The sequence below is a fragment of the Lentzea aerocolonigenes genome (assembly GCF_000974445.1).
Classification (GTDB): Bacteria; Actinomycetota; Actinomycetes; order Mycobacteriales; family Pseudonocardiaceae; genus Lentzea; species Lentzea aerocolonigenes.
On sequence record NZ_BBOJ01000016.1, the window covers coordinates 114,395 to 172,065 of the forward strand.

Below are 57,671 nucleotides of genomic sequence, written 5' to 3' on the forward strand. Positions count from 1 at the left end.
AGCGAAGGGACGGCGGGGGCCTAACTTCGCGGCGAGGTGCGGCCGGACCGAACGGGAGAGCGGTCCGGCCGCACTGTCTCGCCACCACGGAATCAGCGCCCCACCGCAGGTCAGCCGAGCTGAACCGCAGGTCAGGCCCGACCCGTCAAAAATTGTCAGACCCCCAGAGCATCATCGACCGCATGGTGACCACCACCCCAGCGAAGAAGCTCAAATGGACCACGTACTGGCAGCCGTCCTGCACGAACGCGTGTTCGCATCACTCGCCCAGCTGGAATCCCCGGAAACCCACCGTCTGGTGGCAGCCTGGCGCACCCTGCTCCAAGACCACAGGCAAACCGACTCCGGAGCCTGCAAGGCGTGCGGCCCGAGATGGCGCAGGCACATGTGCTCGGTCTGGCGGGTAGCGACGGCCTACTTCATCCGCCATCCCCACAGCGACGCCAGGGCACCTGACCGCTAGCGGGACGATCGCGAACAGGGCGACCGCAAGACAGGGTGACCGCACGAAGACCATTGTTGGAAGGCCCTCGCGGGAAGGACGCCGTGAGAAGGCCGGGAGCGCCGCCGGCAGAAGGCGATCGCGAGAAGCCACCGCGGGAGAAGAAGGCCACCGCGAGAAGCCCACCGCGAGAGGTCCTGCTCCAAGAAGGCGACCGCGAAGATCCCGGATCGCTGGAGCCGCGCTCAAGCCCGGCCAACAGAAGAGGCTCCTGAGCCCCAAGAGGCCACTGAGGCCCCTGAACCGCCTGCACCCACACCCGGAGGTGGCCCAGCAACATCAACCCGCGAGAAAGCTACTGAGCCGTAGTTCAGAACCCGTCGAACCAAAGACCCACCCGGAACCGTCCCGAACCGGTCCCCGCGAAGCCGAAACCCGGCAACCCCGAACTGGCGAAACACTCGACCAGACCCGGCAACCCCGAACTGGCGAAACACCCGACCAGACTTGGCAACGCCGAACCGGCGAAACACCAGGACCCGGCAACCCCGAACCGCAGCAACGCCCAGCCAGGAACCGCAACCCAGAACCGGAGGCCGCACCCACGACCCAGAACCCACAACCCGAACCGGGACCAACCCCAGATCAGGCCAACCCGAAAATCAGACCGTCACACCACGAGCGTTGAGCCACGTGAGCGGGTTGATCTTCTGGCCGCCGGGGTTCCACACCTCGAAGTGCAGGTGGGGACCGGTGGAGAACCCGCGGTTGCCCATCCGGGCGATCTGCTGGCCGGCCTTGACCGCCTGGCCCTCGCGGACGTTGAACGAGTCGACGTGCCCGTAGACGGTGATCGTGCCGTCCTCGTGCTGCACCCGGACCCAGAGTCCGAACCCGGACGCCGGGCCGGCCTCGATCACGACGCCGTCAGCGGCGGAGAGGATCGGGGTGCCGATCGGGCCGGCGATGTCGATGCCGAGGTGCATGGTGCCCCAGCGGCCGCCGTAGCCGGAGGTGAACTCGCCGGCGGCGGGGCGGACGAACTTCGGGCGCTTCTTCTCGGCCTCTTCGGCCTCGCGCTGGGTGGTGAGCTGCTGGCTGCGCAGGAGCTTCGCGGCCTCGGCGGAGCCTTCGGAGGTCGTCTTCGAGACGGCGAGGATCTGCGGGGCGGGGGCGGTGTCGCCTCCCTGGCCGGTGAACGCGGCGGAACCGTCGGTGTGGTTCGCGAGCTGGACGTCCTTGCTGTCGTCCGCGGCGGCTTGCAGGGTCTGGCCTGCGCCTGCGGCGGCGAAAGCGCCTACTGCGACGGCGGCGACGACGATGCGTCCGCGGAGCGCCGACGGTGGCGGGGGGAGCCGGTGGGAGCTGACGGTGCGCGTGGAGGCGCGGTCGACCGCCTCATCGAGCGCAGCACTGCGTTCATGGCCGCCGGGGGAGCGGTGGTGACTCAAAGCTTGCCCTTCCGCCTTCGGGGAGCCTGATCGGTGGACTGCCGGGCGGGGGATTCCCGGTGAGCCAGGTTTCGGGGTTCTGACTCGGTGTCCTTCTGTGATCAGACCGTGACAACGGACCGGGGGACAGTAACGGCGGGGAGCCTCAGAGGGCAAACCCCAGTTCGTTATGTCCTCCGAACAGGCGGCAACCAGGAGGTTTCAACTGTCAACTGTGACCGTCGGTCACGCCGGGCGGGCGACACGCCTCGCCGCCAGCGGCGATGGGGTGACCGGTTGAGTCGTCCGATCGGGTGATGGCCGTCACAACTACGTGAAGGGTCCTCGTGTCAACTGGCAAAGAAAGGTGACCTGAATCACGTATCTGGTGCTCCTCGACGACCAACGACGAGTGCTCCAGCCGGGCGTTGCGCTGAGGGACGATGATCTGATCCATCTCCGACCAGACCACGACGAACCGGGTGCGGCACGGCCGGCACGGCTCGGCGAGCTCCTCGAGCAGATCGGAGCCCGGTCGCAGCTGCTTGGTGAGCGGAGTCGGCAGGACGTAGGCGGCGAGCGTGCCGCTGTGCGGGGTCCCCAGGGTCACGAGAGTGCGGACGCGTACGTCGCCGTGCAGCCGCTGCACGTAATACCTGGCGATGAGGCCGCCGAGCGAGTGGCCGACGACGTGCACCTGGTCCGCGCCGGTCTGCTCGCAGATCCGCTCGATGTGCGCACCCAGCAACGCGGCCGAGCGGCGGACGTCCCCGGTCAACGCCGTCAGCACGCTGTAGTTGATGGCGTGCACGACCCCGAAGCCCCGCCTTCGCAGTGCCCCCGACAGCACCGCGAAGGCGGAGCGGTTGTCCCCGATGCCGTGCACCAACACGATCGGGGTGCCCGCCGCGTCCATCGCCGAAACCACCAGTCCGCGCTGCCGGGGCGGCAGGCCGTCGGTGCGGTAGTGCCGGAACTGGCCGTCCTGGCGCAGCTGCTCGGTGATCGCGCCCCACGGGTAGAGCACCGCGTGGGCCGTCAGCCAGGCCGCTTCCATCGCGACTCCACGCATCCCGCCAGGTGTGGCCATGGCGCGCAACGCGACTTTCACCTCTTCGGCGACGTCGCGCGCCGTGTGCACTCCCCAACCGGCACGGTCGAGCACGACGTCAGTCAGACGCGTGATCCACGACCGGCCGTTGTCGCTCATATGAGCGACGGTAGGTGATGAACTCACCGGCTAGGAGTATCCGGCGGATGTTTTCCACATGCGAACGAATTTCGTCTCACATGGTTGCAGCCCATCGCCGCGCGACCGGACGCACAGCACACGGAACCCAACGCCTGACTTGCTAGGTTCGCCCGCGATGACTCGAACCGAGCTCGAGAACCAGACCCCGGCCGCCGCCAGGCTGCGCACCTCGTGGACCCTGCTCGCGGCAGGCTCCCTCCTCACCGCTGCGGGCCCGCTGCTCGGCGTGGTCGACGGCGCGCAACCCGCCTACACGTCGTGGCCGCTGCTCGCCCTGCTGGCGCTGTTGCCGCCGGTCGTCGCGGGTGTCCTGCTGTTCCGCGGCAGGCCGTTCGTGGCGGCGGGGCTGATCGCCGCGGTGGGCGTCTTCGCCGTCGGCCGCCTGGTGAGCGACCTGCAGATCGCGGCCGACGCGATGGCGGTGGCGCGACCGGAGCTCTTCCGGCCCGCCACGCTGATCGCGGTCACCCCCTCCGCGGGGCTGTGGCTGCTGATCGCCGGGCACGCGCTGGTGATCGCGGGCGGCCTGCTGGCGGCGGGCCGGGCCGGGATGCCCGCGGACGAGTCGGAGCCGCCCGGGCTCGTGGCGGTGCACGTGATCATCGCTTTCTGGGCGACGGTCGGGCTCCTGGGCAAGCCGTTCACCTCGGCCGACCCGTTCCAGCTCGACCGCGGCCCGTGGGACCTGCCGGTGATCGGGCTGACGGGTGGTCTGCTGATCGCGCTCGCCGCGCCGCTCGCCACGGCGCTCGCGGCCAGCTCGCCCGACCCGGACACCCGCGAGGGCGGTGTGTACGGCGTGACGCTCGCCCTGGTGGCCGTGTCGCTGCCGCCACTGGTGGCCGGGGCGGCCGCGCCCGGTCTCGGGCTGGCCGTGGGACCGCTGATCACGCTGTCGGCGGCGTTGCTGCTGCCCGCGGTGCCCCTGCTGGCCCGGCTCTGGCGGCTGGTGCGCGGCAAGCGCGACGAGACGAGGGACCTCACGCTGCCGTCGGTGCGGCGCATGCACGTCACGGCGGGTGTCTTCGCGGTGCTCGCCGCCCTCGCCATGATCGGTGGCGCGCTCGCACCGCAGCTCGTCCTCTCCACCGGAGGCCCGGCGCCGGAGCTGGCGTCCGCGAACCTCCTGTGGCCGGGCGCCATCGCGCTCGCCCTGCTGGGACTGGCCCTGTTCGTGCCGTCGACCGCCGGCGTGGTGCGCCCCGCGCTCCTGTTCGGCTACCTCGCGATGCAGTTCGCCGCAGCGGGCGCCACCCAGCCGGTGGTGTCCGCGAGCCAGGCCGGAATCGCGCAGCCGGGCGCGGGCTTCTGGCTGATGATCCTCGTGGCGCCGTTCGGGATCCTCGCGCTCATCTGCGCGGGTCTCGCCGGTGCCGTCGAGCGCGAGAACACGGTTCTGCCCACCAAACGCGAGCAGTTGCCGATGACCGAGCTCGGCGCGGTGCTGCTGGCAGGGCTGTTCGCGGTGGGCGCGTTCGCGTTGCCGAACGTGCGCGGCGACAACTACACGGCCCCGACGCTGGTCCCCGGCAACGACCCGGTCGTGTCGGCGGCCCTCATCTCTTCTCTCGTGTGGCTGATCGTCGGGCTCGTGGTCGCGTTCCGGTCGAGGCCCGCCCGCGGTGCCGCGGTGCTCGCGGGTGCTGTGCTGCTGGTCGGCATCCGGGCACTGGAGCTGCCGCTCACCGGAGACAAGGTCGTGGGCGCGGTGGCGGGTCCCGGCACGTGGCTCGCGCTCGCGTCGTGCGCGGCGCTGCTGGTGGCCGCCGGCTTGATGGGAGCCCGCGCAACGCGGTGAAAGTGGTCCTGCGCACGCCTTGTCCTCTATACGCGCGCGCACGCGTGATCGACCTCACCGCCGTTGAGACCGACCTCACCAGGTGTGGCGTGCGAGCGGTAGCCGCAGCTCGATAGTGTCTGGGCCCAGCCGCGTCAAGTGGGTTCGCTTGGCCCCTTGAGGACCACCCAGGCGCGGTGTTCCGACACCGACGTCGCAGGAGACCCGAGTGGACCTGTACGAGTACCAGGCGAAGGACCTCTTCGCCGCCCACGGCGTCCCGGTACTGCCGGGCGATGTGGCCACCAACCCCGCCGACGCCAAGGCCATCGCCGCGAAGTTCGGCCAGCCGGTCGTCGTCAAGGCCCAGGTCAAGACCGGCGGCCGCGGCAAGGCCGGTGGTGTGAAGCTCGCTTCCACCGCCGAGGAGACCGAGGAGAAGGCGACCGCCATCCTCGGCCTGGACATCAAGGGGCACATCGTTCACCGCGTGCTGGTGACGCCTGCCTCCGACATCGCGGAGGAGTACTACTTCTCCTTCCTCCTCGACCGCGCCAACCGCACCTTCCTCGCCATGGCGAGCGTTGAGGGCGGCATGGACATCGAGGAGGTCGCGGCCACCAAGCCCGAGGCCCTCGCGAAGATCCACATCGACGCCATCAAGGGTGTCGACGCGGCCAAGGCCAAGGAGATCGCCGACGCGGCGAACTTCCCGGCCGAGGTCAAGGACCAGGTCATCGACGTCATCGTCCAGCTGTGGGAGACCTTCGTCGCGGAGGACGCCACGCTCGTCGAGGTCAACCCGCTGGTCCGCGACCCGCAGGACAAGATCGTCGCGCTCGACGGCAAGGTCACGCTCGACGAGAACGCCGACTTCCGCCACCCGGCGCACGCCGAGCTGGTCGACAAGGCGGCGGAGAACCCCCTCGAGGCGAAGGCCAAGGAGAAGGGCCTCAACTACGTCAAGCTCGACGGCGAGGTCGGCATCATCGGCAACGGCGCCGGTCTCGTGATGTCCACTCTGGACGTCGTGGCGTACGCCGGTGAGCAGTACGGCGTGAAGCCCGCGAACTTCCTCGACATCGGCGGCGGCGCGTCCGCCGAGGTCATGGCGAACGGCCTGGACGTCATCCTCGGCGACGAGGCCGTGCGTTCGGTGTTCGTCAACGTCTTCGGTGGCATCACCGCGTGCGACGCCGTGGCCAACGGCATCGTGAAGGCGCTGGAGATCCTCGGCGACGGGGCCACCAAGCCGCTCGTCGTCCGCCTCGACGGCAACAACGTGGAGGAGGGCCGCGCGATCCTCGCGGAGGCCAACCACCCGCTGGTGACCGTTGTCGACACGATGGACAACGCGGCCGCGAAGGCCGCCGAGCTCGCGGCTGCGGGGGTCTGAGAACGATGGCTATCTTCCTCAACGAGAACAGCAAGGTCATCGTCCAGGGCATGACCGGTGCCGAGGGCACCAAGCACACCAAGCGCATGCTCGCGTCCGGCACGAACATCGTCGGTGGCGTGAACCCGCGCAAGGCCGGCGAGAAGGTCGACTTCGACGGCACCGTGCTCCCGGTCTTCGGCACCGTCAAGGAGGCCATGGAGGCCACCGGCGCGAACGTGACCGTGATCTTCGTGCCGCCGGCCTTCTCCAAGGCCGCCGTGCTCGAGGCGATCGACGCCGAGATCGAGCTGGCCGTCGTCATCACCGAGGGCATCCCGGTGCACGACACCGCCTACTTCTGGGCGCACGCCGTCGCGACCGGCAACAAGACCCGCATCATCGGCCCGAACTGCCCCGGCATCATCAGCCCCGGCAAGTCGAACGCCGGCATCATCCCCGCGAACATCGCGGGCAGCGGCAAGATCGGTCTGGTGTCGAAGTCCGGCACCCTGACCTACCAGATGATGCACGAGCTGCGGGACTTCGGTTTCTCCACCGCGATCGGCATCGGTGGCGACCCGATCATCGGCACCACGCACATCGACGCCCTCGAGGCCTTCCAGGCCGACGACGAGACCGTCGCGATCGTGATGATCGGTGAGATCGGCGGCGACGCCGAGGAGCGCGCCGCGGCGTACATCAAGGAGAACGTGACCAAGCCGGTCGTCGGCTACGTCGCGGGCTTCACCGCCCCCGAGGGCAAGACCATGGGCCACGCCGGCGCCATCGTCTCCGGCTCGGCGGGCACCGCTCAGGCGAAGAAGGAGGCCCTCGAGGCCGCCGGCGTCAAGGTCGGCAAGACGCCGTCCGAGACCGCCGCTCTGATGCGCGAGATCATGCAGAACCTCTGATGCTCGTGTCGTGCCGAATGAGCGAAGCCCATTTTCGGCACGACATGGACCTGTTCTGTGTGGCGAAACAGCACTTCGAGCACCCCAAGGGCCGGATTCCGAGTACTTTCGGAGTCCGGCCCTCGCTCGTGTGGCGGAACCATCATGATCCGGTCATCGTCTGAGCAACAGCATCGGCTAGCGTCGTCGGACGCACCCTGGTTGGAGGAGGAGACCTCAACATGTCCGTGCCTTACGGCGCACCCCAACAGCAGCCGCCGGGTCCGGCACAGCACCAGGCACCTCATCAGGCCCCTGGCGCCCCCGGCGCCAACAACATCAACCTCGGCCTGATCCTCCCGCTGGTCGCGGCGGGCCTCGGGCTCGTCGCGTACCTCGTCGCGTTCGCGGACGACGTCAGCGGCAACGTCACGTACCTGCTCGCCGCGGGCATGCTCGCGGGGCTCTCGGTGCTGCCGAGCATCCCCAAGGGCTTCGTGCCGGTCGGCGCGATCCTGGCGGCCGTGCAGACGCTGCTGCAGCTGCAGGGCATCATCAAGTCGCCGTCCGTGCAGGGCCTCGACATCGTGCTGCTCATCGTCGCGCTGCTGGAGACGGCGGCGATCGTGCTCGCCTTCCTGCTCGCCGAGGGCATCGTGAAGTTCGAGCCGAAGCCCGCGAACCCGTACGCCGGTCAGCCCGGTCAGGGTCAGCCGGGTGGCTGGAACCCGCAGTCCGGCGCGTTCCCGCAGCAGGGCCAGCAGCAGCACCAGCACCAGCAGCAGGCCCCGCAGCAGCCGCAGTTCGGCCAGCAGCAGTTCGGTCAGCAGCCGCAGCAGCCCGCGCAGCCGGGTCAGCCGCCGCAGCAGACCAGCTTCATGCCGCAGCCTGGCCAGTTCGGCTCGCCGGGCACGCCGCCCGGTGGCTTCGGCGGACCGCAGCAGTAAGACCGTTCGACTTCAGGGGTGGTGCCGGGATTCACCGGCACCACCCCTGTCGCATACCCCGGCGTGCCTGCGTCGAACGGCCCAGCCGGCCTGACACAGTGGAGAAGTGCCCGTGCTGCAACGCGACGTGACCCGCGAGGTCACCACCGTGCGTCCGCCGGAGTTCTCGCGGTCCGAACGCATGCGCGTGCTCGTCGCGGCCGCGGTCGGGTCGGTGGTCGTCGGGTACGCGGCGGTGGCCGCGCTCCTCGCCCTGGTCTCCGCGACGGCCACGTACGCCGAGTTCTCCACGGCCGGCGTGCTCAGCGCCGCCGCGCCCGCCTGGCTGGCCGCGCACCACGTGCCGTTGCGCTTCGACGCCGGTCAGCTCGGGGTGTTGCCGCTGCTGCCCACCGCGTTGCTGATGCTGCTCGTCGGCCGCACCGCCGCGGGCACGGCCGACCGCCTGGGGCTCTACGAACCGCTTCAGGCACGTGGTGTGGTGCTGAGCATCTCCGGCGCCCACGCTGTCGTCGGCGGTTCGATCGCCCTGCTGATGGGTGAAGGCGTCGTGCGCGCCACGCCCGCCGTCGCGTTCTTCGGCTGTGCTGCCGTGTCCGGTCTCGCCGCCACGATCGGCGTCGCCCGTCGCTGCGGCCTGGTCGAGATGGTGTTCGACAAGCTCGACCCGGTGGCGCTGCACGGTCTGCGCGCCGGGTTCATGGCGTTGTTCGCGCTGGTCAGCGTGGGCGCGCTGGCGGTGGCGGCAGGGCTTGCGGTCTCGTGGCCCACGACGAGCGGGCTCTTCGCGGAGGCGGGGCCGTCGCCCGGCGTCGGGCTCGGGGTGTTCCTGCTGTGCGTCGGCTATCTCCCGAACGCGATCATCGCCGGGTTCTCCTACGTCGCCGGTGCCGGGTTCTCGCTGGGCGGGGTCGAGGTCTCGCCGATGCGGTTCGTCGGCGGCCCGGTGCCTCCGGTGCCGCTGCTGGCGGCGATGCCGGAGACCGCGGCGGTGTGGAGTCCCGTGGTGCTGGTGGGTGCGGCGGCGATCGGTGTGTTCGTCGGCTGGACCTGCCGCAAGGTCTCCGACCGGCCGGCCTCGCGGTTCCGCGCGGTGCTGGTGGCCGCGATCACCGCCGCCGTGGGCAGCCTCGTGCTCGCCGCCACGGCCGGTGGACGGCTGGCGGCCGGCGCGTTCGACCCCGTGACGGTGCCGGCGGGCCTGCTCGCGCTGCTCGTGGCGTTGTGGGTGCTGGTGCCCGGCGTGCTGGTCGCGTGGCTCGCCGGGGCGCGCTCGAAGCCCGTGGTGGCGGACGGTGAGGCGGAGTTCGTCGAGCCCGACTACGACGAGGAAACCTCCGACGAGGACGTCGTGTTCGAGGACGACGAGCTCACCGAACAGTTCGAGCAGCTCGAAGTGGTGGACGAGGACGAGTTCGAGGTCGAGGAAGATCTCGAGGACGACGACTACTACGACGAGGACGAGTACGACGAAGACGTTGCGGACGAAGAGGAAGAGCCCGTCGAGGAAGACGCAGAAGAACCCCTCGAAGAAGAGGAGGACTTCGAGGCGGAGTTCGACGAGATGCTCGGCATGGAGTCCGAGGAGGACCTGGACGGCAAGCCGGAACGGTGACGTCATAGGCTGCCCCTGAGCTGCTGCAACCCCACGCCAGGAGTAGACGCTGAGCACCGAACTCCGCCTTCCCGCACCGGCGCGCGTCGTCGTACTCGTCTCCGGTTCCGGAACCCTCATGCAGGCGTTGCTGGACGCCACCGACCTCCCGATCGAGGTGGTCGCGGTCGGCGCCGACCGCGAGAACATCGAGGGCCTCAAGCGCGCCGAACGCGCGGGTGTCCCGCACTTCGCCGTGAAGCTGCGCGACCACGCCGACCGCGCGGCCTGGGACGCCGCCCTGACCGAGGCCGTGGCGTCGCACGAACCCGACCTCGTGGTGTCCGCCGGCTTCATGAAGATCATCGGCCCGCGGTTCCTCGCCCGCTTCGGCGGCCGGATGATCAACACCCACCCCGCGCTGCTGCCGGCCTTCCCCGGCGCGCACGGCGTGCGCGACGCCCTGGACTACGGCGTGCGCGTCACCGGGTCGACCGTGCACCTGGTCGACGCGGGCGTCGACACCGGGCCGATCCTCGCGCAGGAGGCCGTCGTCGTCGAACCCGGCGACACCGAGGAGACCCTGCACGAACGCATCAAGGTCGTCGAACGCCGGCTGCTCGTCGAGACGGTCGGCCGACTGGCCCGTGAGGGCTGCACCGTGAACGGACGAAAGGTGAGCATTCCGTGAGCACTCCTGCCGAGAGGCGACCGGTTCGCCGGGCCCTGATCGGGGTCTCCGACAAGGCCGGCCTGCTGGAACTGGCCACCGGCCTGCACGCGGCCGGAGTCGAGATCGTGTCCACCGGCGGCACTGCCAAGGTGCTCGCCGACGCGGGCGTCCCCGTGACGCCGGTCGAGCAGGTCACCGGGTTCCCCGAGTGCCTCGACGGCCGCGTCAAGACGCTGCACCCGCGAGTGCACGCCGGTCTGCTCGCGGACCTGCGCAAGGACTCGCACGTCCAGCAGCTGCGCGACATGGACATCGCGCCGTTCGACCTGCTGGTCGTGAACCTGTACCCGTTCACGCAGACCGTCGCGTCGGGTGCTTCCCCCGACGACTGCGTCGAGCAGATCGACATCGGCGGCCCCGCGATGGTCCGCGCGTCGGCCAAGAACCACGCGAACGTCGCGGTCGTCGTCGACCCGTCCCGCTACGGGTGGGTGCTGGAGAACGTCCGTGAGGGCGGCTTCACCCTGGCCGACCGGCAGCAGCTCGCGGCTGCGGCCTTCCGCCACACCGCGACCTACGACGTGGCCGTCGCGTCCTGGATCGGCAACGTGCTGGCGCCGGACGACGAGGGCAGCGGCTTCCCCGGCTGGGTCGGCGCGACCTGGAACCGCTCGAACGTGCTGCGCTACGGCGAAAACCCGCACCAGCACGCCGCGATCTACACGCAGGGCGACGGCCGTGTGGGCCTCGCGTCGGCGAAGCAGTTGCACGGCAAGGAGATGTCGTACAACAACTACCTCGACGGCGACGCCGCGTGGCGTGCCGCGTGGGACCACGAGCGTCCGTGCGTCGCGATCATCAAGCACGCGAACCCGTGCGGCATCGCGGTGTCCGACGTGAGCATCGCGGACGCGCACCGCAAGGCGCACGAGTGCGACCCGGTCAGCGCGTTCGGCGGCATCATCGCGGCCAACCGCGAGGTCACCGTGGAGATGGCCGAGTTCGTCTCGGAGATCTTCACCGAGGTGATCATCGCTCCGTCCTATGCGGACGGTGCGGTGGAGGTGTTGCAGCGCAAGAAGAACGTGCGCATCCTCGTGGCAGAGGCGCCGGCTCGTGGTGGCGCGGAGATGCGTCCGGTGTCCGGTGGCCTGCTGCTGCAGCAGCGCGACGCCATCGACGCCTCCGGTGACTCGCCCGCGAACTGGACGCTCGCGTGCGGCAAGCCCGCGGACGAGAAGACGCTGGCGGACCTGGAGTTCGCGTGGCGCGCCATCCGTGCCGTGAAGTCGAACGCGATCCTGCTGGCGGACGACGGCGCGACCGTCGGCGTCGGCATGGGCCAGGTCAACCGGGTCGACTCGTCGCACCTCGCGGTGAAGCGCGCCGGCGAGCGGGCCAAGGGCGCGGTCGCGGCGTCGGACGCGTTCTTCCCGTTCCCGGACGGCCTCGAAGTGCTGCTGGAGGCCGGTGTGCGCGCGGTCGTGCAGCCCGGCGGCTCGGTGCGCGACCCCGAGGTGATCGCGAAGGCCGAGGAGGCGGGCGTGACGCTGTACCTGACGGGTACGCGCCACTTCGCCCACTGATGTGCTGAGGGGCCGCCCGGTTCGCCGGGCGGCCCTCACGCTTGCGCGAGCAACGCCTCGGCGACGCCCCGCGCGGCGGCCTCGAACTCCGCGACGTCCGGCCGCTTGTTCGCGAACAGCCCGGCGTCCCAGCCGGCGTACCCGAGCTCGAACACCTTGTCGCCCTTGCGCGCGATGATGTCGAGGTGCAGGTATGCCGAACGGGTGTCCACCAGCACCGCGGTCGCCTCGTCGCCGAGCCCGTCGAGCTTCCGCTCGCTGATCGTGCCCTGGTTGTTCTGCTTCGACCGGGAGAGGCGTTGTTCGTACTCCGTCCCCGCGTCGTCGCCCTCGAACACGTGCACGTCCAAGGTGCGCAGTCCTGAGCCGTCGCGTCCCTTGGTCTGGTCCCAGGAGCACGTGGTGCTCGTGTGGTCCTGGTACTTCAGCTCGCGGGAGAGCGCGGGGTTGGAGTTGGTGGTGCGTGCGTTGGTCAGCACGGCCTCGGAGACGTTCGCACACGTCTCGGGCATCGTGCCGCCGCGTCTGGGGCTGCCGCCGTCGGCGTTCGAGTCCAGGTACAGGAACCCGGCCGTCGCCGCGACGCCGAGCACCAGCACGCCGGCGATGATCCCGATGACCAGCGGTGCCTTGTTCTTCTTCGGCGGTTGCGGCGGGTAGGGCTGCCAGGTCACAGCTTGCCCAGCACGTCGTTCATGACCGCGGTCGCCGTCTGCCTGAGGTCGTTCATGTCGGGCTTGCCCAGGCTGAACAGGCCGGGATCCGCACCCGTGTACTCGACCAGGACGGCCCGGTCGCCCTTGCGTGCCACGAGCGCGTACTCGGCGGGTGCCTCGCTCGCCCTGCTCCGCTCGTAGGCCTTGGCCTCGTCACCCAGGCCGCTGACCGCGCCGACCTCCTTGGTCGTGCTGTCGGACAACAACACCTCGCCCAAGGCCTTGAACTTGTCCTCGCCGTCCCAGATCTTGATCCGCAGCGACCGGTACCCCGGTGCGTCGCGGCCGGCGGTCTGCTCCCAGTGGCAGTTGGTGTCGCCCTCTCCCAGGTCGGCCGACTGCGATCCGTCCGGGTTCGTGGTGCGGGCCTTGGCGAGCGTCTCCGGGGACACGGTGTTGCACCGCTCCGGCAGCGCGTCGTTGCGCTGCGGGTAGCCGTGGTCCTTGCGGGCGTTGAAGAAGAAGAAACCACCGGTGCCGAGTCCGCCGAGGAGCAGGACGACGGCGACGATCACCACGGCGATGACCGCGCCCTTGCCCTTCTTCCGCGGCGGCTGCGGCGGGTAGCCCGGTTGCTGCGGGTAGCCCTGCGGCGGGTATCCGCCCTGCTGAGGCGGTGGTGGTTGCTGCTGCCAGCCCTGCTGCGGAGGGTGCTGCTGCCAGCCCTGAGGTGAGTTCACGGGAGTTCCTCGTCAGAAAGAACGGTCCAGGCCAACGTAGTTGACCTTGCTGGTGCGCGTGGTGCGTCTCGGTGAATGCGATTCGCCCGATCGGGTGGCTTCTGGGATTGACACGGGGGTGCGCATCCGCGCTACGATCATCCCGTTCGTTCGAACAGGAGTTCGAATAAGCAAGTCGCCGAACTTCCCGCGGCGACCGTGCACAGGGGTGCGCACGGTCCGTACGGGAGGTGGGTGGAGTGTCCAGGTCGGCAACGGCGTCGTTGGCCGCGCTCGGGGTGAACCCGGCCAGCGAGCTGACCAGCACCACCACCGACCACACCACGGGGCGGGTGCTGCCGGTTCGCGGGGAACTGGCAGGCCTGCTGCCGTGGGGCGGCTTGCGGGCGGGCAGCACGGTGTCGGTGGGCGGATCGACATCGCTACTGCTGGCCCTGCTCGCGGGCGCGACCGCGGACGGCTGCTGGGCCGCCGTGGTCGGCCTGCCGCAGGTGGGGGTGCTGGCCGCGGCCGAGCTCGGGGTCTCGGTGCAGCGGCTGGCACTCGTTCCTCGCCCCGGCTCCGATCCCGGCCCGGTGATCGCGGCCCTGCTGGACGGCATCGACCTGGTGGCCGTCGCGTGCCCACTACCTCCTTCGCTCGCACGGCGCCTCACGGCCCGTGCCCGCCAACGCCGTGCCGTGCTCATCGCCTTCGGCTCCTGGCCCTCCGCCGACGTGGAGCTGACCGCGGAGTCCGTGCGCTGGAACTCCCTCGACGACGGCGCGGAAACGTTGCGGCGTCAGCAGATCAGCGTGCGCAGCGGTGGCCGCGGGTCTGCGGGCAGGCCGCGGCACGTGCTGCTGACGTTCGGGGAAGAAGAGATCGAGCTCCCGCTGGTGGCCGGCGAACCTGCCAGGTCCGACGAGCCGGCTGATGCCGGTCCGGACCAGGTGGACGAGCTGGCCGCCAGGCGGGCTACAACCCAGGAGCAGCCCGCGTGAAGGACGCACGCCTGCTCGCGGTCTGGTGCCCGGACTGGCCCGTCGTCGCCGCCTGCACCGCGTCCGGCACCGGTCAGCACGTGCCGGTGGCGGTCGTCGACGGCAACGAGATCGTGGCCACCTCGGCCGTCGCTCGCGCCGAGGGCGTCCGCAGAGCCATGCGCAAACGCATGGCTGAGTCGACGTGCCCCGAACTCGTCGTCTTCGAGCACGACCCGCAGCGCGACGCCAGGTTCTTCGAGCCCGTCGCGGAGGCCGTGGAGGAGCTCGCGCCCGGCATCGAGGTCGTCGAGCCCGGCCTGGTCGCCGTGCCCGCGCGGGGGCCGGTCAACTACTTCTCCTCCGCCGAACGGGCCGCGGAACGCATCGTCGACCACATCGCCGCGCGCACGAACGTCGAGGCGCAGGTGGGCCTGGCCGACAGCCTCTTCGCCGCCACGAAAGCCGCGCACCGCAACATGATCGTGCCGCCGGACCGGACCGCGGAGTTCCTCAGGCCGTTGGGCGTGCACGAGCTCGACGCGCCGGAGCTGGTCGATCTGCTGCGCAGGCTCGGTCTGAAGACGCTCGGCGCGTTCGCGGACGTGCCGGAGAACGCGGTGGCGTCGAGGTTCGGCGGACCGGCGACGCGTCAGCACCGCCTGGCGCGCGGGCTCGCCGAACGTCCGCTCGACAAGCGCAGGCCCGCCCCCGAACTGGCCGTCACGGAGACCTTCGACGACCCGGTCGAGCGCATCGACGCGGCCGCGTTCGCCGCGAAGATCCTCTCGGAGCGGCTGCACGAGAACCTCGCCGCGAGAAGCCTCGCGTGCACGCGGCTCGGCATCCACGCCCGCACCGAGCACGACGAGGAGCTGCACCGGGTCTGGCGGGCCGCGGAACCGTTGACACCACGGGGAATCGCGGACCGCGTGCGCTGGCAGCTCGACGGCTGGCTCACCCGCGAACGCCTCACCTCGGGCATCAGGACGCTCACCCTCGAACCGGTCGAGGTCGTCAACGGCACCGCGTTGCAGCTCGGGTTGTGGGGCCACGACGACGAACGCGCGGTGCGGGCCCTGCTGCACGTCCAGGGCCTGCTCGGCCCCGACGGCGTGCTCACGCCGGTGCTCGACGGCGGCAGGGGGCCGAAGGAGCGGGTCAGGCTCGTGCCGTGGGGCGACGAGCGGACACCGGCGCACAACCCGGACCACCCGTGGCCCGGCCGGCTCCCCAGGGCGCCCGCGACGCTCGCCGACGACCCCGCCGACCTGACCGACGCCGACGGCAACGAGGTCGGCGTGACCGGGCGTCTCGAGCTCACCGCACAGCCCAAGAAGCTTGCCGTGAGAGGAAGAACGCAGGAGGTGACCGCGTGGGCCGGGCCGTGGCCGGTCGACGAGCGGTGGTGGGCGCCGGACCCGCACCGGGCCGCGCGCATCCAGGTGCAGACGAACGACCAGGCGTTCCTGCTGATCCGCAGGGACCAGAGGTGGTTCCTGGAAGGGGTGTACGACTGATGCAGGACGAGTACTGGGATCTGCTGGAGACCCTGATCCCGTTGCCGCGCAAGGCGCCTGAGCAAGGGATCTGATGGGCTGGAACAACCCGCCGGTCCGCTGGAGGGAGCTGGAACGGGCCCTCTCCGGCAAGCCCGCCGAGCAGAAGCCCGACGGCGGCGACAGTCCCGCGTGGTCACGGCACCGGGACAGGTACACCGCGCCGCCGGGTTTCGAGCTGCGCGTGGACGAGGCCGCGACCACCCGCAGGCGCGTGCCGTACGCGGAGCTGCACTGCCACTCCAACTTCAGCTGGCTCGACGGCGCGAGCCACCCCGAGGAGCTCGTAGAGGAGGCGCAACGGCTCAAGCTCGACGCCATCGCGATCACCGACCACGACGGCATGTACGGCGTGGTGCGGTTCGCCGAGGCCGCCAAGGAACTCGGGATGCACACGGTGTTCGGCGCCGAGCTCAGCATCGGGCTCGGCAAACCCGCCAACGGCGAACCGGATCCCGAGGGTGATCACCTGCTTCTCCTCGCGCGCCAGCAGGAGGGCTACCACGCCCTGTGCCGCACGCTGACCACCGGACACCTCGACGACAACGCGGAGAAGGGAAAACCGGTCTACGACGTCGAGCAGATCGTGGCCGACACCTTGGGCGAGGTCGTGGTGCTGACGGGCTGCCGCAAGGGAACCGTCCGCAGAGCGCTCGTCAGGGAAGGGCCGGAGGCGGCGTTCCGGGAGATCGTCAGGCTCACCGAGCTCTTCGGCAAGGGACGCGTCCACGTCGAGCTGACCGACCACGGGTTGCCCGAGGACAGCAGGCGCAACGACATCCTCAACGCGATGGCGCAGAAGCTCAAACTTCCTGTCGTGGCAACGAATGCCGTGCACTACGCGACGCCGAGCCGTGGCAGGCTCGCCGCCGCGATGGCCGCCGTGCGCGCACGGAGCAGCCTCGACGACATGGCCGGCTGGCTGCCGCCGTCACCCGCCGCGTTCCTGCGCAGCGGCGAGGAGATGTTCCACCGGTTCCGCCGCTTTCCCGGCGCCGTGCACAACGCCGCGTTGCTCGGCATGCAGCTGGCGTTCGACCTGAGGCTGGTCGCGCCGAAGCTGCCACCGTTCGACGTGCCGCCCGGTCACACCGAGAACACCTGGCTGCGCAAGCTCACCTATGAGGGCGCGCGCCGGCGGTACCCCGACGGCGACGAGAAGGCGTTCCGGCAGATCGAGCACGAGCTGAAGATCATCGAACAGCTCGGCTTCCCCGGCTACTTCCTCGTCGTGCACGACATCGTGAACTTCTGCAAGGAGAACGACATCCTCTGCCAGGGCAGGGGCAGCGCCGCCAACTCCGCGGTGTGCTTCGCGCTCGGCATCACCAACGTCGACGCCGTCCGCTTCGACCTGCTCTTCGAACGCTTCCTCGCCCCCGCCCGCGACGGCCCTCCCGACATCGACGTCGACATCGAGTCCGACCGGCGTGAGGAGGTGATCCAGCACGTCTACGCCAAGTACGGCCGCCGGCACGCGGCACAGGTCGCGAACGTCATCACCTACCGCGCCCGTTCCGCGGTGCGCGACATGGCCCGCGCGCTCGGCCACTCGCCGGGCCAGCAGGACGCGTGGAGCAAGCAGATAGACAGGTGGGGCCCGCTCAGCGTCACCACCGACGACTGCGACATCCCGCGTGACGTGCTGGAGCTCTCCGCCCAGCTGGAGAACTTCCCGCGCCACCTCGGCATCCACTCCGGCGGCATGGTGATCTGCCACCGCGCCGTCAGCGAGGTGTGCCCGGTGGAGAAGGCGCGCATGGACAAGCGCACGGTCCTGCAGTGGGACAAGGACGACTGCGCGTCCATCGGCCTGGTGAAGTTCGACCTGCTCGGCCTCGGCATGCTCTCCGCGCTGCACTACGCCATCGACCTCGTGCGCGACCACGAGGGCGTTGACGTCGACATGGGTCGCATCGATCTGAATGATCAACGTGTCTACGAGATGTTGCAGAAAGCCGACTCCGTGGGCGTCTTCCAGGTCGAGAGCCGCGCGCAGATGGCGACGCTGCCGCGCCTGAAACCACGCGAGTTCTACGACCTCGTCGTCGAGGTGGCCCTGATCAGGCCCGGCCCGATCCAGGGCGGCTCGGTGCACCCGTACATCAGGCGCCGCAACAAGGTCGAGAAGTGGGACTACGACCACCCGTTGCTGGAGAACGCCTTGAAGAAGACCTACGGCGTGCCGTTGTTCCAGGAACAGCTCATGCAGATCGCGGTGGACGTGGCCGGCTTCACCGCAGCCGAGGCCGACGAACTGCGCCGCGCGATGGGCGCCAAACGCTCCACCGCCCGCATGGAACGGCTGCGCGACCGCTTCTACGAGGGCTGTGCCGTGAACGGCATCGACGAGGAGCTCGCCGGGCGCATCTACGCGAAACTGCTGGCGTTCGCCAACTTCGGCTTCCCCGAGTCGCACGCCCTGTCGTTCGCGCACCTGGTGTTCGTGAGCGCGTGGTTCAAGCTCTACCACCCGGCAGCCTTCTGCGCGGCCCTGCTCCGAGCCCAGCCGATGGGCTTCTACTCCCCGCAGTCGCTGGTGATCGACGCCCGCCGCCACGGCGTGACGGTCCACGGCCCGTGCGTGAACAGGTCGCTCCCCTGGGCGGGCCTGGAACCGTTGGGCGCCCAGAACGCCGTCCGCATCGGCCTGTCCGCCGTACGCGGCATCGGCGAAGCAGACGCCGAGCGAATCGTTGCCGCCCAACCGTTCCACGACATGGAGGACTTCGGCACCCGCGTGCAACTCACCACCGCCCAGGTGGAAGCACTGGCCACCGCGGGCGCGTTCTCGTGCTTCGGCCTGCAGCGCCGCGAGGCGTTGTGGGCAGCCGGCGCGATCGCCGCCATCCGCCCAGACCGCCTGCCGGGCACCACGGTAGGAGTCGACGCGCCTTCATTGCCCGGCATGGACGACGTGGAACTGGCGGTGGCGGACGTCTGGGCCACGGGCCTGTCCCCGGACAGCTTCCCGACCCAGTTCGTGCGGTCCACTTTGGACTCGATGGGAGCACTGCCGGTGACCGCCCTGGCCTCAGCAGAACCGGGAACGCGCGTGCTGATCGGCGGCGCCGTGACACACCGGCAGCGCCCGGCAACGGCGGGCGGAGTCACGTTCCTCAACATCGAGGACGAGACCGGGATGGTGAACGTCGTGTGCTCGCCGGGGTTGTGGGCGCGGTACCGGAGGGTGGCGCGCAGCAGCGGGGCGATGCTCGTGCGGGGCGTGGTGGAGTCGGCAGAGGGCGTCGTGAGCGTGATGGCGGACCGGTTGCAGCACCTCGACCTGCGGATTCCGTCGAAGTCGCGCGACTTCCGTTGAGCTCACAGCTTCGGTGGGGCGTGCAGACGGCGCACGACGGGTGGCCGGAGCAGCCGGACCCAGGCCTGAGTGGTGGTCTCCTTGTTCGACACCTCCGTCGGCCTGTACGCCTTGGCGTGGCTGAGTTCGCTGTGCCGGATGACCTCGTCGAAGAACCACGCTGAGCCGATGACCGCCAGAACTGCCGAGGAGTTCTTCTTCAGTGCGCTCCTGGTGACATCGGCGTCGAGGAGCCGGAACGTGTGGTTGATCGCGGACCCGGTCACGCCGTACAGGTCGTAGTTGACCTCACCCGCGTTCAGGGCGAGCCGCAGCCGTATCCGTTCGCGTGGCGGGTGTATGCGGTTGTGCCGCGTCAACGCCTCGACGAGCGCGTTCGGGAGGTGGTCGGCGAGCAACGTCTTGCGCACGTCGGCAGGGACGAGCACGAGCACGCCGTCTCCTCTGTCCTCGTGACGGCACGATGCCCAGGGAATGCCGGCGGCGTCAAAGGCGGTTCGCATCGCCTTGTACATGCCGTGCCGGATCCGTACCTGGTTGATGTTGTTGCGGTTGTGCTGCCCGAATCCCTCGATGTCCGCTGCCACGATCGTGCAGTGCGCCGTGGTGAGCGTGAGGGGTTCGTCGCCGACGTCGACCAGCAGTTCGTTGCGCGCGTTCGGCCCGAACGGCTCGGGTGTGGGACTGCTCGTCATCGTTCCTCCCCCTGCGGCCTCGGGTGTGCTGCGGCAGCGTCGTTCCGTCGACAGGCAAACCCCGTGGCGCACGGTTCGACTCGAGCAGGTGTGGAAGGGAGGCCTCGCCCTGACGCTACGGAACCTTGTGATGGTCTGGTTACTGTAACCTGAAACGCATCCAGTTCAAAGCAGGTTCGGTCAACCGCGTGATATACCTGTGCGTTTGTCCGATCAGACGCCGCCGAAGGGGGAGGCTGTGTTGGCATCACCCGTCGTCGCAGCGTGGGAGCTCGCGCTCCGGCTGCGGCAGCAGCGCGACCAGCTGGGCGTGGAGGTCAAGACGATCACCCAGGCGCTGGGCTTCTCGCGCAACTACTGGTCTGCCGTCGAGAACGAGCGCAAGGTCCTTTCCGAAGAGAGCCTCGTCAAGCTCATGGAGCTGCTCGAGTTCGATGAGGAGGAACGGCAGGAGCTGCTCGAACTCCGCGTGGCCGCCAAGGAGCGCGGCTGGTGGACGCGGTACGGAACGCTGCTGGACAGCGATCTCCAGCGACTGATCGGCCTGGAGGCCGGCGCGGAGACCGTTCGGTGCTACGAGAGCCTCCTCATCCCGGGCATGCTGCAGACGGAGGACTACGCCAGGGCCATCATGACTCCTGACGCCACCATTCGAAAGGTGGAAGTCGATCAGCGAATTCAGGTGCGCCTTCGGCGGCAGGGGAGATTTGTTGACGAAAATCCGCTGAAGATGATCGCCATAATCAGCGAGGCTGCTCTCCGGCAGCAAATCGGCGGGCCTGCAGTACTTCGTGATCAGCTGATGCACCTGGCTCGAAACATCGAAGAGCGTGAGGACAGGCTTGAGGTCCGGGTAATTCCCTTCACGGCCACGGCTTGCGGGTTGTTCGGAGCTGCGACCATTCATTTGATCGAATTCCCCAACCCCAGGTTGCCCACCGTCGGTTGGCAGGAGACCGTCACCACCAGGGGTGTCATCACCGAGAGCGGTCAGGTACGTGACATCATGCTCACCTACCAGGACGCGCTCAAAAACACCTTGAGCGCACGGCAGTCGTTGGAACTGCTGCATCAGCGCATCAAGGAGCTGGATTGATCGGCCAGAAGGACTCGGCGTCGCCCCGTGCGCGGCGTGGATGGCTCACGAGCAGCTACTCCAACGCTTCGGGGAGCTGTGTCGAGGTCAACCTCGACACTTGCGACGTTCTGGTGCGCGACAGCAAGGACCGACGTGACGGTCAGCCTGTTCTGAGGATTTCCAAAGAGGCTTGGGAATCATTTGTTGAAGAGGTTTCCTGAAGGACTGGTGTCGCTCGGTCGACTGGGTCATCAGTCGCGATCTACATTTGTTCGTTCGGTTGCAATGTGTGTGTCCCGGCTATTCGTGGAAGGCGGCAAGCGACGCCTCCGCAGCGTTGTCGTGGGATGCGAGCTCGACTGCGTGGAACTGACAGTCGAGCTCGTTCACGAGTTTTCACGCTAACTGCGGTTCTGTCGGGCGCTGGTCACGACTGCCGCACGATCTGGTGCTCGTCGGCCGACTTCAGGTGCGCGGTGCACGGGGTGCACCGCGCATCAGGTGACGACTCGGAGAGCCTGGCGTCTGGATCAGCCAGGTCGCTCCAGGCCGATGGCTTCTACATGAGCAGCGGGTCGATGTCGCAGTCCGCGCGCGTGTCCTTGACCGCGGCGATGGTTGCCGGGTGGGCCTCGCCGAGGACCTTCCGGTACTTGTCCAGGATCGGGGCGCTGTAGGACTTGGCTTCATCGGTCCGCCCTGCTGCGCGCAGGTCGAGGCCGAGGTTGATCGCGGCTGCCAGCGTGGTGGGGTGGTTGGGGCCCAGCACTCGCTCGGCGCGTTCGACCGTGTCCTGACCCAGAGCCGCTGCCGGCTCGACATCACCAACGGCCGCCAGGTCGCTGGCGAGATTGATGGCCGCGATGACCGCATAGGGATGATTGCGGCCGACGTTGATGCGGAGGAGCTCCAGTGCCCGTTCGTCCAACACGCGTGCATCGGCTGCCTGACCGCGTAGCCGCAACGTGATCGCGAGGTCGACCGTCGCGGCGATCGTGTGCGGATGCTGCTCTCCGAGGCTGCGGCGATACGTCTCGAGTGTCTTTTCACCGATGGCCTTCGCCGCGGCGAGATCGCCCGAGTGGCGAAGGTCGATCGAGTGCGCCAGTGCACAGGCCGTGGTGGTGGGGTGGTCGGCGCCGTACGCCGCTGCGAATCGTGAGAGAGCCGCGGTCGACAGTTCCAGTGCGGACCTGTGATCGCCGTCCTTGCGCCTCGCGACAGACAGCAGGAACCACATGACCACGGTGTCGGCCTGGTCTTCGCCGAACCGTGTCCGGTAGATCTCGGTAACCCGCTCTTGGTCGATCCGGGCTCGCATGTACTCGCCGGCCTCTCTGCGGTCGACGACGAGGGCCGCGTTGGTGCTGAGCGTTGTGGGATGGTCGGGGCCGAGAACCTCGATCCGTCGACGAAGGGTGTTCTCGTCGAGGTCGGCTGCTGCCTGGTACTCCCCGGACAGGCGAAGGCTGAGTGCGTGTTGGTAAGCGGCTTGGAGCGTTTCCGGGTCGTCCTCGCCGAACAGCCGCTTGGTCTTGTGGTAGATCTCCTCGCTCAGCCTCAACCCCTGCGCGAAGTCGCCCTTGGCGCGCAGGTCGATGAGGATGTTCGTCTGCAGTGTGCGAGTTTCTTCGCTGTCCTCGCCGGACACCTGGATGCGTCGGTGCAGGGTGAGTTGGTTGGTCCTGGCGGCTTCCTCGTAGCGGCCCAGGCCCCAGAGGTACAGGCCGAGCCGTTGGGCGACGTCGAGGGTGTGCGGGTCGGTGGGGCCCAGTTGCCGCTCGAACTTTTCCAGCGCGTATTCGGCGAACCTGGCGGCTTCCTCGTGGTCGCCCCATGCGAAGAGGTAACGCATCAGGTTGATCGCGAACTGCCGGACGCGATCGTTGCCGCAGTCGACGATGTCGGCCGCGTAGGCGTGGGGGAGCAGCTCGCGGTAGCGCGGCCAGTGGCGAGCTGACTCGGGATCGTTCGGGTCGAGGCTCGTGAGCAGCTGGTGTGCGGCGTGGCGCATCTGGGCCTGCAGTTGGGGCGCCATCACGCGTTTGCGGAGCACCAACTGGACCAGTCGGTGGAGCTGGATGGTGTTGTTGGCGTGGTCGATCTTCGCGAGGCCGTAGCGGTTGATGTCGCGGATGGCCTTTGCGAGCTTGATCGGGTCGCGTAGTGCGGCGTCGAGTTCCGGAGAGATCGAGACGCCTCGGCTGACGCCGGTGAACAGGTCGCGGGGGATCGGTTCTGGCGAGAAGAAGGCGCAGATGTGCAGGATCTGGTGGGCTGCGGGGTTGCGGGTCTTCAGTTCGTCGAAGGAGACGTTCCAGGCTGCGGCGACGGAGACCTCGTAGGCCGGTGGTGCGGAGGTGTCGAGGATTTCGGCCACGGACTCGTCGAACAGACGCAGGTACTCGGCCACCGGCATACCGGTCATCGCTCGCCATGTGGCCGCTTGTTCGACCGCCAGTGGGAGGTCTCCGAGCTTCTCGGCCAGTCGGTTCGCGTCGTCGACGTTGATGTCCGGGCCGCGTTTGCCGAGCAGTTCGATGCTTTCGTCGCGCTCGAACACCCCGAGTTCGACCGATGTCGCCGCGCCGGTCCAGCCTGGGTTGCACGAGGTGATGAGCACTTCGCCGGGGCCGCTGGTGGGGATGAACGGCAGCACTTCCTCGGGGCTCTCCGCCGCGTCGAAGACGAGCAGCCACCGCCGGAACGGCCTGCCCAGACGCAGCGCCTCGCGGACTGCCGGTACCGCCGTGTTCGACTCCGCCGCACCCGGCAGGCCCAGCCGTCTGGCAAGTTCGGTGAGGCTGGCCCGGATCTGGGTCGGACGGGCGGCTTCGATCCACCAGATCACGTCGTAGTCCTGGGAATGGCGGTAGATGTACTCGGTCGCCATCTGGGTTTTGCCGACGCCGCCCATGCCGTGCAGGGCTGCGGGGAGCACCGCTGTCGTGCCGCCTCTGGTCAGGCGCTCGCCCAGCTGTTCAAGCAGTTCCCTCCTACCGGTGAAGTTGAGATTTCGCGGCGGCACACTTCCCCAAACGGCGGGCGGATCGTCGTGGTGCCGCATGTGAACTCCCTGGTGGTTGGACGAGGTGAGGTGGACCGACGAGGAATTGAACGAATCGGGAACGTCCGTATCACCGGGTCGAGCAGAGCAGACGTCCGAAGAGGAAGTGGTCGCAGACTCGTAGGCGTGATTGGCCGATTCGTGCATGTCCTCACTCGCAGTCTTGGTGGCGTACTGAATTGATTCAGTACGTAGTGCGGGACGGCTCGTGCAGCACATCGCTCAACAGTTGTTGGTTACGGGGCAGATATGGGCCGGACAGTGCCCTCATGACTGCGCACTCCAGCTCGACATCAGCTGGATTCGCGCTGGTCGGTCTGCCGTGTTGTGCGGTGCGCCTACAGGTACTCGGAGGTTTCCGAGAGGGGGAACTCGACTGGAGAACTCGGTGGCCGCAGGCAGGGCAATGCCGCTGATCTCAGGCTGTCGAGGGTTGAAGAGTAGTGGTCACGAGCTGCCTCCAAAAGGTAAAGGCACTTGTGTCTCGAGCTGACTGACTTGCGCTCCTGTTGAAGGGTACAACAACCCTCTGGGGGAGCAATTCTTCGAGGTGGTCGTTTCCTGTTTCCGGAACGGATCGTTTCCGAAAAGAGAGTGATGTCCATGTCGCCGACTCGTTGGCAGGCGGTGTGCAGTGTCAAGTAGCTGGATGTGGTATATGCACGCCACTTCGTCGGTGGGCGTTCGCTGTCGCCCAATGCTCAGCAGCTCATTCGTTTCACTCCTCGCTTGAACCAGGTCAGTGCATACCGCGAGATCGCCGACGGGTCGTCCCTCGGTGCCGTGGTCAGCGCCATGGGTGCGGCGCAGCGCTGGTTGGGCGGGGCGAAGGGGTGTCCACTACCGCAGCCCAATCCATCTGGAATCACTCTGCACGGCGTCGATCGGATTATCTCCCGGCCGTGATGCTCCGACAGAGTGAATTTGCTCAACGGGCGGGTTCTCCAGCATGGAGTCCCGGCGCGAGCGTCAGAGGTGCTGCCAGTGTTTGCGTGCATTGGTTTGAGTGACCTCACGATCACTGCGTAGTCGAGCAAGAGCGGGTGCGGATCTCCGGAACAGCGGCTTTCCGGCAGGTGCAGTTCCGCAGTTGAAGCAGATCGCCGCAGCAAGGTGGCACTGCGGCCCCAGCTTCGGCGATCACGTCATCGGCTGAATATTCCAAGTCGTCCAGACCGGCTTCGGGCAGCCCGCAGGTGACTGGACCAGTCGAGCGCATCGCATGGCGTCAGTGGGAGGTAGCCGTCGGAATCGATCTTGTCCGGCTTCGTCGTGAACGTCCAGATGCAGGTACGACTCGCACTGAATGAGAATCCAGGCCCGCGTGCCTTTCTGGCGCATCAGAAGGTAAAGCCGCCAGAATCGGCGTCCGGCGGGCGGTTTGTTGAGGCCGTGCCGCTAATGCCTTGCTCGTTTCGGACCAATGCGCAGCCTGGACGTCGGTCTACCGGAGCGGTCCACCCGTGCGCCATCATGGAGTTGCCTGCTCTGACCGGGTCACGGCGTGAGGGGATCGACGGATGAGTTCGTACGGTAGTCAACCTGGCATCGAATCAAAACTGATCGACGTGGACGGAGTTCCCTTTACCAAGTTGCACGAGCTCGACGACGAAGCCTTGCGCGACTCGGTACAGCACGTGGTCGAGCGGGCCAGTCTCGTACGGGCAGTGCACAGATCGTCCAATGCCGCCGGTGGTGAGCGGATCGACTGACGGCATGACACTCGGCGCCTTGTTCCACCAGATGCCGTGGAGTGACTTCGACGCACTGGCACGTATGGACGGCGACACGTCCATGGTGCGCCGGCTGCGCCGGGCTGAGCGCAGCCGACGAAAGCTGCTGCTGCACGGGCTTTCCGAGACCTCGGCGAAGTCACCGGAACTGTTCGGGCCGATGCCTCCGTTGGACGTGGTCCTGGAGTTGTTCGCACGGGTCGAGGATGCCTCACCATCGGCGTTCGACAGGCTGCTCGCGCACCCCTACACCGGAAGCTGGGCCGGCTACACGACTCGCTTGTTGCGCAACGGGATGGACGGCGTGTGCCCGTTGTGGGTCCACCTCGGCCATCTGCACGCCATCGCGGCAGCCGCGGCGATCAGAGCGGGTCTCGACTTCGAGATCGCTGTGCCGATGTGGGGGGAGAACGCGGTTCTGCCATCCCTCGGAGTGGCCCGGTTGCGATCCTCGGCACCGTTTTCGGTGGCCGTGGTGCGTGGTGGCGGTGGGACCTGCACCGTGGCGAACGAGGCTGCCGTGGTGCGGCTGCCCGATCCGCTGGACACCGACGGTCCCGGCTGGTGGGCACTGCGGCACCGCAGCGTTGTCGTGGGGCGCTCCCGGTTCTCCGTGTGCTTGGACGATCTCGACCCGTATCGAGGACTCTACGAACCGGTGCCGTCCCAGCGACTGGACGGCGTCGAGCACGACGCTTGGCGTCGGCTGCTCGACGAGGCGTGGCAGTTGCTCGTGGAGGCTGTTCCCGACCTCGCGCGCATCCTTGCGATCGGGCTGAACTCGTTGGTACCGGCGCCGTTGGTGCCGTTCCGGAGCGTGAGCGCGTCGACGGGTGAAGCCTTCGGCAGCGCCGTTGTGGGACGCCCGCCTGACGGCGCGGAGCTGGCAGCCACGCTCGTCCACGAGTTCCAGCACATCGTGCTCGGCGGGATCTTGCACCTGGTGCAGCTGTACGACGACGACCCTCGGGAAAGGATCTACGTCCCGTGGCGTGACGACCCGCGGCCGCTTCGCGGTGCGCTCCAAGGTGTCTACGCGTTCGCTGGAGTGAGTGCGTTCTGGCGCGCACTGGCCACCGCTCGAGGCGGGGCGTTCGCCCGGCGTGCGATGTTCGAGTTCGCCTACTGGCGCGGGCAGACGTGGCACACGTTCTCGGCGCTGCGCGACGATGAAACGCTGACCGCCGCGGGACGGCGGTTCCTGACCGGCATCGGCGACGTCCTCGGTCCGTGGCAGAACGAGCCGATTCCGGAGGACGTCGCGGAACTGGCTGCCGCGGCGACCGCCGATCACCGTGCCGGCTGGCGGATCCGACACATGCGGCCGGATCCCTCGGTCGTGACCAAGCTGGTGAACGCCTGGCGAAGCGGGCGTTCCCGGCCGCCTGCCACAGCAGCGCACACCGACCTGCCCCCGACCCCGGTTCCGGACGGTTCGTGGTCGAAGAGCCGCGCAGATCTGATGAGGCTCAACCTGAGCGGAGCCGATCTGGAGAGTCTGTGGCAGACGGTCCCTGATGCGACCCCTGCCGATTTTGCTTACGCCAGCGGTCGGTTTGCCGACGCGGCGCACGATTATCGTGCGGAGTTGCGAGCCGACCCGGACCGGCCCGCCTCTCTCGTCGGTCTCGGCCTCGCGTTGGCGGCCACCGGGCAGGATCCGGCCTCGCGTGCGCTGCTGCACTGCCCGGAACTGGTCCGCGCGGTGCACCGAGTGCTTCGGCACGCGCCGGGCCGGGTACCGACCCCGGAGCACCTGGCCTCGTGGATCGGCCAGGTGGTCTCCGGGCAGTCGCCCTCTACATGAGCATCGGGTCGATGTCGCAGTCCGCACGTGCGTCCTTGACCGCGGCGATGGTTGCCGGGTGGGCCTCGCCGAGGACCTTCCGGTACCTGTCCAGAACAGGGCCGCGATAGGGGCCTGCCTCCTCCTCCCGCCCGGCCGCGACCAGGTCGAGACCGAGGTTGAACGCCGCTGCCAGTGTCGTGGGGTGGTTCACGCCCAGCACTCGCCCGGCACGTTCGACCGCGTCCTGGCCCAGCGTCACCGCCAGCGCGGTTTCTCCCAGGGCGGCCAGGTCGCTCGCCAGGTTGATGGCCGTGATGATCGCGTAGGGGTGGTTCGGGCCGATACCCGTGCGGAAGTGCTCGAGCGCGCGTTCGTCCAGGACACGTGCGTCGCCCGCGTCGCCCCGCAGTCGCAACGTGACCGCGAGGTCGACGGTCGCGGCGATCGTGTGCGGATGATGTTCCTTGAGGCTCAGCCGGTACCGTCCGAACGTCTCCTCACCGAGGGCTTTTGCCGCCGTGAGATCACCCGAGTGGCGAAGGTCGATCGAATGCCCCAACGCGCACGCCATGGTGGTGGGGTGATCGGGGCCGTAAGCCACCGTGAGCCGCTTGAGGGCCGCGTCCGAAAGCTCGAGCGCGGTCGCGTGGTCGCCGTCCTTGCGCCTGGCGACCGAGAGGTAGAACTCCAGGGTGACCGTGTCGTTGTTGTCCTCACCGAATCGTGCTTTGTAAAGAGTGCTGAGCGACTCCTGCTCGATGCGGGCTCGGATGTAGTCACCGGCCTCGCGTCGATCGATGATCAATGCGGCATTGGCGCTGAGGGTCCTGGGGTGGTCGGGGCCCAACACCTCGATCCGTCGCTGCAAGGTGCTCTCGTCGAGGTCGGCTGCTGCCTGGTACTCCCCGGACAGCCGAAGGCTCAGTGCGTGCTGGTACGCGGCGTTGAGAGCTTCCGGATCCTCTTCACCGAACAGTCGCTTGGACTTGGCGTAGATCTCCTCGCTCAGCTTCGACGCCTGGGCGAAGTCGCCCTTGGCGCGCAGGTCGATGACGATGTTCGTCTGCAGAGCGAGCGTTTCCTCGCTGTCCTCACCTGAAACCTGGATGCGTCGTTGCAGGGTGAGCTGGTTGATCCGGGAAGCTTCCTCGTACCGGCCCAGACCCCACAGGTACAGGCCGAGTCGCTGAGCGACGTCGAGGGTGTGCGGGTCGGTGGGGCCCAGCTGCCGCTCGAACTTCTCCAGTGCGTATTCGGCGAACCTGGCGGCTTCCTCGTGGTCGCCCCATGCGAAGAGATAGCGCATCAGGTTGATCGCGAGCTGCCGGACCCAGCCGTCCTCGCAGTCGACGATGTCGGCTGCGTAGGCGTGGGGGAGCAGTTCGCGGTAACGCGGCCAGTGGCGGGCCGACTCGGGGTCGTTGGGGTCGCGGCCGGAGAGCAACTGGTGCGCGCCGTGCTTCATCTGGGCTTGCACCTGCGGTGCCATCACGCGGTTGCGCAAGACCAACTGGACCAGTCGGTGGAGCTGGATGGTGTTGTTGCCGTGGTCGATCTTCGCGAGGCCGTAGCGGTTGATGTCGCGGATGGCCTTTGCGAGCTTGATCGGGTCGCGTAGTGCGGCGTCGAGTTCCGGAGAGATCGAGACGCCTCGGCTGACGCCGGTGAACAGGTCGCGGGAGATGGGCTCCGGCGAGAAGAAGGCGCAGATGTGCAGGATCTGGTGGGCTGCGGGGTTGCGGGTCTTGAGCTCGTCGAAGGAGACGTTCCAGGCTGCGGCGACGGAGACCTCGTAGGCCGGTGGTGCGGAGGTGTCGAGGATTTCCGCCACGGACTCGTCGAACAGACGCAGGTACTCGGCCACCGGCATACCGGTCATCGCTCGCCAGGCGGCTGCCTGCTCGACCGCCAGTGGGAGGTCTCCGAGCTTCTCGGCCAGTCGGTTCGCGTCATCGACGTCGATGTCCGGGCCTCGTCGGCCGAGCAGTTCGATGCTTTCGTCGCGCTCGAACACCGCCAGCTCGAGAGGCCTGGCCACGCCGGCCCAGTCCGGGTTGCGTGAAGTGATGAGCACTTCGCCGGGACCGTTCGTGGGGATGAACGGCAGCACTTCCTCGGGGCTCTCCGCCGCGTCGAAGACGAGCAGCCACCGCCGGAACGGCCTGCCCAGACGCAGCGCCTCGCGAACGGCGGGTACCGCCGTGTTCGACTCGGACGCTCCTGGCAGGCCCAATTGCCTGGCCAAATCCGTCAGACTGGCGCGGATCTGGGTCACGCGAGCAGCTTCGATCCACCAGATGAGGTCGTAGTCCTGGGAATGGCGGTAGATGTACTCGGTCGCCATCTGGGTTTTGCCGATACCGCCCATACCGTGCAGCGCTGAGGGCAGTACCGCAGTGGTACCGCCTGCGGTCAGGCGTTTACCCAGTTGTTCGAGAAGTTCCCTCCTTCCGGTGAAGTTGGGATTTCGCGGCGGAACATTACCCCAAACGGGTGGTGGTTCGTCTGTCTGTCGTTTGTGGAACGCGCGTGGCTCGGACGGCGTCCGATAAGCAGATGAGTCCGCAGATGAGCCAGGAATGGTGGCGTCGGCAGGCCGAGTCCGGGGAGCTTCCAGCGTTGAGGTTGCTGCAGGATCGCTGGGCCGCTCGGCCAGTTCAGCCATTTCCTCGCTCGCAGTCCTGGTCAGGCCGCCCTTGATTGATTCAGGGTCGGGCACAATCGAGCGCCCCTGCAGCGCGACTTTCGACAGTCGATCCGCGCGGGACAAGTAGGGTCCCGACAAGGCTCTCATAACTGTGCGCTCGAGCACTACATCAGCTGTGTTGGCTGGTTCTGGATCCGGAGTGTTATGAGGATCTGCTATGGCATCTCGGAGGCGTGCGAGGACGGGGAGGCGGTCCGAGAACTCGGTGGCGGCAGCCTGAACCACGCTGGCGGTCTCAGAGCGCCGCGCGGCGCCTAGCAACAGTTCACGAACTGCCGCTGGGATGGCGAAGGCTTTGGTGTCCTGGACGAACTCCTGGTCGTCTGGACCGATCGGGCGCAAGAGCCCACTCAGGAGCAATTCGCCCAGGTGCTCGTTTCCTGCTTCCGGTACGAATCGTTGCCGAATTAATTGGGCCACGTCCAAGTGCGCTGGAACTGCCGCCAGCAGCGTGGCCAGCCGCAACGCGGGTGGTGAGGCCTGGCTCCGGAATTGGCGGATGTGGTCCTGAGCCGGCAGGGGCACCGTCTCGGCGGCCGGTGCTTCGCTGGTGGCCAGCAGCACCGTGCCGGTCACGGGGCCACGGCTCTCGCCCGCGATCAGGCTGCTCCACCAGCGCAGCCACCGGTGCCGCATCTCGATCACCGGGATCGGCACGGTGCCGGGGTGGGCCAGGGAGGTGGGGTCCGGCTCCAGCCACGCGTCTGGCAGTTCGAAGGTCCAGCGGCTGTTCGGCTTCATCGGCCCGTGCGCGTTGAGCTCGACCCGGTGGGTTCGCACCCGGCCTCGTTCCCACAGCCATTGGGGCAGCAGGTGCACGACGCTCACCGGCATCGTGCGACCCCACTTCGCCAGCATCGGCAGCAGGACGTCCGGCCTCCAGGTGTCGCTCACGCCGTCGGTCAGCAGCAGGACGACCCGCCTGCCGGAGGCTTCCACGATTTCGGCGGGATTCCGCGCTGGTGTCTCGGCTGTGCCGCCCCGCAGCCTCGGGACCGCCGATCCGTCGGGGTTCACGACGACTTCGAGGAGGCGGATCTGGATCGTGCGGAACGCCCCGAGCCGGCTCAGCATCTCGGTGAACGCGGCTACCTGCGACTGCCACAACGTCATCAGCGGGCTTCGGTCGACCACGAGCGTGAGGTCGAGCCAGCGTTCCGTTCGCGGCCGGGTCACCGGCCACCAGCGACCCGTCTGCGCCACCTGGTCCGCCGTCGTCTGCTCGTCCAGGACCATCGCATCGTCGCGCCACGAGCGCACTTCGCGTTTGAGCGGCCGCAACGCCCGGAAGCACTCGAGCGAGTCGATCAACGGGGCGCTGCCGGTGTGATCCCCGTTGCCGGACGGTGAAAGGAACTCCGGCACCGTCGCGAACTCCGCCCGTGCTGGTTCGCCGGGCGGTGTCGAGACAGCCGGCTCCGGTGGCTCGACCGGGGGAGCTTCCCGATCGGGTGCATCCGGTACCGGGTCGGGCTCGACGACGTCAGCGGGCGGTTGCCGAACGTCCGCGGGCTCGGCCGGCTCTGGCTCGGCTTCCTCGGGCGCTGCACGTTCCGGGCCGGCGGACCGGACGGCCGAGGCCAGCCAGACGATGTCTCCCAGCTCGGCCCAGTCGAGGTCGTCGATCACGAGTTCGGCGTTGTCGGGCTGTGCCGTCTCGGCGGTGGGGGTCCTTCGCCGATGTCCGGGCGGATCAGGAGCGCCGCTGGGCCTGCCCATGATCATCTACCCGTCGTCAGTCGATGCCACAACGAGTCGATCAGGCGTGGCCAGGCGACACCGTCCGGCTTGTAGGCGCCCGAAGTCGCCAGATAGACGGCATCGAGCAGCCGATCCGCGGGAATGCCGCCTTCCGCGCGACTTTTCTCCACGAACTCCCGCACCAGGGCATCGCGATGCAGACCGTCTGGATCCAAAAGGTGATTGGCCACCATTGCGGCCAGTTGTTCGACGTTGGGATCTTTGATTTCAAGTTGCAGAGCGCGACGGAGAAACGCGGGCGGGAATTCGCGTTCACCGTTGCTCGTCATGATGACGATCGGGAAAGCGTGGCACCTGACCCGGCCGTCCGTCACGGTCGCGGTCTCGTTCGGATCCGCGGTGTGGACCGTCATCTCGCGCGTGGAATGGCGGATGCGAGCCAGCTCGTCGATGAAGAACTCCCCGTCCTCGAAGATGCTCAGAAGATTGTTGGGGAGGTCTGACTCGCTTTTGTCCAATTCGTCGATCAGGAGTACGCGCGGCAGTTTTCGTGGAAGGAAAGCCGTTCCCAGCGGGCCCAGTCGAATGAAATCCCCGATCGGGGAATCCTCCACCGGGCCGGATCGTTGCTGGCTTGTCGCGGCCGCCTGCAACCGGCCGATGGCGTCGTAGCGGTACAAGCCGGAAGTCAGAGTCGTGTGTGTGGAAATCGACCATTTGAGCACTCGGCCGAGCCGCAGTTCCCGTGCGATGCGGTACGCGAGAGCGGACTTGCCGACGCCCGGCTTCCCCGTCAGCAGCAGCGGCCGGCGGAGGTACAGGCTCGCGTTCACCATGTCGAGCTCGCGCGGGTCGACGTGCTGCTCGGTCAGGTGGAACTCCGAACCCAGCCTGCGGTCCGCCTCGCCGTCGTCCTCCGGCGGATGCCCGCCCGACTGGGGCAGCGGCCCTCCGTAGTCCCGCCAGGGTGGAGGGGGCGGAAGGATCTGGGTCAGGTCTATGTCGTACATGGGACGGCCGGTTCCGCGGTAGATCCACCAGTCGGGTGCCTCGCCGGGCTGGTGGGCGTCCACTCTCGACTCGTTCACGCTCATCCGTCCTGTCCCTTTCAACGTCCGGCCGGGTTCGACGACGGTTGATCGAAAACGAAGGTCCGGTGCGGGTCGTCCCAGAGCACCACCAGGTCTCGCACGAGGTCGTCGGCGCCCGCGGACAGGTGGGCCGCCCTGCGCTGTTCCGGCAGATCGAGGACACCGCCAGGTCCGCCGGCCAGGCGGTCGACGAGTGGCCGCAAGTTCTCGGAGGTGGCGCTCGGATGCCACAGGATCACCGGCAGTCCTGCTCTCAGGGCAGCCGTCAGGGGGTCCGGTGCGGTGCGCGACTCGGGGCGAGCGGATGGTGGTTCGTCCATTACCAGGCCAATCCATCTGGAATCACTCAGCACGACGTCGATCGGATTGTCCCCCGCCCGTGATGCTCCGACAGAGTGAATTCGCTCCACGGCCGGGTTCTCCAGCATAGAGTCCCAACGGACGCGCCAGGGGCGATGCCAGTGCTTCGTGTGCATTCTTTCGAGTGATCTTATGACTACGGTGTAGTCGAGCACGAGTGGCCGTGGGTCACCGGAACTGTGCTCTTTCCGCCAGGTGTAGATCGGCAATTGAAGCAGCGGGCGTGCCATCAGGAATTCCAGGGTCACGGGTACGGCCTGATCACACCACGCACCCTCCGCCTGAATGATCATCTCGTCGATCCGATATTCCAGGTCGTTGATGCTCAACTCGTGAACTCCGCCGCTCTGCGGCGGCCAGTCGAGAGGATCGTCCTGGCGCCAAAACGAGAGGATGCACTTTCCTGAATCGATCGAGTCGAGCTTGATCGCGAACATCAGGTGCAGATGCGGTTCCGTCTGAACCGACAAACGGGTTTCGCGCTGCTCTTCCAGGGCGCTGGTGCGGCGCAACTTGCGCACGTTCTGCTCGACCCACTCGGTCAGCCGGGCGCCGATCTCGCCGCCGACCTCCCTGGCCACGAGTTCGACGAACAGGATCGCCGGTGGAACGCCGTCGGGCCCGGCGTTGAAGTCTTCCAAGTGCTGGTAGGCCTCCCACGCGGAGCCGAACCGTTGCGTCGGTACGGCCGACCTGGTGGCACGGCTCATGAGCATCGGCAGGTGCGGCGTCTCGATCTCGATCAACCAGCTGTGCAGGTCCTTGAGTTCTTCGTCCGGGTTGAGCGGCAGCACCACGGGCTCGTCGTGCTCGGCCATCGGCGGATGACCGCTCATGTCGGAGTTCTCGCCGTGCAACCGCAACCAGGCGTGGCCCTTGAAAGTCTTGATCAACACTTCGATCTGGCGGTAGGACTCCGGTGCGGTGCCGGGATCTTGCAGGATCACTTCGGTGTAGAAGTGGTCCGAAGCGATCATGGCCAGCAGGCCCTCGGAGTGGCGCAACGCCAGTTTGGCTTCGTGGGCGTCCAAGATCCGGAATGCGAGGTTGACCGGAAGGCCGATCCAACCGTGGGTGTCCTTGCGGATGTCACCGGAGTGCACCGCCACCCGCAGCTTCATCCTGGCTTCGGCGACCCTGGTGGAGTTGAAGCGACGGATCTCGGTGACCAGCCGGTCGGGCAGTTTGTCGGCGAGCTCGCTCTTGGGGAACGTGGCGGGGATGAGGATCAGCGCACCGTCACCGCGGTCTTCGGTCTCGCAGTCGTCGTAGTCGATCCCCACGCCGGCGAGGGCTCGCTTCAGCACGCCGTAGAGGCCCTCGCGCACATCGGTCATGTGGATGGCTTGCCTGCTGTCATTGGTGAAGTCCGCGATGTCGACGGTCACGATGGTTCGGTGCGTTGACGGCGCCAGTGACACGAGCCAGTCCTCTCCCACGACACGACCTGTCGGTGCGTCGAGTACCAGATCACCAGTTTCCTCACCGCGTCATATGACACACAATGCACGACGGTAAGAGGATCGCGACGTCAGGCGAACCATTCGGCGAGATCACTGGCGTTGTCGGATGGAATATCCGCTCGAACGAACCGCTGAGATCGACCGGTTCGATGCCGGGCTGACGGCGGTGCGTCGCGTGACCTGCGAGTTCCGATAGCGTGGCATGACCACAGTCTTGCTCCGCGGGCAAGCACTGGTGGTGTTCCCACGGCGGTTGGCCAGAAAATGGCCATGAAGTTCGTCGTGTGCAAGCGCGGGAGTGCAACACAAACCTGTGGAGTCGTCAAACCTGCAAGAGTGTGAATCTCGAGGAGTGCCGGTGGAAAGGCGCCGGGATTGTTCCGGGCGGCCGCGTGTTCGTTGTGGACGCTGAGTTCCCCTGCCAGGACTCGAACCTGGTCCTCCCGCGTAACAGTCGGGCGTGCTGCCGGCAGCACCTCAGAGGACACGTACTCCCGGCAGGAGTCGAACCTGCGTCCCCGGCTTCGGACGCCGGTGTCGTTTCCGTTGGACCACGGGAGTGCGGCGGAGGATGCAGGATTCGAACCTGCGCGACGCTCGCGCGCCGACCACCGTTTTCGAGACGGATGCCTTACCGGGCTCGGCCAATCCTCCAGGTGCGGGGACGGAGGGCGCGCGGGTCGAACGCGCGCCGGGCGTGATGCCCGGACCACGGATCAGCAATCCGGGGCCTTGCCACTCGGCCAGCCCTCCTCGTCCTGCGTGGCTCCCCAGGGAGTCGAACCCCGTCCTCCGGGTCTTCACCCCGGTGCTCTGCCTGTTGAGCTGAAGAGCCTGGTGCGCCGAAAGGCGCCTTTCCGTCGGATGCCCGCGAGTCGAACGCGGTGTTTCCTCATCCCAAATGAGGCGGGTTGCCGTCTCCCTCGCACCCGGAAGTACCCCTGCCAGGAGTCGAACCTGAATCTCGGCGTTCGTAGCGCCGCACTCTTTCCGTTGAGCTACAAGGGCGAAATCAATTGCACGGCAAATAAAAGGAGCCGCCCTGGTCGCTTCTGCGACGGGCGGCTCCTTGAGTGACCTGCGAAAGCCACTACAAGGAGCTCACCTGCGAAAACGGTCGGCGCAGGCCGGGGCGTCCACATGAGCGCACGCACGCGGTGGCGCTGCTGAGGCGCAGGTTCCGCATCTCGTGGCTCGTCATGACTTTCCCCTTCGGTCTGGTGTGTGGCACAAGTATTGCGGGCGCGTGCGGCGCCCGTCAATCATTTTCTCAACGACGTTCGTAAGTCATGAACGAAACTCCGCTCTCGAACAGTCGTGCGTCGGTGCGCTGGAACTTGGTGATGTCGGCCTTTCCGTCGAACAACGGGATGCCGCGACCGAACACCACCGGGTGGATCTTGATCAACATCTTGTCGATCAACGGCAGGAGCTCGGCGGCCAGCTTGCCGCCGCCGCACAGCCAGATGTCCAGGCCGTCCTCTTCCTTCAGTGCGGCGACGCGTCCGGCCACGTCGGAGCGGATCACCTCCACGTCGTCCGGGGTGTCGGTCACCTTGGTCGAGACGACGAACTGGCGCAGGTGGGCGTAAGGCGAGGCCAGTCCGCCCGGCACCTGGTAGGTGTGGCGGCCCATCAGCACGGTGTCGAAGTGCCGGATCGGCGCGTCCAGCAGTCCGGCCGCCTCGCGGAACTGGGTGGGCACCGTCTCCGGGTACTCGGCGTTGATGCCGGCCATGTGGTCGCCTTCGAAGATGAACCCGTCGAACGAGCCGTCCTCCGCCGCGATGTAGCCGTCCAGGGTGGTGGCCACGTAGTAAACGAGCTTTCGCATCTTGTATTCCCCTCAGTGTTCGATTGCCGCTGCTTCGCAGACGGCGGCGAGTTCGCCTGCAAGTCGGTCGTCCGGCCACCGCTTCGGCCCGAATCGCCTGCGGCGGTTGACCCGAAGGGGCGGCCGGACGACCGACGCGAACTCGCTTCAACCACGACAACTGTAGTACTATGGGTGTAGTGGTTGTCAAGGAGGCAGCGTGGTCCGGAACGAGGCGAGGCGAAACGCCCTGCTGGACGCGGCGATCGACGTCCTGGCAGAGGAAGGCGCGCGGGGGTTGACCTACCGCGCGATCGACGCGAAGGCGGGGGTGCCGGCGGGGACGGCGTCGAACTACTTCGCGAGTCGTGAAGACCTGATGTCGGAGGTGGCGATCCGGGTGACCCAGCGGCTCGCGCCGTCCGAGGAGTCGATCGCGGAGTCGCTCGCACTGCCGCGGGACAGGTCGCTGACCGTGAAGTTCATGCACGACATCGTGAAACGGGCCGACGCGGACAAGGCCAGCTACCTCGCGATGATGGAGCTGCGGCTCGAGGCCACGCGGCGGCCGGAGCTGCGGACCGCGCTCACGAAGACGTTCGCGGCGAACCTCGACTTCAACATCGCGTTCAACGCGGAGTCGGAGCTGCCCGGCGACCGGATGGCCGTCATCCTCCTGTACTTCGGGATGACGGGGTTCATCTACGAACGGCTGACGCTGCCGGACGTGGCGGCGATGACGGACCTCGACGAGTTCATCGAGGTCCTCGTCACCAGGGCTATCGGCTGAGGGGACCGCCGGTGATCGTCAGCGAGACGGCGATCACCACGACGCCCAGCGTGGAGTACAGGAACGCGTCCATGCCGCGGCCGCGGATCTTGATCAGACCGGCCTGCTCGTCGGTCACCAGGATCCGCAGCACGGCGGCGACCAGCAGGGACACGCCCAGCAGGACCGCGCCCTGCCGCCAGTGGTACTGGAAGATCCGCACCAGCCCGAGCGCGCCGACACCGAGCACCAGCGCGAACGGCAGGTGCTTCGCGGGGCCCGACCGCCAGCGCTGTTCCGGCATGAGCGCCTCTGCGTCAGACCGCTGCATGGGCGCGCTCGGCGGCTTCGACGGTGTTGGTCAGCAGCATCGCGACGGTCATCGGGCCCGCGCCGCCGGGGATCGGGGCGAGCCAGCCGGCGACCTCGCGGACGTCCGGGGCCACGTCGCCGACCAGGCCGGCCTCGGTGCGGGTGATGCCGACGTCGATCACGGCCGCGCCCGGCTTGACCATGTCCTTGGTGATCAGGCCCGCGCTGCCGGCGCCCGCGATCACGATGTCCGCGCGGCGCACCTCGGCGGCGAGGTCCTTGGTGCCGGTGTGGCACAGCGTCACGGTGGCGTTCTCGCTGCGACGGGTGAGCAGCAGGCCGATCGGGCGGCCCACGGTGACGCCGCGGCCGACCACGGTGACGTTCGCGCCCGCGAGCGGCACGTCGTAGCGGCGCAGCAGTTCGACGATGCCGCGCGGCGTCGCGGGCAGCGGGGCCTCCACGCCGAGCACCAGCTTGCCCAGGTTGACCGGGTGCAGGCCGTCGCCGTCCTTGCGCGGGTCGATCCGCTCCAGGATCGCGTTCGCGTCCAGGTGCTTGGGCAGGGGCAGCTGCACGATGTAGGCGGTGACCTCGGGGTTCGCGTTCAGCTCGTCGATGACGGCTTCCAGCTCCTCCTGCGTGGTCGACTCCGGCAGGTCGCGCCGGATCGAGGCGATGCCGACCTTCTCGCACGCCTTGTGCTTGCCCTTCACGTACGAGTGCGAGCCGGGGTCGTCGCCGACCAGCACGGTGGCCAGACCCACGGGGACCGGCAGCGCGGCGACCCGCGCCTTGAGGTCCTCGAACAGCGCGTTCCGGGTTTCGTTGCCGTTGAGCAGCGTCGCAGTCACGTCCTCATCCTCCCACTGGGCAGCGCCGCGACGCCCACCGACACCAGCGTCAGCACCACGCCGATCACCGTCGGCAACGCGAGGCGCCCGCTCACCGCGTCCAGCAGCACGGCCCCGACGAGCTGCCCGCACACGGCGCACAACCCGACCATCAGCACGCCGATGAACCGGACCGACACGATCGCTCCGCCCACCCCGACGATGCCGAGCAACCCGCCGAGGTAGAGCCACCACTGCGACGGGAATCCGCCGGGCACCCCACCCCGTGCGACCAGGTTGGCCAGCGTCAACGCGGCGGTGCCGACGGTGAAGTTGACCAGGATCGTCGCCGCCGAGTGGGCCGCGGCCTCGCGTACGAGGCCGTTCACCGCCTGCTGCCAGCCCATCAGCAGACCCGCGGCCAACGGCAGCACCGCGAGCCACACCGTGCCGGGCGAGGTGAACCGGTCCGACGCGGCGACCGCGACGGCGATAACACCGACGACCGCTCCGGCGACACGAGTGGTTGTGAACGGTTTCGCCTCCCCAGGGCCGACCCCGAGCTGGTCGACGACCATGCTGCTGACGACCTGTCCGATCACGACGGCGACCGTGAACACCGCCACACCGATGGTCGCGACCGCGAGTCCCTGCGAGCCCACCAGCACCGCGCCGCTGATCCCGCCGACGCACTCCCACCACCGGATCCGCCGGTGCCGCAGCGCGTCGCGCAACCGCAGCAGCCCGTCCCGTCCGGACTGTCGCGACAGGACGGCCACGAGCAGCACGAACCACCCGCCCGCGAAGGAGATCAACGCCGCCAGCGGACCGTTGCCGAGCGCCTGCGCGAGCGAGCCGTTGACCCTCGCCTGGACCGCGATGGCCAGGCCTCCGAGAGCCGCCAGCAGACCGCCGATCACCTGCGCGGACCGTGACAACAGGCTCCTCCAGCCGAGACGGGGTGTTCTTGATCGGCTTTAACCTTGCACGTCGACCGCGTTATGGTCGGGCCTCCACCGTTCGGCGCAGCGGCGGGGGACGTGTGCGATCCGGCGATTTGCAGGGGAAGATGTTGGCGTGTCCGAGCCGAAGCCGTTGAACCCTACAGAGCAGGACGCTCTGGTTAAGCAGATCGGCCTGACTCTCATGCGGGCCGCGCCGGAGGACTGGCGCAGTGTGATCGCGCAGTACCGCGCCACCGGCCGGTACTTCGAGCTGGAGTCCGAACTGCGGTTGCAGGACGGCACCTCGCGCTCGTGGCAGCCGCCGCAGGAGGTCGCCTCGCTGTTCGCGCGGCTGCGCGCAGGCATGCACCGCGAGGGCAGGGGCAGCTGGACGAACGCGCGCTACCAGCTCGATCACCCCTCCAGCTACAACCTGGACTTCGACCGCGCGGAGCCGAGCTGGCAGACGCCGCCTCCGCAGCAGGCGTACTTCGACGAGATGCGGTTCTTCCCGCGCGCCGACGAGAACGTCCCGGACTGGCTGCGTCGCAGGCTGAACCCGCCGACGCCGGTGTTCCGCACGGTCCGCGTGTTCGACGGCGCCGGACCGAACGGTCGTCCGTCGGTCAACCGGCCGCCGGTGCCGGAGCCCGAGGTCGCACCGCTGCTGACGTACCTGTCGAACGCGCCGGTCGCCGTGGCCGGTCGCGGCTTCGACGCGGACCTGCTGCACCCGGACTCCCCGCCGGTCGTGCCGTCCGGCTTCCAGACCGACGGCGTGTGGATCTGGCCCGCGGGTGTCTCCTACTACCTGCGCAAGTACGGCGTGCCGCCCGAGCCGGAGCTGGTCGAGCGCGCCAGGGCCGCCGGGTTCAGCCTGCCGGAGGTCTCCGAGGAGTCGAGGCTCGCCGCCGCGGCGAACCTCGGTGCTCCTGCCGCACCTCCGGGAACCGTGGTGCCGTCCCCGCCGGAGCCCGAACCCGAGCCGGAACCGCAGCCGCAGCCCAAGTCGCAGACGGCCGCGGAGGAGACGCAGTTCGTAGTGGCGCCCTCGTTCGAGGAGGAGCAGCCGGAGTTCGAGCCGCTCGCGCCCGAACCGCAGGCCGCCGAGGTCACCACCGAGCAGCCGCAGGTCGAGCCGGAACCCGAGCAGGTGCCGCGGGACCTCGGCGCCACGGTCGCGGTGGCGGTGCCGCCGATGACCGGTGACGGACCGCCCTATCGGGTGGTCTTCGACTCCGACGGCGTGCCCGACCACGTCGACGAAAGGCGCCTGCGCGACACCTACGGCGCAGGTATGGACCTTTTCGCCCCGCATCCGAGCGAGGTGGAGGAGCCGGAGCCCGTCGCGGAGCAGGCGAACGAAACGGCCGTCCAGGACGAACACGACGACGTGGACGTTGCCGAGGAACCCGAGATCCCCACCGCCGGGCCCGACGAGCCCGAGCTCCTCACGCACCACCGCGAGGAGGAACGCACGGACAGCCTGGTCGGCCAGACCGAGGAACGTCCGCGCGACGTCATGCAGGACACGATGGCGTGGAGCCCGGTCCTGGACGAGCCCCTGGAGAGCCCTGCCGAGGTCACCGAGGAACACCCGGTCGTCGGGGTCGCGGCGGACGAGCCGGACCTGGCCGAGGACGAGATCGAGTCGACGACCTCGTTCGAGGCGCAGCCGGCCCACGCGCCCGAACCGTTCCAGGCGCCCGAACCGTTCCACGCGCCCGAACCGGTCGCCGAGCCCGCGCCGGTGCCGCTCCCGGTGCCCGTGCCCGCTCCGGCCCCGGTCGAGGAGACGACCCAGTTCGACGCGGCGCTGTTCAACGAGCCGGAACCCGAGCCGGAACCGGAACCGCAGCCCGAACCGCGCCAGGTCACGCCGGAGGAGGACCGAGAGCTCGCGGGCACCCGCCGCGCGCTGGACGACCTCAACGTGCCGCACGGCGTGTACCGGATCGGCGAGCCCGCCGACCGCACCTGGACGCTGCACCTCGACGGCGACAGCTGGGAGGTGTGCTGGTACGACCACGGCCCGAAGAACCCGGTGCGGTTCGAGAAGGTCGAGGACGCGTCGGCGTACCTGGTCGGCAGGCTCGTGATGGGCAACTTCCGCACCATCCCGCGGGCCCCGCAGCCGCCGCCACCTCCGCCGCAGCGCCCGATGAGCAACGGCTTCCGCGAGGAGCCGCGCCGCCCGGTCCCGCCGCAGCGCCCGCCGATGCCCGCCCCGCAGGCCCAGCAGGCGCCGCCGCCTCCACCTCCGGCGCCCGCCCCGGCTCCGGCACCGGCACCTGTGGCCGCGCCGGTCGCCGCCGCCGTGGCGCAGGAGGAGCCGTCGAAGCGGAAGTTCCCGATCTCGCCGCTCGCGGGCGAGCCGCCGTTGACGTTGTTCCGCCACAAGCAGATGTTCGAGCTGCCGGCGGGCACGGAGGTCGACCGCTACGGCGACCAGACCGGCAACCTCGTCTACGTGGCGGGCACGCCGTTCCCGGAACGCAGCCTGGTGCCGTCGTGGATCAACCGCCCGTACCGCGTGTACCGGTTGCGCCGCCCGCTCGAGGTGCTGACCGGTGTGGCCGTGCCGTGGTTCGAGCAGCCCGGTGGCGGAACCGCTTACCTGCTGCCGAAGGCGATCGAGGAGATGGTCGCGGACGGCGTGCTCGTCGAGATCACGGGATCAGCTGACTGACTGTCGTGAGTGGCCGGCGACCCCGGCCACTCACGACACGACCAGTCCGTAGGCCGCGGCGAACGCGATCGCCGTGTCGATGTCGATCAGGGCTCCGGCGAGCTTGGCCTGCCGGAGCCCGTTCGCGTCGATCTTCGCCCCGCGCAGGTCCGCACCGTCCAGTTTGGCGTCGAGCAGCCGCGCGCCCATCAGATCGGCCGCGCTCAGGTCGGTGTTGCGCAGATCCGCCTCGCTGAGGTTCGTCTCGCGGAACCGCTGCCCGCCCAGCTTCAGGTCGTGCAGCGGCGCCTTCACGAACGACGCGAGCGTGAAGTCCACCTCCGTGAAGGTGATCGGCCGCAGCACGCAGTCGACGAAGTTCGAGCCCATCAGGCTGCACGAGGTGAACGAGGAACGCGTCAGCACCGTGCGGTCGAAGGTGCACTGCCGGAACGCCGTCGCGTGGTGCCTGGACTCGCCGAGGTCCGTCCGGGTGAAGTCGCACCGGGTGAACGTGCACCCGCTCGTGACGAGCTCGCGAAGATCGGCTTCGGTGAAGTCGCAGTCGGTGAAAGACCGCTTCTCCCAGCGCTGTCCCGGCAGGTTCGCATCGGCGTAGTCCTCGCCGACCTCTTCGAGAGGGTTGTCCACTCTCACACTCTCGCATTGGCCACGTGTTGGTAACGTGCGGGTCGCCGGGCGACCTGCCCGACGTCAACGAGGACCGTCATTCGGGAAGGCTCATGACCCGCACGCCCGTGAACGTCACTGTCACCGGTGCAGCCGGCCAGATCGGCTACGCACTGCTCTTCCGCATCGCTTCCGGCCACCTGCTGGGCCCGGACACCCCGGTCAACCTGCGGCTGCTGGAGATCACCCCGGCGCTGAAGGCCGCCGAGGGCACCGCGATGGAGCTCGACGACTGCGCCTTCCCGCTGCTGAAGGGCATCACGATCACCGACGACGCGAAGACCGCGTTCGACGGCGTGAACGTGGCCCTGCTCGTCGGCGCCCGCCCCCGCACCAAGGGCATGGAGCGCGGCGACCTGCTCGAGGCCAACGGCGGCATCTTCAAGCCGCAGGGCGAGGCGATCAACGCCGGCGCCGCGGACGACGTCAAGGTCCTCGTGGTCGGCAACCCGGCCAACACCAACGCCCTCATCGCCCAGCAGCACGCGCCGGACGTCCCGCGCGAGCGCTTCACCGCGATGACGCGCCTGGACCACAACCGCGCCCTGTCGCAGCTCGCCAAGAAGCTGGGCGTCGCGGTCACCGACATCCAGAACATGACGATCTGGGGCAACCACTCGGCCACCCAGTACCCGGACCTGTTCCACGCCAAGGTCGGCGACAAGACCGCCGCCGAGGCCGTGAACGACCAGGCGTGGCTCGAGAACGACTTCATCCCGACCGTCGCCAAGCGCGGCGCGGCCATCATCGAGGCCCGTGGCGCTTCCTCGGCCGCTTCGGCCGCGAACGCCGCCATCGACCACATCTACGACTGGGTCAACGGCACCGAGTGGACCTCGATGGCCATCCCGTCGGACGGCTCGTACGGCGTGCCCGAGGGCATCATCTCGTCGTTCCCGGTCCGCTGCTCCGGTGGTTCGTACGAGATCATCCAGGGCCTGGAGATCGACGAGTTCTCCCGTGCCCGCATCGACGCCTCCGTGGCCGAGCTGGTCGAGGAGCGCGACGCGGTGAAGGGCCTCGGCCTGATCTGAGACGTGGCAATGTGGGGAACGTGCGGATTCCATGGGACGTTCCCCAGCCACAGCTCTCCGAAGACGTGCATCCTGCGCTCGCTGACGCCGCCCGCGCGGCGTCAGCGGCGTACGGACGCGCCCGATCTCTGCACACGCGCATCGAGCTCCGCGAAGAAGTGGCGGACGGCGCGGACGGAACACCGACGATGCGCGTTGATCGCATCGTCGAGGACGCGGTGTTGGAGTCGATTCACCGCAACCGCGTGAACCTGCTCTCCGAGGAAGCCGGGTTCGTCGACAACGGCTCCTCGATCACCCTCGTCATCGACCCGGTCGACGGGTCCGCGAACGCCGCGTTCGGCGTTCCTCTCTCGTGCTTCGCCGGCGCGCTCGTTGAGGACGGCACGGCCAAAGAAGCCCTTACGACGTGGTTCGACACGGGCCGTGCGTGGCACGCGCGCGCAGGAGTCCCGACGTCGTTCCGCACGACCGGACGCACGTCGCTGGACGGCGCGGCCGTGTGTTTGATGCGCCCGAAGACCGGCACGCAGGACGCGTGGCTGCGCATCGCGAACCGCGCCGACCGCATCCGCGTGCTGTGCACGACCTGCCTGGAGACCATGCTCGTCGCGGAGGGCACCGTCGACGCCTTCATCGATCCGGGCAGCGACACGCACCGGATCATGGACCTCGCGACGGCCCTGGTCACCGTGCCCGCCGCGGGTGGGGTGCTCGTCGACCTGCGCGGGCGCCCGTTCACGTTCGAGCCCGACCTGACCCACCGGTGGTCAGGCGTGGCGGCAGCGACCCCTCAGCTGGCCGAGGAGCTGATCGCGACGGTGCTCGGTTAGATCTCGCCCCGCGGCTCGACGATGCAGTCGGGTCCGGGGAAGACGAGGCCCTCGTGGCCGTCGTTGAAGCGGACCAGGTACGGCGGCTGGCCGTCGGTCCCGCGCACTTCGAGGATCTCGCCCAGTCGCTCCTCGAGCCCGACGGAGCGGCTGTGGACGTGGAGCCTGTCACCAACTGTTGCTTGCATGGTGCTGCAACACCTCCGGTGTGCGGCGTGAGGCATGGCGCAGTGGACGCCGTAAAGCCTAGGCCGACACCGGAGGCGCGCAACAGGGCTCAATTGCCTGTCGGTGTTGTTCGCTACCGTGACGGCGAGATGGTCACGGTGATCCAGGCGTACCGGCCCCTGCGGTCGCACTGTGGTGGGCAGAGGTACGCGTTCAACTGGGGTTTGGCGCGGATCAAGGCGAACCTGGAGCAGCGTGCCGCCGAGAAGTCCTACAACATTCCGGACAGCCAGCTCACCCCGTCGGTGTCGTGGTTGGCCTACGGCTTGCGCAAGGACTGGAACCAGGCCAAGCACGCGGTGGCGCCGTGGTGGGCAGAGAACTCCAAGGAGGCGTACTCGTCCGGTCTTGCCAACCTCGCTACGGCGCTGACGAACTGGCGGGACTGCCGTGCCGGTACGCGGCACGGGCTCGAGGTCCGTTTCCCGCGGTTCAAGGGCAAACGCAGCGGGTTGTCGTGCCGGTTCACCACCGGCGCGTTCGGCCTGTCAGACGGTGATCGGCGGCACGTGAAGCTGCCGCGCGTCGGCCTGGTGCGCACGCACGAGTCCACCCGCAAGCTCGCCCGCCACGTCGAGCGTGGCACCGCTCGGATCCGGTCGGCCACCGTGTCCTACCGAGGAGGGCGCTGGTTCTGCTCGTTCTCCGTGCAGATCACCCGCACCGACCCGGCACCCGCACAACCGGGCTCGGCGGTCGGCGTAGACCTCGGCGTGACGTCGCTCGCGGTGCTGTCGACTGGCGACATCGTGCCGAACCCAAGGCATCTTGCAGTCGTGTTGCGCGAGTTGCGTCGCCTGCAACGCCAGGCTGCCCGCCGGACCGGCCCGGACAAACGCACTGGCCAGATCCCGTCAAACCGGTGGCGCAGAACCCAAGCCCGCATCACGCGGCTGCACGCGAGGGTTGCGAACGCTCGCCGGGACGGGCTGCACAAGCTCACTACTCGCCTCGTCCGCAGCTTCGGCACGATCGTGCTGGAAGAACTCAACGTGTCCGGCATGCTGCGCAACCGCCGCCTGGCCCGCCACATCGCCTGCGTCGGCATGGGCGAAGTGCGGCGGCAGGTCAGCTACAAGACCGCCTGGGGCGGTGCCCGCCTGGTCGTCGCCGACCGCTGGTATCCGTCCTCGAAGACCTGCTCGGACTGCGGCGCGGTGAAAGCCAAACTGCCGCTGCGCGTCCGGATGTACCGCTGCGACGAGTGTGGACTCGTGCTCGATCGCGACCTCAACGCAGCCCGCTGTCTCGCCGGACTCGTCGGCAGGACAGCAGAGGGCACGTCCACGGCGAGTTGCGCCGGGACGGTAAACACGCCCGATGGAAACCCACGTCAGACCCACACCGTGTGGGCAACGGGTACCGCCACGGGAAGACCCGCATCACCCGGTGTGGGCCAACGTCGCCGCCGCAAGGCGACGGCTGTCTGAAGGCCGTGAAACTCGTTTCAAGGCACTTCAGACAACGGCTCAAGTGCTCATCCGCCGCAGGCGGTGGAGACCTTCTCGACGAGCGCGGCCTTCTGGGTCACCCAGTCCGCCGCGGAGTTGACGTTCTGCATCCCCTTCGCCGCTTCGTCGAGCGCCTTCTTCACCTGCTCGTCAGGCGAGGAAGATGCGAGCTTCTCCAGCTCGGTGGCCTTGGCCTTGGTCTCCTCCAGCGCCTTCTGCGGGTCGGTCGAGCTCGGTGAGAAGCCCAGCAGCTGGATCGCGTCGGCGCACAGCTTCACCTTGTCCGCAGTTTGGCTGACTCCCTGGATCGTGTCGCAGGCCGTCAGGCCACCCAACGCGATGACGGCTGCTGCCAGCGTTCCAACTACGCGCATTCGCTCTCCCTCGTGCCCGAACTGTCCGGTTCTACTACTCATGACTCTACCGACTGGTGTTCTGTTGAACCTGGCGTTGGTAGAGCTTGCGGATGACGTCGTCGATTTCCGGCTCCACGACGGCGAGGTCGTGGACCTCCACCTGCCGCACCACCTGGGTGATCAACTGAGCCGCCGTCGTCTCCGCTCTCCTGAACGTGAGGTGGTGCCGCAGCCCTCCCGCCTCGCTGCGCACCGCCGTCACTCCTGGGACGTCCGGTGCTGGTCCGGGTTCCCTGAGGTCGATGACCAGCTCGCGTTCGGGCGTGACCTCGGCGCGCAGCTCCGCGAGCGGTCCGTCGGCGAGCACCCGGCCGTGGTCGATCACCATCAGCCGCGGGCAGAGGCGTTCGATGTCGTCCAGGTCGTGCGTGGTGAGCAGGAGCGTCGTGCCGCGGCGGGTGTTGATGTCCGCGAGGAACTCCCTGAGTCGTTCCTTGGACTCGAGGTCCAGGCCGATCGTCGGTTCGTCGAGCACGAGCAACTCCGGCGCGTGCAGGAGAGCGGCGGTGATCTCGCCGCGCATCCGTTGCCCCAGCGAGAGCTGCCGCACCGGGGTGATCAGCAGCTCCTGCAGGCCGAGGAGCTCGACGCACTCGTCGAGCCGCGTGCGGTAGTCGGCCGCGCTCACCCGGTAGATCGACCTGAGCAGGTCGAAGCTGTCGCCCAGCGGGAGGTCCCACCAGAGCTGGCTGCGCTGGCCGAACACCACGCCGATGCGTTTGGCGAGATCGCGTCGTTGCTTCGACGGATCCACGCCGCTCACCCGGAGGTGGCCGCTGGTGGGCACCAGGATCCCGGTCAGCATCTTGATCGTCGTGGACTTGCCGGCGCCGTTCGGCCCGACGTACCCGACGGCCTCCCCGGCCTGCACGTCGAACGAGACGTCGTCGACCGCCGTGACGGTCTTGTAGTTGCGCCGCAGGCCTTTCGACGTGGCGACCTTGAACTCCCTGCGGAGCTCCCTGACCTCGATCATGATCCCGTTCCCCGGTAGTGCCTGACCGCGAACCGCCACACGAGCCCGGCGACGACCGCCGCCAGCGCCGCGACGAGCGGTGATGTCCAGCCGACCCAGCCCGGCAGGCCGAGCGGGTCCTGCTTCCCGAGCAGCGCGAGGCTCGGGTAGTACGCCACGAACGCACCCGGCACGACGAACGCCATCACCCAGCGCAGCGGCCGCGAGTAGACGTTGATCGGGTACGACGTGAAGGAGTTGCTGCCGTACGTGACGGCGTTGGCGAACTCGCGTCCCTCGACGATCCAGAAGCAGATCGAGCAGGCGACCACCCAGACCGAGCTGTAGATGACCGTGCCCGCCAGGGGAGTCGCGATCGTCAGCAGGACCTTCGCCGGTGTCCAGTCGATCGGGACGTGCGTGAGCGCGTAGATCATGACGCCGAGCGCGCTCGTGATGCGCCCGATCCGGCGCAACCTGATGTCGGAGCACATGATCTGCGGCAACGTGCCGAGCGGCCGCATCAGCAGCACGTCGAAGCTGCCGGTGCGGATGTAGGTCGGCAGGTTGTCGAGCTGCCCGGCGAAGAGGTCCGCGACCCCGAACGCCGCGCCCGCGAACGCGTACATCAGCAGCACTTCGTCCCTGGTGAAGCCGCCGAGCGCGTTGACCTGGCTGAACAGCACCAGAATCACGATCAGCTCGTAGCACTGAGCCAGCACCTGCGACACGAAGTCGACTGCGAACGAGGCGCGGTAAGCGAGTTGGCTCCTGAGCTTCGCGCCGATGAGCTTGGGGTAGATGAACTCAGCCACCCTGGACCACCACCTTGCGCACGGCGCGTTGCAGCGCGACGTGCCCGATCCCGAGGATCACCGCGGCCCAGAACACTTGGTACAGCAGGAGTTTCGCGACGCTGCCGTGGCCGAGGAACACGTCGATCGGCGCCTGGAGCAACGCCGGGAACGGCGAGGCCCACAACGCGTCGCGCGCCCACTCGGGGAAGAACGCGATGGGCACGGTCAACCCGCACAGCAGGCCGGAGGAGACGTTCCAGAACCCGTACAGCCCGCGGTTGTCGAGCAGCCAGAACGCGCTGAGCTCCACCAGGAACCGCACCCCGAAGCTGATCACCAGCGCGATCGTGGCGCTGAGCAGGAACAGCGGCCACCGCGCCGGGTTCTCGGGGAACTGGAAGGGGAACAGCAGCATGCCGAACGCCATCGGCGGCGCGAGCCTCGTCAGGAACGCGAACCCGCCGCGCCCGACGTCCTGGGCGAGCAGCGCGCCCTGCAGGTGCCATGGCCGATAAAGGTCTACTACTACGTCACCGGATCGCACGCGCTCGGCGAGCTCGTTGTTGCCCCACAGGAGGACGAACCCGAGCAGCCCCTGCCCGATCCAGACGTAGGTGTTGATGGCAGCGATGTCGTAGTCCGCGATCGCGCCGCCCGCCGCCTTGAGCGCGGCGGCGATGATGGCGAGTCGCAGCAGGCCGAAGACCACGTTGGTGGTCATTCCGGCCAGCATCGCTTGTCGGTAGGTCGAGTACCTTCGAAAGCCGGCAATGATCAAATCGGCGTGGACACGCACGTCGTTCTACGTTAGTGACCGTCGCAAGTGGATTTGTTCAGTTGACCGACACCTTGGACTCGCGGTCAGGACCGGGGAGCTGCCAGGTGTGCGGCACCGGACGCTCGCCGGGGTAGGTGGCGGTGCTCCCGAAGCCACTGGGGCAGTAGCCGAGTCCGGGGACGGGCTCCCAGTTGCCGCCGGCGGAGAAGTGCGTCGCGCTGACCCAGCCCCAGTACCCGTTGTCTCCCAGGGTGTAGGCGAACCAGTCGTTCTTGACGGGCCCGTACTCCAGCTTGATCCCGAACCTCATCTGGCAGACGAACCAGCTGTTGCCCGCGTTGAGCACACCTTCGACGTTGCCGATCGGGGTCAGCTTGCCCGGCCCGTACATCGCCCACAGGTGGTTGCCGCGCCAGATCTGACAGGTGTAGGTGGTCGAGTAGCCGGCGTGGGCGCCCGACTGCCAGCACCCGGCGGCTGCCTGAGCCGCCGGGGCACTGACGAGCAACGAACCCACGACGGCGATACCCGCGGTGAGCGCGCGAAGCTTCTTCATGATCCCCCCAGGACGTTCGTCGAGGGGATCCTAGTCAGCTGCCGAACGCGCTGGTGACCGTCTCTCCCACGCCTTCTTCTGCCGCGAAGCACAGGTAGTAGTTGCGAGTGCCTTCCTTGAACCCGACCGCTGTGATCGCCCAGCCCGTGGTGTCGACACCAGGCTTGGTGTTGGCCTTCATGACCTCGGGCGTGCAGGTCTTCGCCAACTCGGGAGACTTCGCCAGGTCGTCGGGGTCAGCGTTGGGGATGTCACCGGAGAGCCAGCCACCGGCGAAGGCCTCCCAGAAGTGCTCCTCGGAGCAACTCGCCCGGCGCCGAGCCGTGGCCGGCTGCCCACCCGAGTGGTTGATTCCGGCGTAGCAGGTCGACTTGTCGATGCAGAACCCGCTGTCGCACTTCTTGAGGAACGGCGGCACGTCCTCCGCACCACCCTGCTGCGTCGTGGCGGGCCCAGGGCCCTGAGCGGTTGCCTGTTCCTTGGTGAGGAAGTTCCACGTGAGCACACCCGCGACGATCACGACGACAAGTCCCGCCGCGGCCGCGACCAGCGGCCACGTCCTGCGCTTGGGCGGCGGCGTCACCGGCACCGTGGGCTGCCGCATCGGATCGCGCAGCTCGTCGCGCAACTGCGCGGCACTCGGCGTGCGCAGGTTCGCGTCCGGGTGCAGTGCCCTCGCCAGCGTCTCGTGCAGGGCCGGCGGCACCCCGTTCACCGCGGGCACGGGCCGGCGCAGGATCTCGCCGAGCTGGTCGAACGAGGTGATCGGCCACGGCACCGGGCGCGGCGGCTTGCCCGCGAGCAACGTGTAGAGCGTCGCGGCGAGCGAGTAGACGTCGGCCTGTGGCGTGGGTTCGGCCATCGCGAACGCTTCCGGCGGCGCGTAGCTCGGGCTCAGGGCGTCACGCGTGACCGTGCTGCCGCCCTGCGCGTCCAGCAGCGCCGCGAGCCCGAAGTCGGCGAGCTTCGGCGTGCCGTAGCGGTCGACGAGGATGTTGCCCGGCTTGATGTCCCGGTGCAGCACGCCTTCCTGGTGCGCCGCGGCCAGAGCGTCCGCGAGCTTGACCCCGAGGTCGCGCACCTGCTCGGGGTGCAACGGCCCGCGCGCGTCCAGCTGGTCGGCGAGCGAACCGCCGGTGCACAGCTCCATGACCATGTACGGCGTGCCCTGCGTGGTGATGTTCGCGTCGTGCACCCCGACGACGTGCGGATGCCCCGACAACTTGGCGGCGGCGTGCGCCTCGCGGAGGAACCTCCTCCGGTCGCGCTCGTCGGCCAGGACGCGGTTGTCGATCTTGACCGCGACGTCGCGGCCGAGCTGTGCCTGGTGGGCGCGGTAGACGGTGGCGAATCCACCTGCGCCCAACGGTCTCAGGTCGGTCAGGCCGGGGATGTGGGGTGCGGTCACGCGCGGGAGCTTAGTTCCGCACCCCGACAATCCGGGCTCAGACCGTGCAGTTCAACGAACCGCTGCGCAGTGCGTGGCTGTTCGTGTTGTCGTCGTCCGACCACAACACGACCTTCTTGCCGTTGACGCAGTTCGGCGAAAAGGCGAAACCTTCGAGGTTCACGTTCGGCAGCGTCGACGGCCGGTTGTACGTCGCCGTGACCCTGAACGCCCCGCTGCTGATGGCGAGCGTCGTGGTGCGCCCGCTGCAGTTGTTGTCGCAGAGGGCCCACAGCCTGCTGCCGTCGAACTCCAGGTCCATCACCTGCGCGTGGCCGCTGTCGAACGTGCTCAGCAGCACGGCTTCCGTGCCCTGCAGGGCGTACACGTAGACCTCGCCGGTGGCCTCCAGTCCGACGAAGAACAGCCCGCTGCCGTGGCCGGGGTAGGCGGCGGGGTCGTACGTGCTGCCGCCGTCGACCTTGAAGCCGTTCCGGGTGAGGTACGAGTCCGGCACCCAGGAGATGGCCTCGGGCCCGTCGTTGGGATCGACGTCCGGCATGCCGCCGAGCTCCCACTCGGCGACCGCGTTGCTGCCGGTGCCGTACTTGAGGATCATCGGCGTGCTCACGTCACCGTCGTCGTTGTCGCGCTCGACCGCGACGAAGAGCCCGTCCGGCGTGCTCACGACCCCTTCGGCATCGGGGTCGCCCTGCCCGTTCGCGAAGGTGAGCGACCTCTTCTGGTCGATCTTCCACGTGCTGCCGCTCGGCACGAGCCGGTAGAGCGTGGACGGGCTGTTCTTCACCGCCCACACGACGTTCGCGTTCTCGAACGAGAGCCCGCTGAGGTTCTTGCCGAAGACACCGGACCCGTCCGCGTACTTCGTGGCGGAGTCACCCGGCCACGTCGTGGCGGCCTGCGCGGGACTGGTCACCAGACCCAGCGCGAGGACCGTGAAAACGCTGATCGCCTTGATGCGCAACGCAACCGCCCCTTCTCTCACGAGGCACGGTGGCACCTCGTTCGGGCTGGCGGCGTGCGTCCAGTGGACCAGACGGTGAACTTCCGGGCTACTTCTTCGCCGCGGCCTTGGCGGCCTTCTTGAAGTCGCGCACCTCGAGCAACGACTTCTGGTCCGTGACGTCGGCGACGCTACGTCGGCTTCCTTCCTCGCCGTAGTGCCCGGCGGCCTCGCGCCAGCCTTGGGGTCGAACGTCGAACTGTTTGCCCAAAAGGGCCAGGAAGATCTTGGCCTTCTGCTCGCCGAACCCGGGCAACGCCTTGAGCCGCTTGAAGACCGTCGCCCCGTCGCCCTCGGCCCAGATCCGCGTGACGTCGCCGTCGTAGTGCTCGACGACGAACTGGCTGAGCGCCTGCACCCGCTTGGCCATGGAACCGGGGAAGCGGTGCACGGCGGGCGGGGTGGCCATGATCGTGGCGAAGGACTCCGGGTCGGCCTCGGCGATGCGGTGCACGTCCAGGCCGTTCATGCGGTCGGCGAGGACCTTGGGGCCGGAGAACGCCTTCTCCATCGGAATCTGCTGGTCCAGCAGCATGCCGAGCAACAGCGCGAACCTGTCCTCCGCCAGCAGGGCGTCGGCGTCGGGGTTCTGCGCGAGGCAAAGCGTGCGGGTCATGGCGGCAATCCTGACATGCCGGACGTGAGGGCACGACTTTTGGTGATGTCAGCACGGTGTCATCACGGATTTTTATGATTGCGGAATGACGGAAAAGGTCGCCGCGCTGCCGAAGTTGACCGGTGTGCGAACCCGTGTGCCGATCGCGACGATTGTCGTTCTTGCTTGTTGGGCGATTTGCACCGCGTTGTACCACCTCGGGGTCACCGGGCTTTTTCTGGCGGTGCGCCGGGATCCGGAAGCGCTGATGGCAGGCCAGGTGTGGCGGTTGATCTCGCCCGTGCTGGTTCAGCCTGATCCGCTGACTTCCGTGATCGGGCTGGGAGTGCTGGCGGCGGTGGTGGGGACCGTCGCCGAGCGGACGTTCGGAACGGGCCGAGTGATCGTGTTGCTGGCGGTCGGAGCACTCGCGGGGCACAGCATCGGGGAGTTGTGGCAGCCGTATTCCGGGGGTGTCTCGGTCGCTTTTTGCGGGCTGCTCGGCGCGTTGGCCGTCTATGTGCTGATCGCGCCAATTCGTCGTCAGTTCGTTCTGGCCGCGGTGGTGCTCGTGGGTGCGGTCGTGCTGAGCGTGATCACCGACATTCACGGGCCAGCGATTCTGGCCGGCGCGGTCGCCGGGTTCTTCCTGGTCCGATCGAGGGGCTAGGCGCCGGCGACACGGACCTCGGACACCACCTGGCGCACCAGCACGCGCAGGGCCTCGCGGTCGACCGTGGCCGGGTCGTCGGCCAGCCAGTCGCCGATCTCGCGGACGAACTGCTCGGGTGTCATCGGCGGCACCTCGAAGTCGAGGTCGTCGTCGCAGGTGACCTCGCCCGACCGGCTCGGGTAGACGATCAGGGCGCCGCGGATCTCGAGCCAGGGGAGCATTTCGGCGAAGCGCTCGATGCCGTCGGGCAGCTGTGAGCCGCCGCCGCGGAACGGGTGGCCGTTGCGCCAGAGCTCGCCGTCCTCGTCGCAGTAGTAGTGGCCGGGCAGCCACGACTTCGACTCGATCAGGACGAGGCGGCGGCCGCAGAGCAGGGCGTGGTCGATGTCGGTGAAGACGGAGCCCGGCCACGCGAGGCCGTGGAAGATGCGCACTCCCGGTAGCTGCGTCATGTACTCGGTCAGCAGTCCGGCGGTCAGCCGTTCGCGTCTGTTTTCACCCGGACGGCCGAAAATCGTGTTCCCGTCGTACTCCCCGGCGAACGCCCGTTCGGCCCGCGCCGTGGCCATGTAGCGGCGCACCAACCGGAACGCCCCGTAACCGGCGCCCGCCACGAGCGGCAGCCAGACGGCCAGGAGCAGCGGTGACAGCGGCATCGCCAACGGGAGAAGCAGGACGAACCACCCACCGATGGCGGCGGCCGCCGGGGCGTGACCAAGGCCCGCCGCGGGCACGTAGCGGACCCGCTGACCCAGGTCGATGCGGTTCCACCAGTCCATCGAACCGAGGTCGACGCGCGGTCGCGGTGCCGTGTAGTTCGGGTCGTCGCCGAAGTCGCGCAACCGGCCCGTGTGGCCCGTTCGGCGAGGTCGCGGCCGTGCTTGCGGGCGAACGACCGGCGATGGCGGCGCGGCCGGACGGTCGTAGTCGGCGCGCCGGACCGGGTCCTTCAGCGTCTCGTAGGCCTCCTGGAGCATGCGGAAACTGCCGGACGTCCCACCCGCGTCCGGGTGCATGACCTTGGCGAGAGAGCGGTAGGCCGACTTGATCTCCGAGGCGCTCGCGCCCCGGCCGACACCGAGCAACTCGTAGTAGTCGATCCCTGGCACGACACCGTCCAGTCCGAGGTTGGTGCATGAACCTTATTGGGTCCAACACTTTCGCCGGGCATACGGCCCGGACTTCGCCGACTAGGGTGGAGTCACGCAGTGCGATGGGGCCTGTAGCGCAGTGGTCGACGCGCCCTCCGCCACGGAGGGAGAACGCCGGTTCGAATCCGGCCGGTCCCGCTCACGCGGGGACGCCCCCACCACCCTCCCTGGCTTCCGCCTTTCCTCATTCCCGTACGGCCCGGCGCTGTTCCCGGTTCACCTGTTGACGACAGTGGTCTAGTCCACTTAGCTTGTGAGCAGCGCCGCCGCGCCGTCACCCATCGAGGAGACCGCCATGTTCAGGCGCAGAATCATCGCGGCCGCGACAGCCCTCTTCACGGCAGCCACCCTTGCGGCACCGGCATCCCAGGCGGCTTCGGACCCCGGAGCCCAGGCGATCACGAACCGCGTCGTCGGCTACTTCGTGCAGTGGGGCGTCTACCAGCGCAACTACCACGTCAAGAACATCCGCACGTCCGGCTCGTCCAGCAAGCTCACGCACATCAACTACGCGTTCGGCAACGTCTCCGGCGGCCGTTGCGTGCTCGGTGACGCCTACGCCGACTACGACAAGTTCTACGACGCAGCGTCCTCTGTGGACGGTACGTCGGACACCTGGGACACGGGTGCGTTGCGCGGCAACTTCAACCAGCTGCGCAAGCTGAAGAAGCTGCACCCGAACCTCAAGGTGCTCTTCTCGTTCGGCGGCTGGACCTGGTCCGGCGGTTTCCCGGCGGCGGCGAGCAGTCCGAGCGCGGCGGCGGCGTTCGCGGACTCCTGCTACAAGCTCGTCGAGGACCCGCGCTGGGCGGACGTGTTCGACGGCATCGACATCGACTGGGAGTACCCCAACGCGTGCGGGCTCACCTGTGACACCAGCGGTTTCAACTCGTTCAAGACGTTGATGCAGGCCGTCCGCGCCCGCTTCGGCGGCAACAACCTCGTGACCGCCGCGATCACCGCCGACGCCTCGACCGGCGGCAAGATCGACAAGGCCGATTACGCGGGCGCCGCGCAGTACGTGAACTGGTACAACCCGATGACGTACGACTTCTTCGGCGCGTGGGCGGCCCAGGGCCCGACGGCACCGCATTCGCCGCTCACCAGCTACGCCGGCATCCCGCAGCAGGGCTTCAACACCGACGCGGCGATCCAGAAGCTCAAGAGCAAGGGCATTCCGGCGAACAAGATGTTGCTGGGCCTCGGTTTCTACGGCCGCGGCTGGACCGGCGTGACCCAGTCCGCACCCGGTGGCACCGCGACAGGCGCCGCGCCGGGCACGTACGAGGCGGGCATCGAGGACTACAAGGTGCTCAAGACCCGTTGTCCCGCCAACGGCACCGTCGCCGGCACCGCGTACGCCAAGTGCGGCAGCCAGTGGTGGAGCTACGACACCCCGGCCACGGTCCGCAGCAAGATCTCGTGGGCGAGCGGCCAGAACCTGGGCGGCGTGTTCTTCTGGGAGCTCTCCGGCGACACGGGCAACGGCGAGCTGATCAGCGCGATCCGTTCCGGAATCGGCTGATAGTCCACCGGAAGAGGCGCAGGATGTCCGGGTGGACGCACTCGAACACCTGCGCCGGCTCTGCCTGGCACTGCCAGAGGTGACGGAACGCCTGAGCCACGGCGAGCCCACGTGGTTCGTCCGGGGCAAGAAGACCTTCGTGATGTTCGCCGACCACCACCACGACGACCGGCGGGCGTTCTGGTGCGCGGCGGGCCCGGACGTCCAGCAGACGCTTGTCGCCCAGGCCCCGGAGAGCTACTTCCGCCCGCCCTACGTCGGCCACCGCGGCTGGCTCGGCGTGTACCTCGACGTCGAGGTCGACTGGGACGTCGTGGCGGACCTGGTGGAGGACGCCTATCGGGTGATTGCCCCGAAAACCCTGGTCGCGCAACTCGACCACTCGAGTTGCCGACCTGACTGACCTGTCGCAGTCTTCCGCCCATGGCGACCTGTGACGTCTGTGGCAACGAGTACTGGATGGCCTTCGAGGTGCGCACCGTCGGCGGCGGCGTGCACACGTTCGACAGCTTCGAGTGCGCGATCCAACGCCTCGCGCCCCGGTGCGAGCACTGCGACTGCCGGGTGATCGGGCACGGCGTGGAGGTGGAGGGCCAGTTCTTCTGCTGCGCCCACTGCGCGCGGATGGGCGCGTCCGACCTGGGCGAGCAGATCCGCGACACCGTCGGCGCGCATCCGGGCTGATCGGAACACCTACCGGAGCACGAGGTCGAGGCTGAGCGGCACGGCCGGCGGCAGCTGGTCCGTGCCGCTGCGGAACGCCTCCAGCAGGTAGGCGACCAGCCGCTGCGACGCCGCCACCGCCACCTCGACGGGCGCACTCGCGAGTCCGCCGTTGGCCATCAGCACCAGCGTCAGGTCGTGCGGTGAGAAGTCCGCGCGCAGGCTGCCGCTGTCCTTGGCCCGTTGCACCAATGCGGCGAAACCGTGCCACGTGCGGTCGCGCACCTCGGTGTGCAGGTCGGGGAACGACGCGACGAACGCGGCGGTGAACCCTCGGTCGCTCGCCTGCAGCACGCACACCTTCTCGATCACCGTGCAGAAGCCGCGCCACGGGTCGGGGTCGATCAGCGCCTCGTCGATGGCGGCCTGGCAGAGCGCGAACTGCTCGGTGAACGCCTCCACGACCAGCGCTTCCTTGGTGGGGAAGCGGCGGTACAACGTGGCGACGCCGACGCCCGCGCGTCGGGCGATCGTGGCCATCGGCACGTCCAGGCCGCGTTGCGCGAACAACTCCCGTGCGACGGCCAGCACCCGTGCGCGGTTCTCGCGCGCGTCGGCACGCATCTGAGACGGTTCGGCTGTCACTTCTTCTCACTTCACGCCAAGTGGACGGTGCTCTCCACT

At 68.3% G+C, this 57,671-nt stretch carries 48 protein-coding genes and 7 tRNA genes; 24 read left to right on the top strand and 31 right to left on the bottom strand.

The genetic code is table 11. From position 1 onward, the window contains the following. Window positions 1–1,104: 1,104 nt before the first annotated feature. On the bottom strand, window positions 1,105–1,893 hold the full coding sequence (locus tag AOM45_RS29540; protein ID WP_030470845.1) for a M23 family metallopeptidase: 789 nt from the start codon (window positions 1,891–1,893) through the stop codon (window positions 1,105–1,107). Between the two features lie 208 nt (window positions 1,894–2,101). Next, window positions 2,102–3,082 carry an esterase/lipase family protein gene (locus AOM45_RS29545; RefSeq protein WP_236703874.1) on the bottom strand — a complete coding sequence of 327 codons (981 nt, stop codon included), beginning with the start codon at window positions 3,080–3,082 and terminating at the stop codon, window positions 2,102–2,104. 157 nt (window positions 3,083–3,239) lie between these two features. Here AOM45_RS29545 and AOM45_RS29550 point away from each other — a divergent pair, with 157 nt between their 5' ends. From AOM45_RS29550 to purH, 7 genes are all read left to right on the top strand, one after another. Further along, on the top strand, window positions 3,240–4,922 hold the full coding sequence (locus AOM45_RS29550) for a hypothetical protein (RefSeq protein WP_051784253.1): 1,683 nt from the start codon (window positions 3,240–3,242) through the stop codon (window positions 4,920–4,922). Between the two features lie 208 nt (window positions 4,923–5,130). Then, window positions 5,131–6,297: an ADP-forming succinate--CoA ligase subunit beta gene (sucC, locus tag AOM45_RS29555; RefSeq protein ID WP_030470842.1), complete on the top strand. Its 1,167-nt coding sequence runs from the start codon at window positions 5,131–5,133 to the stop codon at window positions 6,295–6,297. 5 nt (window positions 6,298–6,302) lie between these two features. Continuing rightward, a complete protein-coding gene (gene sucD, locus AOM45_RS29560) occupies window positions 6,303–7,190 on the top strand; it encodes a succinate--CoA ligase subunit alpha (protein ID WP_030470841.1) in 888 nt (295 codons plus the stop codon). 221 nt (window positions 7,191–7,411) lie between these two features. Continuing rightward, on the top strand, window positions 7,412–8,116 hold the full coding sequence (locus tag AOM45_RS29565; protein WP_030470840.1) for a DUF5336 domain-containing protein: 705 nt from the start codon (window positions 7,412–7,414) through the stop codon (window positions 8,114–8,116). A gap of 106 nt (window positions 8,117–8,222) precedes the next feature. Then, window positions 8,223–9,731: a cell division protein PerM gene (locus AOM45_RS51175; RefSeq protein ID WP_030470839.1), complete on the top strand. Its 1,509-nt coding sequence runs from the start codon at window positions 8,223–8,225 to the stop codon at window positions 9,729–9,731. Between the two features lie 49 nt (window positions 9,732–9,780). Further along, a complete protein-coding gene (gene purN / locus AOM45_RS29575; RefSeq protein ID WP_030470838.1) occupies window positions 9,781–10,401 on the top strand; it encodes a phosphoribosylglycinamide formyltransferase in 621 nt (206 codons plus the stop codon). Continuing rightward, on the top strand, window positions 10,398–11,969 hold the full coding sequence (purH, locus tag AOM45_RS29580; protein WP_030470837.1) for a bifunctional phosphoribosylaminoimidazolecarboxamide formyltransferase/IMP cyclohydrolase: 1,572 nt from the start codon (window positions 10,398–10,400) through the stop codon (window positions 11,967–11,969). The genes purN and purH overlap by 4 nt, the downstream gene beginning before the upstream one ends. Before the next feature lie 35 nt (window positions 11,970–12,004). Here the strand turns inward: purH and AOM45_RS29585 are convergent, their stop codons facing one another. Then, window positions 12,005–12,643, bottom strand: a complete 639-nt coding sequence (locus AOM45_RS29585; RefSeq protein ID WP_030470836.1) for a hypothetical protein — start codon at window positions 12,641–12,643, stop codon at window positions 12,005–12,007. Further along, entirely contained in the window at window positions 12,640–13,365 is a 726-nt protein-coding gene (locus tag AOM45_RS29590; RefSeq protein ID WP_030470835.1) for a hypothetical protein, read from the bottom strand. Before AOM45_RS29590 ends, AOM45_RS29585 begins: the two co-directional genes overlap by 4 nt. Window positions 13,366–13,604: 239 nt before the next feature. On the opposite strand from AOM45_RS29590, the gene imuA' reads away from it, so the two are divergent. From imuA' to AOM45_RS29605, 3 genes are all read left to right on the top strand, one after another. Continuing rightward, a complete protein-coding gene (gene imuA' / locus AOM45_RS29595; RefSeq protein ID WP_081902474.1) occupies window positions 13,605–14,348 on the top strand; it encodes a DnaE2-dependent mutagenesis accessory factor ImuA' in 744 nt (247 codons plus the stop codon). Next, window positions 14,345–15,847 carry a DNA polymerase Y family protein gene (locus AOM45_RS29600; RefSeq protein WP_051784251.1) on the top strand — a complete coding sequence of 501 codons (1,503 nt, stop codon included), beginning with the start codon at window positions 14,345–14,347 and terminating at the stop codon, window positions 15,845–15,847. Before imuA' ends, AOM45_RS29600 begins: the two co-directional genes overlap by 4 nt. Window positions 15,848–15,920: 73 nt before the next feature. Beyond that, on the top strand, window positions 15,921–19,208 hold the full coding sequence (locus AOM45_RS29605) for an error-prone DNA polymerase (RefSeq protein ID WP_030470832.1): 3,288 nt from the start codon (window positions 15,921–15,923) through the stop codon (window positions 19,206–19,208). A 2-nt stretch (window positions 19,209–19,210) separates the two neighbouring features. On the opposite strand, the gene AOM45_RS29610 is transcribed toward AOM45_RS29605, so the two are convergent. Continuing rightward, complete coding sequence (locus AOM45_RS29610) at window positions 19,211–19,903, bottom strand: hypothetical protein (RefSeq protein ID WP_051784250.1); 693 nt, start codon at window positions 19,901–19,903, stop codon at window positions 19,211–19,213. A 241-nt stretch (window positions 19,904–20,144) separates the two neighbouring features. Between AOM45_RS29610 and AOM45_RS29615 the strand changes: the two genes are divergently transcribed. After that, a complete protein-coding gene (locus AOM45_RS29615; protein WP_236703875.1) occupies window positions 20,145–20,999 on the top strand; it encodes a Scr1 family TA system antitoxin-like transcriptional regulator in 855 nt (284 codons plus the stop codon). After that, window positions 20,996–21,202, top strand: coding sequence for a DUF397 domain-containing protein (locus tag AOM45_RS49960; RefSeq protein ID WP_236703876.1), 207 nt, complete (start codon window positions 20,996–20,998; stop codon window positions 21,200–21,202). Before AOM45_RS29615 ends, AOM45_RS49960 begins: the two co-directional genes overlap by 4 nt. Window positions 21,203–21,540: 338 nt before the next feature. Here the strand turns inward: AOM45_RS49960 and fxsT (AOM45_RS29620) are convergent, their stop codons facing one another. Next, the gene (fxsT, locus tag AOM45_RS29620) at window positions 21,541–24,048 is read right to left on the bottom strand and encodes an FxSxx-COOH system tetratricopeptide repeat protein (RefSeq protein WP_082157645.1); all 2,508 of its coding nucleotides are present in this window, start codon (window positions 24,046–24,048) and stop codon (window positions 21,541–21,543) included. A gap of 1,520 nt (window positions 24,049–25,568) precedes the next feature. On the opposite strand from fxsT (AOM45_RS29620), the gene AOM45_RS49965 reads away from it, so the two are divergent. Beyond that, entirely contained in the window at window positions 25,569–25,760 is a 192-nt protein-coding gene (locus AOM45_RS49965; protein WP_081902472.1) for a hypothetical protein, read from the top strand. Between the two features lie 4 nt (window positions 25,761–25,764). Beyond that, entirely contained in the window at window positions 25,765–27,588 is a 1,824-nt protein-coding gene (locus tag AOM45_RS29625; protein ID WP_030470828.1) for an HEXXH motif domain-containing protein, read from the top strand. Here the strand turns inward: AOM45_RS29625 and fxsT (AOM45_RS29630) are convergent. The 10 genes from fxsT (AOM45_RS29630) to AOM45_RS29675 all read right to left on the bottom strand — a co-directional run bounded on the left by fxsT (AOM45_RS29630) (window position 27,581) and on the right by AOM45_RS29675 (window position 36,726). Beyond that, on the bottom strand, window positions 27,581–31,996 hold the full coding sequence (fxsT, locus tag AOM45_RS29630; protein ID WP_156249748.1) for an FxSxx-COOH system tetratricopeptide repeat protein: 4,416 nt from the start codon (window positions 31,994–31,996) through the stop codon (window positions 27,581–27,583). The two genes, AOM45_RS29625 and fxsT (AOM45_RS29630), sit on opposite strands and share 8 nt — an antisense overlap. A gap of 2 nt (window positions 31,997–31,998) precedes the next feature. After that, the gene (locus tag AOM45_RS29635) at window positions 31,999–33,072 is read right to left on the bottom strand and encodes an AAA family ATPase (protein ID WP_030470826.1); all 1,074 of its coding nucleotides are present in this window, start codon (window positions 33,070–33,072) and stop codon (window positions 31,999–32,001) included. A 14-nt stretch (window positions 33,073–33,086) separates the two neighbouring features. Then, the gene (locus AOM45_RS29640) at window positions 33,087–34,817 is read right to left on the bottom strand and encodes a VMAP-C domain-containing protein (protein WP_156094157.1); all 1,731 of its coding nucleotides are present in this window, start codon (window positions 34,815–34,817) and stop codon (window positions 33,087–33,089) included. Window positions 34,818–35,305: 488 nt separating this feature from the next. Then, a tRNA-Asn gene (locus tag AOM45_RS29645) sits at window positions 35,306–35,377 on the bottom strand. Window positions 35,378–35,381: 4 nt separating this feature from the next. Continuing rightward, a tRNA-Arg gene (locus AOM45_RS29650) sits at window positions 35,382–35,453 on the bottom strand. Between the two features lie 4 nt (window positions 35,454–35,457). Then, a tRNA-Ser gene (locus tag AOM45_RS29655) sits at window positions 35,458–35,546 on the bottom strand. Window positions 35,547–35,557: 11 nt separating this feature from the next. Further along, a tRNA-Ser gene (locus AOM45_RS29660) sits at window positions 35,558–35,645 on the bottom strand. 10 nt (window positions 35,646–35,655) lie between these two features. Next, a tRNA-Phe gene (locus AOM45_RS29665) sits at window positions 35,656–35,727 on the bottom strand. A gap of 101 nt (window positions 35,728–35,828) precedes the next feature. Then, a tRNA-Arg gene (locus AOM45_RS29670) sits at window positions 35,829–35,900 on the bottom strand. Between the two features lie 262 nt (window positions 35,901–36,162). Continuing rightward, the gene (locus AOM45_RS29675; protein WP_030470824.1) at window positions 36,163–36,726 is read right to left on the bottom strand and encodes a dihydrofolate reductase family protein; all 564 of its coding nucleotides are present in this window, start codon (window positions 36,724–36,726) and stop codon (window positions 36,163–36,165) included. Window positions 36,727–36,925: 199 nt separating this feature from the next. On the opposite strand from AOM45_RS29675, the gene AOM45_RS29680 reads away from it, so the two are divergent. Beyond that, window positions 36,926–37,495: a TetR/AcrR family transcriptional regulator gene (locus tag AOM45_RS29680; RefSeq protein ID WP_030470823.1), complete on the top strand. Its 570-nt coding sequence runs from the start codon at window positions 36,926–36,928 to the stop codon at window positions 37,493–37,495. Here AOM45_RS29680 and AOM45_RS29685 read toward each other — a convergent pair. From AOM45_RS29685 to AOM45_RS29695, 3 genes are read right to left on the bottom strand one after another with little or no spacing between them, the layout of a single operon-like run. Beyond that, window positions 37,485–37,805, bottom strand: a complete 321-nt coding sequence (locus tag AOM45_RS29685) for a DUF3017 domain-containing protein (protein ID WP_372497484.1) — start codon at window positions 37,803–37,805, stop codon at window positions 37,485–37,487. The two genes, AOM45_RS29680 and AOM45_RS29685, sit on opposite strands and share 11 nt — an antisense overlap. Further along, window positions 37,792–38,640, bottom strand: a complete 849-nt coding sequence (locus tag AOM45_RS29690; protein WP_030470821.1) for a bifunctional methylenetetrahydrofolate dehydrogenase/methenyltetrahydrofolate cyclohydrolase — start codon at window positions 38,638–38,640, stop codon at window positions 37,792–37,794. The genes AOM45_RS29685 and AOM45_RS29690 overlap by 14 nt, the downstream gene beginning before the upstream one ends. Continuing rightward, on the bottom strand, window positions 38,637–39,557 hold the full coding sequence (locus AOM45_RS29695; RefSeq protein ID WP_030470820.1) for a DMT family transporter: 921 nt from the start codon (window positions 39,555–39,557) through the stop codon (window positions 38,637–38,639). The genes AOM45_RS29690 and AOM45_RS29695 overlap by 4 nt, the downstream gene beginning before the upstream one ends. 139 nt (window positions 39,558–39,696) lie before the next feature. On the opposite strand from AOM45_RS29695, the gene AOM45_RS53580 reads away from it, so the two are divergent. Next, window positions 39,697–42,252 carry a TNT domain-containing protein gene (locus AOM45_RS53580; protein WP_035912200.1) on the top strand — a complete coding sequence of 852 codons (2,556 nt, stop codon included), beginning with the start codon at window positions 39,697–39,699 and terminating at the stop codon, window positions 42,250–42,252. 30 nt (window positions 42,253–42,282) lie between these two features. Here AOM45_RS53580 and AOM45_RS29705 read toward each other — a convergent pair whose 3' ends face one another. Next, window positions 42,283–42,882, bottom strand: a complete 600-nt coding sequence (locus AOM45_RS29705) for a pentapeptide repeat-containing protein (protein WP_030470818.1) — start codon at window positions 42,880–42,882, stop codon at window positions 42,283–42,285. 92 nt (window positions 42,883–42,974) lie between these two features. Here AOM45_RS29705 and AOM45_RS29710 point away from each other — a divergent pair, with 92 nt between their 5' ends. Further along, a complete protein-coding gene (locus tag AOM45_RS29710) occupies window positions 42,975–43,955 on the top strand; it encodes a malate dehydrogenase (protein WP_030470817.1) in 981 nt (326 codons plus the stop codon). A 20-nt stretch (window positions 43,956–43,975) separates the two neighbouring features. Then, window positions 43,976–44,788 (top strand): inositol monophosphatase family protein, encoded by an 813-nt coding sequence (locus AOM45_RS29715; protein ID WP_236703877.1) that lies wholly within the window; start codon window positions 43,976–43,978, stop codon window positions 44,786–44,788. Here the strand turns inward: AOM45_RS29715 and AOM45_RS29720 are convergent. After that, window positions 44,785–44,976 (bottom strand): DUF1918 domain-containing protein, encoded by a 192-nt coding sequence (locus AOM45_RS29720; RefSeq protein WP_030470815.1) that lies wholly within the window; start codon window positions 44,974–44,976, stop codon window positions 44,785–44,787. The two genes, AOM45_RS29715 and AOM45_RS29720, sit on opposite strands and share 4 nt — an antisense overlap. Before the next feature lie 129 nt (window positions 44,977–45,105). On the opposite strand from AOM45_RS29720, the gene tnpB reads away from it, so the two are divergent. Then, window positions 45,106–46,446, top strand: coding sequence for an IS607 family element RNA-guided endonuclease TnpB (gene tnpB, locus AOM45_RS29725; RefSeq protein ID WP_030470814.1), 1,341 nt, complete (start codon window positions 45,106–45,108; stop codon window positions 46,444–46,446). Window positions 46,447–46,493: 47 nt separating this feature from the next. On the opposite strand, the gene AOM45_RS29730 is transcribed toward tnpB, so the two are convergent. The 8 genes from AOM45_RS29730 to AOM45_RS29765 form a co-directional block, all read right to left on the bottom strand. Continuing rightward, the gene (locus tag AOM45_RS29730; protein WP_030470813.1) at window positions 46,494–46,841 is read right to left on the bottom strand and encodes a DUF8711 family protein; all 348 of its coding nucleotides are present in this window, start codon (window positions 46,839–46,841) and stop codon (window positions 46,494–46,496) included. A gap of 46 nt (window positions 46,842–46,887) precedes the next feature. Beyond that, a complete protein-coding gene (locus tag AOM45_RS29735) occupies window positions 46,888–47,859 on the bottom strand; it encodes an ABC transporter ATP-binding protein (RefSeq protein ID WP_030470812.1) in 972 nt (323 codons plus the stop codon). Continuing rightward, entirely contained in the window at window positions 47,856–48,653 is a 798-nt protein-coding gene (locus AOM45_RS29740; RefSeq protein WP_030470811.1) for an ABC transporter permease, read from the bottom strand. The genes AOM45_RS29735 and AOM45_RS29740 overlap by 4 nt, the downstream gene beginning before the upstream one ends. Then, window positions 48,646–49,356, bottom strand: a complete 711-nt coding sequence (locus AOM45_RS29745; protein WP_236703878.1) for an ABC transporter permease — start codon at window positions 49,354–49,356, stop codon at window positions 48,646–48,648. The genes AOM45_RS29740 and AOM45_RS29745 overlap by 8 nt, the downstream gene beginning before the upstream one ends. A 112-nt stretch (window positions 49,357–49,468) precedes the next feature. After that, window positions 49,469–49,969, bottom strand: coding sequence for a hypothetical protein (locus AOM45_RS29750; protein ID WP_051784247.1), 501 nt, complete (start codon window positions 49,967–49,969; stop codon window positions 49,469–49,471). Window positions 49,970–50,003: 34 nt separating this feature from the next. Then, window positions 50,004–51,377, bottom strand: a complete 1,374-nt coding sequence (locus tag AOM45_RS29755; protein ID WP_035912197.1) for a serine/threonine-protein kinase — start codon at window positions 51,375–51,377, stop codon at window positions 50,004–50,006. A gap of 37 nt (window positions 51,378–51,414) precedes the next feature. Beyond that, complete coding sequence (locus AOM45_RS29760; protein ID WP_156094156.1) at window positions 51,415–52,362, bottom strand: esterase-like activity of phytase family protein; 948 nt, start codon at window positions 52,360–52,362, stop codon at window positions 51,415–51,417. Between the two features lie 67 nt (window positions 52,363–52,429). After that, window positions 52,430–52,996, bottom strand: coding sequence for an HhH-GPD-type base excision DNA repair protein (locus tag AOM45_RS29765; protein WP_030470806.1), 567 nt, complete (start codon window positions 52,994–52,996; stop codon window positions 52,430–52,432). Between the two features lie 85 nt (window positions 52,997–53,081). Between AOM45_RS29765 and AOM45_RS29770 the strand changes: the two genes are divergently transcribed. Then, window positions 53,082–53,645 (top strand): rhomboid family intramembrane serine protease, encoded by a 564-nt coding sequence (locus AOM45_RS29770; protein ID WP_030470805.1) that lies wholly within the window; start codon window positions 53,082–53,084, stop codon window positions 53,643–53,645. On the opposite strand, the gene AOM45_RS29775 is transcribed toward AOM45_RS29770, so the two are convergent. Continuing rightward, window positions 53,642–54,757: a J domain-containing protein gene (locus AOM45_RS29775; protein ID WP_030470804.1), complete on the bottom strand. Its 1,116-nt coding sequence runs from the start codon at window positions 54,755–54,757 to the stop codon at window positions 53,642–53,644. The genes AOM45_RS29770 and AOM45_RS29775 overlap by 4 nt on opposite strands. A 106-nt stretch (window positions 54,758–54,863) precedes the next feature. Here AOM45_RS29775 and AOM45_RS51180 point away from each other — a divergent pair. The 4 genes from AOM45_RS51180 to AOM45_RS29790 all read left to right on the top strand — a co-directional run bounded on the left by AOM45_RS51180 (window position 54,864) and on the right by AOM45_RS29790 (window position 57,008). Then, window positions 54,864–54,937: transfer RNA gene (locus tag AOM45_RS51180), tRNA-Arg, on the top strand. Window positions 54,938–55,094: 157 nt separating this feature from the next. Next, window positions 55,095–56,324: a glycoside hydrolase family 18 protein gene (locus AOM45_RS29780; RefSeq protein ID WP_035912231.1), complete on the top strand. Its 1,230-nt coding sequence runs from the start codon at window positions 55,095–55,097 to the stop codon at window positions 56,322–56,324. 31 nt (window positions 56,325–56,355) lie between these two features. Next, window positions 56,356–56,727 carry an MmcQ/YjbR family DNA-binding protein gene (locus AOM45_RS29785; RefSeq protein ID WP_030470802.1) on the top strand — a complete coding sequence of 124 codons (372 nt, stop codon included), beginning with the start codon at window positions 56,356–56,358 and terminating at the stop codon, window positions 56,725–56,727. A gap of 20 nt (window positions 56,728–56,747) precedes the next feature. Further along, window positions 56,748–57,008 (top strand): metallothionein, encoded by a 261-nt coding sequence (locus AOM45_RS29790; protein WP_030470801.1) that lies wholly within the window; start codon window positions 56,748–56,750, stop codon window positions 57,006–57,008. 9 nt (window positions 57,009–57,017) lie between these two features. Here the strand turns inward: AOM45_RS29790 and AOM45_RS29795 are convergent, their stop codons facing one another. Further along, window positions 57,018–57,632 carry a TetR/AcrR family transcriptional regulator gene (locus AOM45_RS29795; RefSeq protein WP_035912195.1) on the bottom strand — a complete coding sequence of 205 codons (615 nt, stop codon included), beginning with the start codon at window positions 57,630–57,632 and terminating at the stop codon, window positions 57,018–57,020. Window positions 57,633–57,671 lie beyond the last annotated feature (39 nt).

What these genes read in the sequence shown, in the direction of transcription:
- AOM45_RS29780 (WP_035912231.1), top strand. Translation starts at nt 55,095, where the DNA reads ATGTTCAGGCGCAGAATCATCGCGGCCGCGACAGCCCTCTTCACGGCA.
- fxsT (WP_156249748.1), bottom strand. Translation starts at nt 31,996, where the DNA reads ATGGGCAGGCCCAGCGGCGCTCCTGATCCGCCCGGACATCGGCGAAGG.
- AOM45_RS29750 (WP_051784247.1), bottom strand. Translation starts at nt 49,969, where the DNA reads ATGAAGAAGCTTCGCGCGCTCACCGCGGGTATCGCCGTCGTGGGTTCG.
- AOM45_RS29565 (WP_030470840.1), top strand. Translation starts at nt 7,412, where the DNA reads ATGTCCGTGCCTTACGGCGCACCCCAACAGCAGCCGCCGGGTCCGGCA.
- AOM45_RS29735 (WP_030470812.1), bottom strand. Translation starts at nt 47,859, where the DNA reads ATGATCGAGGTCAGGGAGCTCCGCAGGGAGTTCAAGGTCGCCACGTCG.
- AOM45_RS29765 (WP_030470806.1), bottom strand. Translation starts at nt 52,996, where the DNA reads ATGACCCGCACGCTTTGCCTCGCGCAGAACCCCGACGCCGACGCCCTG.
- AOM45_RS29635 (WP_030470826.1), bottom strand. Translation starts at nt 33,072, where the DNA reads ATGAGCGTGAACGAGTCGAGAGTGGACGCCCACCAGCCCGGCGAGGCA.
- AOM45_RS29625 (WP_030470828.1), top strand. Translation starts at nt 25,765, where the DNA reads ATGACACTCGGCGCCTTGTTCCACCAGATGCCGTGGAGTGACTTCGAC.
- AOM45_RS29790 (WP_030470801.1), top strand. Translation starts at nt 56,748, where the DNA reads ATGGCGACCTGTGACGTCTGTGGCAACGAGTACTGGATGGCCTTCGAG.
- AOM45_RS29675 (WP_030470824.1), bottom strand. Translation starts at nt 36,726, where the DNA reads ATGCGAAAGCTCGTTTACTACGTGGCCACCACCCTGGACGGCTACATC.
- AOM45_RS29730 (WP_030470813.1), bottom strand. Translation starts at nt 46,841, where the DNA reads ATGCGCGTAGTTGGAACGCTGGCAGCAGCCGTCATCGCGTTGGGTGGC.
- AOM45_RS29770 (WP_030470805.1), top strand. Translation starts at nt 53,082, where the DNA reads ATGACGGAAAAGGTCGCCGCGCTGCCGAAGTTGACCGGTGTGCGAACC.
- AOM45_RS29545 (WP_236703874.1), bottom strand. Translation starts at nt 3,082, where the DNA reads ATGAGCGACAACGGCCGGTCGTGGATCACGCGTCTGACTGACGTCGTG.
- AOM45_RS29605 (WP_030470832.1), top strand. Translation starts at nt 15,921, where the DNA reads ATGGGCTGGAACAACCCGCCGGTCCGCTGGAGGGAGCTGGAACGGGCC.
- AOM45_RS29720 (WP_030470815.1), bottom strand. Translation starts at nt 44,976, where the DNA reads ATGCAAGCAACAGTTGGTGACAGGCTCCACGTCCACAGCCGCTCCGTC.
- AOM45_RS49965 (WP_081902472.1), top strand. Translation starts at nt 25,569, where the DNA reads ATGAGTTCGTACGGTAGTCAACCTGGCATCGAATCAAAACTGATCGAC.
- AOM45_RS29685 (WP_372497484.1), bottom strand. Translation starts at nt 37,805, where the DNA reads ATGCAGCGGTCTGACGCAGAGGCGCTCATGCCGGAACAGCGCTGGCGG.
- AOM45_RS29610 (WP_051784250.1), bottom strand. Translation starts at nt 19,903, where the DNA reads ATGACGAGCAGTCCCACACCCGAGCCGTTCGGGCCGAACGCGCGCAAC.
- sucD (WP_030470841.1), top strand. Translation starts at nt 6,303, where the DNA reads ATGGCTATCTTCCTCAACGAGAACAGCAAGGTCATCGTCCAGGGCATG.
- fxsT (WP_082157645.1), bottom strand. Translation starts at nt 24,048, where the DNA reads ATGCGGCACCACGACGATCCGCCCGCCGTTTGGGGAAGTGTGCCGCCG.
- AOM45_RS29710 (WP_030470817.1), top strand. Translation starts at nt 42,975, where the DNA reads ATGACCCGCACGCCCGTGAACGTCACTGTCACCGGTGCAGCCGGCCAG.
- AOM45_RS29550 (WP_051784253.1), top strand. Translation starts at nt 3,240, where the DNA reads ATGACTCGAACCGAGCTCGAGAACCAGACCCCGGCCGCCGCCAGGCTG.
- tnpB (WP_030470814.1), top strand. Translation starts at nt 45,106, where the DNA reads ATGGTCACGGTGATCCAGGCGTACCGGCCCCTGCGGTCGCACTGTGGT.
- AOM45_RS29745 (WP_236703878.1), bottom strand. Translation starts at nt 49,356, where the DNA reads ATGACCACCAACGTGGTCTTCGGCCTGCTGCGACTCGCCATCATCGCC.